Below are 57,356 nucleotides of genomic sequence, written 5' to 3'. Positions count from 1 at the left end.
GACAAGGTGGTGGTGGTAGCCCAGGCGGCTGGGCCGGTGAAGTTTGCCGAAGCCAAGTGGGCTCAGGAATTTGCCCGGGCGTCGAGCGCGGCGCTGGGCAAGCCGGTTGTGCATGTAGATGTCACAACACTCAGCATCAGTTTTTAAGGCCCCCACGCTTCCCCACTTTGTGTGAGTCGCTGCCCCCCGAGGGGGCCGCCCGCCCTACGGCCCGGCAAAGCCGGTTCCGGGGCTCATGCTGGGTTTAAGAAGTCACCGGCCTGCCTATTAAACCGGGCCAGCGGGGCCGCCGTCAGGCTTTCAGCGCCTGCAGCAGTTTTGCGTGAATCCCGCCAAACCCGCCGTTGCTCATGCACAGCAAGTGGTCGCCCGGCTGCGCTGCGGCCAGCACCTGTTCGATCAGCTGGTCAATGGTGCCGGCCACCTGCGCGCGATTCCCCATGGGCGCGAGCGCGGCGCGCGCATCCCAGTCCAGTCCGCCGGCGTGGCAAAACGCCAGATCGGCCTGCTCCAGGCTCCAGGGCAGCTGGGCCGTCATGGCGCCCAGCTTCATGGTGTTGCTGCGCGGCTCAAAGATGGCAAGAATGCGTTCGCTGCCCCGGCCTGCGCTTTGCAGCTGGCGGCGCAGGCCGTCCACCGTGGTGTGGATGGCGGTGGGGTGGTGGGCGAAGTCGTCATACACCGTGATGTCGCCGTCTTTGCGCGCGATCACGCCGCGCACTTCCATGCGGCGCTTGACGTTCTGGAACTCCGCCAGCGCCCGGGCCGCGGCTTCGGGCGCCACGCCGACGTGCTCAGCCGCCGCGATGGCGGCCAGCGCATTGAGCTGGTTGTGCACGCCGCTGATGCCCCACTGCACGTGGGCCACGGCCTCGCCGGCCTTGAGCACATGAAAGTCGTGGGGCTCGCCGTGGGCCATGAAGCCGCTCTTGTTCAGCAGGCCGTTGCCGAAGAGCAGCTGCTCACTCCAGCAGCCCTGGGCCAGCACGCGCTGCAGGCTGGCCTCGGCGGCATTGACGACCACGCGGCCTTGTGAAGGGATGGTGCGCACCAAATGGTGAAACTGCCGCTCGATGGCGGCCAGATCGTCAAAAATGTCGGCGTGGTCGAACTCGAGGTTGTTCAGGATGGCCGTGCGTGGACGGTAATGCACGAACTTGCTGCGCTTGTCGAAAAAGGCGGTGTCGTATTCGTCGGCCTCGATGACAAAGGTATTGCCTTCGCCCAGCCGGGCGGATACACCGAAGTTCAGCGGCACGCCGCCGACCAGGAAACCCGGTTTCAGCCCGGCAGCTTCGAGAATCCAGGCCAGCATGGCCGTGGTGGTGGTCTTGCCGTGCGTGCCGGCCACCGCCAGCACATGGCGTGGCCCGGTCGGGTGGTGGGTCGGGTGGTGGAGCACATGGCCCGAGAGCCATTGTGGGCCGCTGGTATAAGGCTTGCCGCTGTTCAGGATGGCTTCCATGAGCGGGTATTTGGCGCTGCCATCGGCAAGCCGGGCACGCGACACCACGTTGCCGACCACGAACACGTCGGGCTCGAAGGCCATCTGGTCGGCCCCGTAGCCCTCGATCAGCTCAATCCCCAAACCGCGCAGCTGGTCGCTCATGGGCGGGTAGACGCCGGTGTCGCAGCCTGTCACTTTGTGCCCTGCTTCCCGCGCCAGTGCGGCCAGGCCTCCCATGAAGGTGCCGCAGATTCCCAGAATATGTATGTGCATGGCCTGTATTCTAGGCAGGGCTTCCCGCGGGCCCCATAGGCCCGGGTCCGATAGTTGAGTGGAAATTCATGGGTAAAGAGCTTTCTGGCCAAGGCGGACGGGCGCAAGCAGCTATTGATTTCATAGCGGTCGGGTGCGCCATGGGTCCGGGTGAACTTTAGCGTCTGGCGGGAACCCAACCCGGGGCACAATCGCTTCGCCCGCACCCGCATCATTTATCCGCATCACCCATTGACCTTCGATTTGGCCTTTTCCGGGTCGAAGCCAGCCGATCTTGACACCTCATACCCTTAAATCCGAAATCGCCGCCACGGCCGCCGCGCTGGTGGTGGAAGAAGGGCTGGAATATGGTCCGGCCAAACGCCGCGCCGTCAAACAGATGGCATTGCCCGCCCGTACCGAACTGCCGGGCAATGACGAGCTGGAAGACGCCGTCCGCGAATACATCGCGCTTTTCTGTGCCGACACCCAGCCTGCCGAGCTGGCGGCCCTGCGTGAGCTGGCGCTGGTCTGGATGGAGCGGCTGGTGCAATTTCGGCCCTACCTGGGCGGCGCCGTCTGGCATGGCACGGCCACGCGGCTGTCCGACATTTATATCCAGCTGTTCTGTGATGACCCCAAATCAGCCGAGATTGCCCTGATTGAGCACAATGTCGACTACGAGCCGCGTACCGTGACCGGTTTTACCGGTGACAGCGTGGAAGCGCTCAGCCTGCGAAGTGTGTGCAAACCTTTGAATGAGACGGTGGGCGTGCACCTGATGGTCTATGACCACGACGATCTGCGCGGCGCCCTGCGGCCGGACGCCAAGGGACGAACCCCGCGGGGCGACCTGGCTGCCGTGCAAAAATTGCTCTCCCCCCAACCCGGAACTTCAGACACGTGAACCGCAGAAACATGCTTTATGGCGGCGCCGCCGCCTTGGCCGGCCTGGCGGGTGCAGGCGTCGCCTGGTGGAAATTCCAGCCTCACGCGGTGGATGAAAAAGTGGTGGCGCCCACTCCCGGCAGTACATCTGGCAGCGCGACCGACGCATTCTGGAGCCTGAACTTCGACACGCCCGACGGCAAGAACCTGTCCATGAGCAGCTTTCGCGGCAAGCTGCTGTTGGTAAATTTCTGGGCCACCTGGTGCCCGCCCTGTGTGGAGGAGTTGCCATTATTGGATTACTTCTACCAGGAAAATCGCGATAAAAACCTGCAAGTGCTGGGTTTGGCTGTCGACCAGCCCAGCGCGGTGCGAACCTGGCTGCAAACCAGACCGCTGCATTTTCCGGTCGGCATGGCCGGTCTGGGCGGAACCGAGCTCAGCAAATCGCTGGGAAATCTCGCAGGCAGCCTGCCTTTTACCGCGGTGTTCAGCGCTTCCGGCGAACTGCTTCATCGCAAGATCGGCAAAGTCCTGCCGGAAGACCTGGCGCTCTGGGCCAAGCTCAATTAGCGGCAGAACATTGCTGATGGGCCGTGCTGCATCGAAACCTTCGGTAACAGCCGGGAACAGCTTCTAACGGCATCTTCCATGAGTTTTTTGAGGCGGAGCCGCCAGCCGCCAGACGGTGGGGAATGGCCTCCGGCTTGATGTACACTCTGCGCTTTCCCGGGGTAAGCCGCCTGGCTCGTCCCCGCAGTAATTAACTGATAAGCGCTTTAAAGCGTAAAAGCAGAAAGTAAGTGAAAAAAGAAGGAAGATCGGTGGCCGCGTCAAGTGCCTCCCGTTTCCAGCCTTTCAGTCAAAAAAGCTGCGCCGAGATCCCGCGCCAGCATCTACCGCCGTTGGAGAGAACCTATGGATTTAAGAAAACTCAAGACCCTGATCGACCTCGTCTCAGAGTCCAACGTCTCCGAGCTGGAGATCACTGAAGCTGAAGGCAAGGTGCGTATCGTCAAATCCAGCGGCGCCCCCCTGGTGATGCAGCAGCCGGTTGCCATGGTAGCAGCTCCCGCAGCGGCGCCCGCGGCCGGCGCGCCTGCCGCGCCGGTCGCCGAGGCGGCGCCCGCAGCCCCCGCCGGCCATGCCGTCAAGTCGCCCATGGTGGGCACTTTTTATCGCTCTGCCAGCCCCGGCGCCAAGCCTTTTGTCGAACTCGGCAGCGTCATCAAGGAAGGCGAAACCATCTGCATCATCGAGGCCATGAAGATCCTCAACGAGATCGAAGCCGACAAATCGGGCACCGTCACCAAGATCCTTTCGGAAAACGGCCAGGCTGTCGAATACGGCCAACCCCTCTTCATCATTGAGTAAGCGGGCGCCTTGCCTCCTTTCCAAACCAGGCTGACCGACGCATGTTCAAGAAAATACTGATCGCCAACAGGGGTGAGATTGCCCTGCGCATCCAGCGCGCCTGCCGCGAACTCGGCGTGAAGGCCGTGATGGTCTATTCCGAAGCCGACCGCGAGGCCAAATACATCAAGCTGGCCGACGAGTCGGTCTGCATCGGCCCGGCGCCTTCCAAAGACAGCTACCTCAACATGCCGGCCATCATCTCGGCGGCCGAGGTGACGGATGCTGAAGCCATCCACCCCGGATACGGTTTCCTGAGCGAAAACGCCGACTTCGCCGAGCGCGTGGAAAAAAGCGGCTTCAAGTTCATCGGCCCCACGCCGGAGTCGATCCGCATCATGGGCGACAAGGTCTCGGCCAAGCAGACCATGATCAAGGCCGGTGTGCCCTGTGTGCCTGGCTCTGAAGGCGCCTTGCCCGACGACCCGGTCGTCATCAAGCGCACCGCCAAGCAGGTCGGCTACCCCGTCATCATCAAGGCGGCGGGCGGCGGCGGTGGGCGCGGCATGCGCGTGGTGCACACCGAGGCAGCCCTGCTGCACGCGGTGCAGACCACCAAGGCCGAAGCCGGCGCGGCTTTCGGCAACCCCGAGGTCTACATGGAGAAATTTCTCCAGAACCCGCGGCACATCGAAATCCAGATCCTGGCCGACCAGCACAAGAATGCGGTCTGGCTGGGTGAACGCGACTGTTCCATGCAGCGCCGCCACCAGAAAGTCATCGAAGAAGCGCCGGCGCCCGGGATTCCGCGCAAGCTGATCGAGCGCATTGGTGAGCGCTGCGTCGCCGCCGTCAAAAAGATCGGCTACCGTGGCGCGGGCACCTTTGAGTTTCTCTACGAAAACGGCGAGTTCTACTTCATCGAGATGAACACGCGTGTCCAGGTCGAGCATCCGGTCACCGAATGGATCACCGGCGTGGACATCGTGCGCACCCAGATCATGGTGGCGGCCGGTGAAAAGCTGCCTTTTGCCCAGCGCGACATCCAGCTCAAGGGCCACTCGATTGAATGCCGCATCAACGCGGAAGACCCCTACAAGTTCGTGCCTTCGCCGGGCCGTATCACGACCTGGCACACGCCGGGCGGGCCGGGCGTGCGGGTGGACTCGCACATTTATGCCAATTACTTTGTGCCGCCCAACTACGACTCCATGATCGGCAAGATCATTGTTCACGGCGACACGCGCGAGCAGGCGCTGGCCCGTATGAGTACCGCGCTGGCTGAAACCGTGGTTGAAGGTATCAACACCAATATCCCGCTGCACCGCGAGCTGATGGTGGACGCCAAGTTCATGGACGGCGGCACCAACATCCACTATCTTGAAGAGTGGCTCTCGAAACGAGAGAGATAAAGCCCCCACGGTCGCTCACTTCGTGTAGCTTCCTGCCCCCCGAGGGGGCCGCCCGCCTGCGGTCTGGCAAAGCCAGTCCCGCGGCTCATGCTTGAATGGGTTGCCTCGAGTCCTGTTGTATCCAACTTCCTCTGGATAAACCATGTTTGAACTGATCCTGCTGGCCCCCGTCGACGAAGTCGAAACCTTGAGCGAGGCGCTGGATGCGCTGGATGCGCTCAGTGTGTCGGTGGAGGATGCCGATGCGCAGACGCCGGCTGAGCAGGCGCTGTTTGGCGAGCCGGACATGCCGCCGCCCAAGGCGGGCTGGGAGCGGTCGCGCATCGTGTCGCTGTTTGCCACCGAAGCCCTGGCGCGTGACGCGGCCAGCGTGCTGTCTGCGCAAGACTTTTTTGCGGGCTGCCGGGTGGTGGCTGTCCAGCCGGTGCCTGACCAGGACTGGGTGCGGCTGACGCAATCGCAATTCTCGCCGGTCGACATCACCCCCGAGTTCTGGATCGTGCCGACCTGGCACGAGCCGCCCGCGGAGGCCAAACAATTGATCCGGCTGGATCCGGGCCTGGCATTCGGAACGGGCACTCACCCCACCACCCGCATGTGCCTTCGCTGGATTGCCGGCCAGGGTGCTGCCGGCAAAAACTTTGGCCGTGTGCTGGACTACGGTTGCGGCTCGGGCATCCTGGCCATTGGTGCGGCCAAGTTCGGCGCGCGGGACATCGACGCCGTCGACATTGACCCGGCCGCCGTGGAGTCGACGCGCGCCAATGCCGAAGCCAACCATGTGGCGCTCAACGCCGGCTTGCCCGACAAGGCATCCGGCCAGTACCAGACGGTGCTGGCCAACATCCTCGCGACGCCGCTCAAGGTGCTGGCGCCGCTGTTGTGCACGCACGTTGAAAAGGGCGGCCATCTCGTGCTGGCCGGCATTCTGGATCGCCAGGCGGAGGAACTGAAGGAGGCCTACGCGCCCTATTGCCAGCTCACCGTGCACGATGCGCAAGAAGGCTGGATTTTGATGACCGCTGGCTTCTGAGCCGGCTCAATCCCGCGCATGGCGGTTTTCAGGCCGTCAGCGGGGGTGAGCCCCCTACAATACAGCGCTAAATGAGCCTGATTACGCGCTGCCCCGCATGCGGCACGATGTTCAAAGTCGTGACCGACCAACTCAAAGTCTCACAGGGCTGGGTGCGATGCGGGCATTGCGCTGAAGTCTTTGATGCGTCCGCGCATCTGCTGCCGCGTGACATGGCATCGCCCGTGCCCGCCGTACCGTTTGCGGTCGCGGACACCGAACCCATGCCGCTGCCGGAATTTGTCCCTTCTGCGCCGGCGCCGCCAGTCGTGGCTGTTGCCGCTGCTGCGGACTCACAGGAATGGGCGCCGGCCAGGTCATTTGCCGACCGGGTGCCGCTAAGGCCTTCCGGCACTGGTCCTGCCGATGCGCAGGACAGCGCGGCTGATTTTGACCCTGTACGCTGGAAGCGGGCCCAACAGGAACGCCAGCAGGATCCGATGGAACTGCCCGATAGCGTGTTGCCGGATGAGCCCCCAGCCCGCCGGCCGGTGATGGTGCGTCCGGCGGTCGATGATGATTCCAGTTTTGCCTTTTCGGATGTGGACTCCGGCATGCCGGATTCGCGCGTGGAGCACGATGTGTCTTTTGTGCGGGAGGCCAGGCGCAAGGCGTTCTGGAAACGGCCGCTGACCCGGTGGACCATGGCCTTGCTATCCCTGCTGCTGCTGGCCGTGCTGGTCTTGCAGTGGGCTGTCCAGCAAAGGGACACGCTGGCCGCCCTGGAGCCCCGGCTTGTGCCGGCGCTTCAGGGCATTTGCGGCCAGTTGCACTGTGACATTCGTGCGCCGCGGCATATCGAGTCGCTGGTCATAGACAGCTCCACCTTCAACCGCATCGGCCCTGATGCCTATCGCCTCAGTTTTACGCTCAAAAACACGGGTGTGACGCTGCTGGAAATGCCGTCCCTGGAAGTGACCCTGACCGATTCGCAGGACCAGGCCGTGGTGCGCCGCATCCTGACGCCGGCACAGTTTGGCGCCAAATCGCCGGGTCGCCGCCGTCTTCTGCGCCGGCGGCTCCCTTGCGAGTGGCTGGCTACCGTGTCCTGGTTTTTTACCCCTGATTGAAACGAGAGAACTGAATGTCTGCTGTTATTTGTGGCTCCCTGGCGTTTGACACCATCATGACCTTTGAGGGGCGCTTTTCGGAGCAGATACTGCCCGACCAGTTGCATATCCTGAATGTGTCGTTTCTGGTGCCGGCGCTGCGCCGCGAGTTCGGTGGTTGCGCCGGCAATATCGCCTACAGCCTGCAGCAGCTTGGCGGCAAGCCGTTGCCCATGGCCACGGTCGGCAGCGACGGCGCCGAGTATGTGGAGCGCATGAAGACGCTGGGCATCAGCACGGAATTTGTGCGGCAGGTGGGCGACACCTATACGGCTCAGGCGATGATCATGACCGACCGGGACAACAACCAGATCACGGCTTTTCATCCGGGTGCCATGATGCAGGCCCATATCACCCGCATTGACGCACGCGATGACATCAAGCTGGGCATTATCTCGCCTGACGGGCGCGATGCCATGCTGCAGCATGCCGAGCAGTTCAAGCTGGCCGGTATCCCCTTCGTTTTTGATCCAGGCCAGGGCCTTCCCATGTTTGACGGCAAGGAGCTTTCCCACTTTGTGGAGCTTTCCACTTGGGTGACCGTCAACGATTACGAGGCCAAAATGCTGTGCGACCGCACGGGCCTGTCATGCGCCGAATTGTCCCGCCGGGTGCAGGGCCTGGTGGTGACGCTGGGCGCGGAAGGTTGCGAGGTCTGGATTGGCGGCGAGAAAACTCTGGTGCCGCCGGTGAAAGCCGAAGCAGTAGTTGACCCGACGGGATGCGGCGATGCCTTTCGCGGCGCTTTGCTGTTTGGCCTGGAAAAAGGCTGGACGCTGGACCGCTGCGCCGCCTTGGGGAACCGGGTGGGTGCGCTCAAGATCGCCACGCGCGGCGGCCAGAACTACACGCTGAATTCCGAACAAATCAGCGCTTGAGCAAGACAGAATGGGCGCCGCCAGCTATTAAATTAATAGCATTCGACCATTCCCTTGTCGTAGGCGGGGCGGCTATGGCTCGCGGTGGTCCAGTGCTTTCAGCCATTCATTCCACGCAGCCTGGCTTGCCGCTTCAGCACTGACGCGCAACTGCTTGCGCCTTGAAGCCTCTCCGCGGGCCAGCGTGACCGCCTGCTGCGGAACGCCGAGGCAACCGGCCAGCCATTTCACCAGGGCCTGATTGGCTTTGCCCTCCACGGGCGGTGCCTGCAATCGCAGGCGCAGCGCCTGCTGGCCGGTCTCTCCATGCAGGCCCATCATCTCGGTTTTGGCGGCGTTGGGCACCACATGGATGTCGATCAGAACGTTCCCATTCTTTTCCCGTCGCAGAAAAGGAAGTTCGGGCAGCGCGGGGAATGGTTTCATGGCTGGAGTGGTCCGGCGGCGGTAAACAGGGGTGTCAATTGTGGATGGCCTCAGGAACGGTCCAGCCATGAAAAAAGCCCGACATCTTTCGATATCGGGCTCTAAGCAGAATTACCTTACTGCTTACGGCTTGCTGGCTGTCGGAAACGGCCAGGCAGCTTGCGGGTTCAGAGTAGTCTGAGCCGCAGGGGCAGCCGCTGCAGCGGGTGCTTTCGCAGCTTTGGCAGCAGGTTTTTTCGCGGCTTTCTTCGCAGCGGGCTTTTTCGCTGCTTTCTTGGCGGCAGGCTTTTTCGCAGCGGCTTTCTTCGCCGCTGGTTTCTTCGCTACCTTTTTCGCGGCCTTCTTGGCTGCTGGCTTTTTCGCTGCAGCTTTCTTCGCTGCTGGCTTCTTGGCCGCTACCTTCTTGGCTGCTGGCTTTTTCGCTGGCGATTTTTTCGCAGCTGGCTTTTTGGCCGCTACTTTTTTCGCTGGAGCTTTTTTAGCCGGAGCTTTTTTCGCTGCTGCTTTTTTCGCAGGAGCCTTCTTAGCCGCTACTTTTTTCGCAGGGGCTTTCTTTGGAGCAGCTTTTTTAGCCGCAGTTTTTTTCGCAGTTGCCATAGTTTTCTCCTTGATCACGTTGCAAAGAGCACTTCACGGTTGGAGTACGTAAAGCGATTCACGGCGTTGGGCCCCGGATAAACCGGTCCCAGCGCCGCGAACACAGGAGCAAAGCCCAACGCGCACTCTTCGGTGCTGTCACTGGTCATTGCAATTCTTGAAATCATTGTTCGCTTGTCTCGCGTATTTTTCTGGTCAATCAATCCCAGGAAAGGGCACCACCGGACTGGTACTCGATCACACGGGTTTCAAAGAAGTTACGCTCTTTTTTCAGGTCGATCATTTCGCTCATCCATGGGAACGGATTCTCCTCGTTGGGGAAGAGAGTTTCAAGTCCGATCTGTGTGGCACGGCGATTGGCAATGTAGCGGAGGTAGCCTTTGAACATAGACGCATTGAGGCCGAGCACGCCGCGCGGCATGGTGTCTTCGGCGTAGCGGTACTCCAGTTCGACGGCTTTCATGAACAATGCCTTGATCTCGGCCTTGAACTCCGCCGTCCAGAGATGGGGGTTTTCCAGCTTGAGCTGGTTGATCAGGTCGATGCCGAAGTTGCAGTGCATGGACTCGTCGCGCAGGATGTACTGGTACTGCTCTGCGGCGCCGGTCATCTTGTTCTGGCGACCCAGGGCAAGAATCTGCGTGAAGCCCACATAGAAGAACAGGCCTTCCATCAGGCAGGCAAACACAATCAGCGACTTGAGCAGGGTCTGGTCAGCTTCGGTGGTACCGGTCTTGAAGTGGGGGTCGGAGATCACTTCAATGAAAGGAATCAGGAACTGGTCCTTGTCCTTGATCGATTGCACTTCGTTATAGGCGTTGAAGATTTCGGCTTCGTCCAGGCCCAGCGATTCAGTGATGTACTGGTAGGCATGGGTGTGGATGGCCTCTTCAAAAGCCTGGCGCAGCAGGAACTGGCGGCATTCGGGCGCCGTGATATGGCGGTAGGTGCCCAGCACGATGTTGTTGGCGGCCAGCGAGTCGGCGGTCACGAAGAAACCCAGATTGCGCTTGACCAGACGGCGTTCGTCTTCGGTCAGGCCATTCGGGTCTTTCCAGAGCGCGATGTCGCGCGTCATGTTCACTTCCTGCGGCATCCAGTGGTTGGCGCAGGTGGCGAGGTATTTTTCCCAGGCCCACTTGTATTTGAACGGCACCAGCTGGTTGACGTCGGTCTGGCCATTGATGATGCGTTTGTCGGAGGCCTTGACGCGTTGTGCCTTGGCGGGTGCGGCGGCAGACGTAGAAGGTGCTGCAGCTTGCACAGGTGCGAACGCGCCGTCGTTGAGCATGCGCACTTGCGCCTGGGGCTGCTCGGCAGTATTCAAAGAAAGAGGCGGAAGTTCCATCGAGCGGCCTTCAGGCAAGCCGCTGTTGTGAGATGTTTGCAAAGATGGTTTGACTTCTTCGTCCCAGGTCAACATAGAGGTTTCCAATACTTTGGGATTATGAAAGCAGCGATACAAAATGAAAAGTGTTCATTCACATCGCTACAAAATTGTGTTGCTCAATTACATCGAATCGTGCGATGAAGCTCAGCACACGATTCGTTTTTTTATTGGCAGGCCTCGCAACCGGGGTCATCGATTGCGCAGAACTTGATGTCGGTCGCGGGCGATGCACTCATCTGTGCCTGAGCTGCAGCGGCTGCTGCTTCAAGCGCGCTCATGCCGCCGCCCGAGGTGGCCGTGCCGGAAGAAACCGAGTTCATTTTTCCGGCCGTCACAGTCGACTTCTCGGCATGCGTAGCGCTTTGCGTGCGCAGGTAGTAAGTCGTCTTGAGGCCGCGCAACCAAGCCAGTTTGTAGGTGTCGTCGAGCTTTTTGCCCGACGCGCCCGCCATATAGATATTGAGCGACTGTGCCTGGTCAATCCACTTCTGGCGGCGCGCTGCCGCTTCGACAATCCAGGAAGTTTCAATCTCAAACGCCGTGGCGTAGAGCGCCTTGACGTCCTGCGGCACGCGATCGATCGGACGCAGGGAGCCGTCAAAGTGCTTCAGATCCACCACCATCACGTCATCCCACAGGCCCAAGCGCTTCAGGTCTCGGACCAGGTAATGGTTGATGACGGTGAATTCACCCGACAGGTTGGACTTGACCGACAGGTTGCCAAAGCAGGGTTCGATACAGGCATCCACCCCAATGATGTTGGAGATGGTGGCTGTGGGCGCAATGGCCACGCAGTTGGAATTGCGCATGCCGTCTTTGGCAATCTTCTTGCGCAAAGCGTCCCAGTCAAGGCTGGCGAAGCGGTCGACTTCCACATAGCCGCCGCGCTGCTCGGCCAGCATGTCCAGCGTATCCAGCGGCAGGATGCCCTTGTCCCAGAGCGAACCTTTGTACGTGGCATATTTACCGCGCTCTTTGGCCAGTTCGGTTGACGCCCAGTAAGCGTGGTAGCAGACGGCTTCCATGGACTTGTCGGCGAACTCGACGGCTTCCTGGGAAGCATAGGGAACACGCAGTTCATACAGGCAGTCCTGGAAACCCATGATGCCCAGGCCCACGGGGCGATGGCGCATGTTGGAATCACGGGCCTTTTTGACGGCGTAGTAGTTGATGTCGATCACGTTGTCCAGCATGCGCATGGCCGTGGTGATGGTCTTTTTGAGTTTTTCGTGGTCGACCGCGCCGTCCTTCAGGTGCTGGACGAGGTTGACTGAGCCGAGGTTGCAGACGGCGGTTTCGGTGTCGCTGGTGTTGAGCGTGATCTCGGTGCACAGGTTGGACGAGTGCACGACGCCGGTGTGCTGCTGCGGCGAGCGCACGTTGCAGGCATCCTTGAACGTGATCCAGGGGTGGCCGGTTTCAAACAGCATCGACAGCATCTTGCGCCACATGTCGGTGGCCTGCAGCTTGCGGGATGGCTTGATTTCGCCGCGCTCGGCCTTGGCTTCGTAGGCGGTGTAGATTTTTTCGAAATCCTTGCCGAACTTGTCGTGCAGGTCGGGCGTGTCGGACGGTGAGAACAGCGTCCAGCTGCCCTTTTCCATCACGCGACGCATGAAGAGATCGGGAATCCAGTTGGCGGTGTTCATGTCGTGCGTACGGCGGCGGTCGTCGCCGGTGTTCTTGCGCAGTTCCAGGAACTCTTCAATATCCAGGTGCCATGTTTCCAGGTAGGCGCAGACGGCGCCCTTGCGCTTGCCGCCCTGGTTGACCGCCACGGCGGTGTCGTTGACGACTTTGAGGAAAGGCACGACGCCTTGCGATTCGCCGTTGGTGCCCTTGATATGGGCGCCCAGGGCGCGCACAGGCGTCCAGTCATTGCCCAGGCCGCCGGCAAATTTGGACAGCAGCGCGTTTTCCTTGATGGCGTCGTAAATGCCGCCCAGGTCGTCGGCGACGGTCGTCAGGTAGCACGACGACAGCTGCGAGCGCAGCGTGCCGGCATTGAACAGGGTGGGCGTGCTCGACATGAAGTCGAAGGACGAGAGGATTTCATAGAACTCGATCGCGCGTTCTTCGCGGTTGATCTCGTTGAGCGACAGGCCCATGGCCACCCGCATGAAGAAAGCCTGTGGTAGCTCGATGCGCTGTTTGCGCACGTGCAGGAAGTAGCGGTCAAACAGGGTTTGCAGGCCGAGGTAGTCGAATTTCAGGTCGCGTTCGGGCTTGAGCGCGGCGCCCAGGCGGGCCAGGTCGAACTGCTGGAGCTTTTCGTCGAGCAGCTCGTTTTGTACGCCCTTGGCGATGAACTGCGGGAAATACTCGGCGTAGCGAATCGCCATGTCTTCCTGACTGACTTCTTCACCCAGCACTTCGCGGCGGATGGTGTGCATCAGCAGGCGTGCGGTGGCGTAGGTGTAGTCAGGGTCTTTCTCGATCAGGGTGCGCGCTGCCAGGATGGACGCCTTGTAGACTTCATCAATGGGCACACCGTCATAGAGGTTGCGCATGGTCTCGGCAACGATGGGGTCGGGCTTGATATCTGCGCCCAGGTTGGCGCAAGACGCTTCAATCAGAGCCTGCAGGTTGCGGATGTCCAGCGCGACGCGGTTGCCGCGGTCGGTCACATGGATCAGGGGCGCCGCAGGTGCATGGGTTTGCGGCTGGCGTGCGCGCTCTTGCGTGCGCTTCTCGCGGTACAGCACGTAAGCGCGGGCGATTTCATGGTGGCCGCCGCGCATCAGGCCCAGCTCGACCTGATCCTGAACGTCTTCTATATGAAAGGTTCCGCCGCCTGGGCGCGAACGCATCAGGGCGCGGATGACCGCCTGGGTCAGGCCGTCAACGGTTTCGCGGACGCTGGCCGAAGCCGCACCCTGCGTGCCATGCACGGCCAGGAAAGCCTTCATCATGGCCACGGCGATCTTGTTGGGTTCGAACGGCACCACGCCGCCATTGCGGCGGATGATCTGGTAATGGGCGAGCGGGTTGCTTTGCGCGTTGGTATCGCCGGTTGCCGGGTTGCTTGCCAGAACGCTCGACGTGACGGGCACCGCGTGTTGTGCAGTTTGCATGACTTCCTCTTTGCTTTGTTTTATGGGTGGTTTGATGTGCTGTTCGGGGTCTCTGGATATATTGAGGTATTGCACAGGCCTATCAACCTGCTCCTTCATTTCCTGACCCGAATTACATCAAACTGAATTAGGGCTTAGACACTATACCTAGGGTATGGAGGGAATACAAGCCACTACAGGTAGTGTATCGCTGACTGAATGCACCGTTACGTTTTGTGGCTTTTTAGGCCCCATTCCAGACGCCTCGATCAGTGCTTGATGGCGGCCCGCTCAACCTCGCGGAAAGCCTGATGCCATCAGGCTTGCGAAGCTGATGCAACGTTGTGGCACGGTCATTCGCGGGCTTTGGGTTGGGAGCGCCGGTCACTGCGGGCGCGGTAAAAATAACCAGAAATTTCAACCGCAAGGCGCACCGCAATGGTGAGTGCGTGCAGGTGCACCAGTCACATGATTTCGGGAAAACACCTAGCCGGTGACGACAGCGAGTTTTGCAGCAGAGGCCAGTTGAAGCCAGTGCCTGGGTCCTGCTTGCGGCCGGGTGCAATGTGCTCGTGCCCGGCGATGTGCTCAATGGGATAGCGCTGCAGAAGCGAGGCGCACAGCCCGGTCAGGGTTTCATACTGGGATGCTTCAAAGGTATCTCCCTCAAGGCCTTCCAGCTCGATGCCGATGGAATCGTCGTTGCAGTTGGTGCGCCCGCGGTAGCTGGATTCCCCGGCATGCCAGGCGCGGTCGTCACAGCTCACAAACTGCCACAATGCGCCGGTTCGGGCGATAAAAAAATGCGATGAAACCTGCAGGCCGCGAATGCCCTGAAAGTAAGCGTGTGCCTCCCAGTCGAGCTGGTTGGTGAAAAGGCGCTGCACGTTGTCATTGCCGAACTCACCTGGCGGCAGGCTGATGGAGTGGATGACGATCAGGTCAATCTGCGCATCGGGGGGGCGTGGACCAAAGTTGGGCGAAGCCAGTGGGCGTGCATAGCGGTACCAGCCGTTTTGCCACAAAGGCCGGGGAAGGGCATTGGGGCTTTCAGGCGGGGTCATCGGCAGGGTCAAGTCCGTCGGCCAGGTCGTCATTGCCCGGCGTGGTGATATTCAGGCGTGCAATGCGGTAGCGGATCTGCCGCAGGCTCAAACCCAGCCTCGCGGCGGCAGCGGTACGATTGAAGCCGGTCTCCAGCAAAACCTTGGTCAGGATGTTTCGCTCCTGCCCGTCCAGATAATCCTGCAGGTTTTCCGGGACGGTGACATGTTCTTCGGCCGGCGCATCAAAATGCAGCGCGCTTCCTTCGCCGAGCGCCACGGCCCGGTGCAGGATGTTTTCCAGCTCCCTGACATTGCCGTTAAATGGCCTGGACTGCAACTGCTCCATCACGGCGTCGGTCAACTCGGGCATCTTGAACCCGGACTCCTGGCAGATTCTTGACAGCAGGGCAGTGCAGAGTGCTGGCAAATCTTCCCTGCGTTCGCGCAGGGCCGGCACGGCAATTTCAATCACGTTGAGCCGGTAATAAAGATCCTGGCGGAATGTCCCTTCCTGGGCTTCCGCTGCCAGGTTTTTGTGCGTTGCGCTGACGATGCGCACGTCAACGGTGTCCTCCTGCGGCGAACCCAGCGGCCTGACGGTGCGTTCCTGGATGGCGCGCAGAAGTTTGGATTGCATGGCCAGCGGCAGGTCGCCGATTTCATCGAGAAACAGGGTTCCGCCCTTGGCCGCCTGGAAGTAGCCTTGCCGGTCCTGCGCCGATCCGGTATAGGCGCCCTTACGTGCGCCGAAAAACTCCGCTTCGAGGAGATTCTCGGGTATGGCGCTGCAATTGACGGCGACAAAAGGCCCTGCCGCGCGGTGGCTGCAACCGTGTACGGCTCGTGCCACCAGTTCCTTGCCGGTGCCCGACTCTCCCTGGATGAGGACGGGCGCCATGCTCCCCGCCACCTTGACGATGCGCGACTTGACGGCGCGCATGACGGCAGACTCACCCACCAGCTTTTGCAGAATCTGGGTGCCGTCCCCATTTTTTTTCTGGGCGGAGGGGGTGGTGCCGTGTTCCGGTGCGCTTCGATCGCTTTTGACCTGTTGCGCCGGCTGTTTGGCACCCTGCACAGCCGATGCCACGACACTGCGGAATTGCTTGAGGTCGACCGGTTTCGTGAGGTAGTCAAACGCGCCGGCCTTGAGTGCTTCCACCGCATTTTCGGCCGAGCCGTGGGCCGTAATCACCACGCATCGTTCGGGCCGTTGCTGGTCGATCATGTCTCGCAGTAATTCGAGGCCAAGGCCATCTGGCAGGCGCATATCGGTGATCACAGCATCGAAGTGATGCGCCTTGAGCTGCTCCCGGGCCTGCAGCAGGTCACCGGCTGCCTCCACCCGATACCCTTCCCTGAGCAGCGTCAGTTCATACAGGGTGCGCAAATCCGGTTCATCGTCAATGACGAGGATACGTGCCTGCTGGGGAACGGGAATGGGGGGGCTCATGGTTTTCAGGTTGGCATTGTGGCAAAAGAAGCCGCAGGCAAGGTCATAGACGGACTGGAGGGTGCGAATATGACAAAAAATTCGTTTCCCTCAATGCCGCTTCGCTGCACGCGCTGGTAGCCGATCAGGGCGCCATAGCGTTCGCACAATTCACGGCAAATGTACAGGCCCAGCCCGCTGGAGCGGCTTTCAGAGGAGAAAAATGGTTCGAACAAGTGTGTCTGCACGGTTTGCTCCATGGGTTGGCCATCGCTCCATACGGACAAACGGGCCTGCCCGGGCGTAACGAGCTGGGTGGAGACTTCAATGGCCTGCGAAGATGTGCTGGCATAACGCAGGGCGTTGTCCAGCAGATTGACCATGAGGCGGCGCAAATGCTCGGGCTCAAAGCACACAACGGCGTTACCCGAATCTGCCGTGATCTTCATGCGTCGGGACGCTTCAGTCTGCCCTGCCCAGTCCGTGGCAATCTTGTGGGCGGTTTCGTCCAGTGCCAGGGTGGTGGTTTGCGGCGAGGGCAGATGTGCCTGGGCACGTGAGATGTTCAGTACCTCATCGACGATTTTGGCGAGACGTTGTGCATTTTGCCGGATCATGCCGGTGAGCTGGCGGTGCGGCTCGTCCTGCAGGTCTTCTTCCAGCAAGGCATTGGCTTGGGAGATTGCCGCCAGTGGATTTCTGATTTCGTGTGCCACCGCGGCCGACATGCGTCCCATGGCGGCCATCTTCTCGGTCCTCACGCGGGCTTCCATTTCACGCAGGTCTTCCAGGAACATCACACAAAGGCTTTCGTGGGTGCCGTTTTTTGATGCGGCAAGGCGTGTGCGTACATGAAGGCGCCGGGTATTACTGCCTGGGTATCCAAGGCTGATGTCCGCTTCCTGGGGGGTTTGCGTGCTGAACGTGCTATGCATCAATTCGGCCAGGGGCAGCCAGGCCGCTTCCATGACGAGGATGAAAGGCGCGCTGCGAACCGAGCCCCGGGCTCCCAGCAGGCGCCTGGACGCCGGATTGGCCGATCGGACGATGCCGTTGATATCGACCACCAGCACGCCGTCGGCCAATGTTTCAATGACCAGCTCGTTCACCTGCGTCTGCATGCGCGCGGCGGACTGGCTGCGTTTTGCCAATTGTTCTTCACGGGCAAGCCGCAACGCCAGGTGGTTCGCAAGCAGTGCGACCAGGAAAAAACCGGAACCGCTCAAGCCCGACTGAAGGAATCGCGCATTGAAATCGCCCAGCACCTGGAGTGAGCTCCACCACGCGTCGGCAAGCAGCAGCAGCGTCACGGTGGCAGCGGTTCCGAAGGCCAGCAAAATCGGCCCGAGGATGGAAGCGAGGAGCACCGGCAAGGCAAACAGGGGCGTGTAATTGATGCCGCTCGATTGCAGGACATTGAGTGTTGAGAACGTGATGACGTCCACGCCGATGGTCAATACCCACTGTGCGTCAAAGGTGCTGCCCGGCGGCCGCGGCTTGGCCCAAACTCGCACGGCCAGCGTGGCGCACAGGTAGGCTATGCAGACCGCAATGGACCAGTGGTTGGTGATGTTGCCCAATGCGTAGATAACCGCCTGCAGGATGACGAGTACCGCGGCGATGGCAACGCGTGCCGTCATGAAGACACGCCACAGACGGCCGAAGGAACCCAGTTCGGGCACGGCCTCCCACACGCCTGATGCCTTGCCCCCCGTTTCAAACCAGTGGGATGGCGTGCTCATTGGGGCCTGCTAACACTATGTTTGCAAGATGCGTTGCGCTCAAAAAGGCCTTGAGCAAGGCGCAAAACGCAGGCGGGGTAGACCCCGTCAAGGCTTTGCAACGCCGCGCAAGGCCTTTTTGAGCGCAACCCGGAGGGAATGGGGTGAAAACGGCGCCACTCGGCGTTGCGCTCCTCACCCAGACTCCCGGTCTGGGATTCGTCGCGCGCCTTGATTGGCGCCGTTTTCACCCCATTCGCATTTGTAAACATAGTGTTAGCAGGCCCTAGTCTCCTGCCTGGCGGCGATGCGCGTCACTGCAATAAATGCCCTTGTCGCCTATCAGTGCGTCGGATTTCGGCAAATGCACGCGACAGATATCGCATGCGACCATCTCCGCGACGGCAGTTTCGCGGCCCGGCGCCTGTGGGGGACGGGTGGCCGCGGCGTCTTTTCTTTCCGCATCACGGTTGTGGCGCCAGAGCCAGAAAACCACCAGCACGAGTGCCATGACCAGAAAGTATTTCATGCCCGCCTCAGAATGACTTCAAGTACAAAGCGCGAACCGGCGTAGCCCAGCAACAGCAGGCCGGAGCCCAGGTACAACACACGGACGGCCTTGCGGCCACGCCATCCGAGGCGCGCCCGGCCGATCAGCAGGCCGGCAAACGTCAGCCAGGCCAGTACTGAAAACACGGTTTTATGGTTCCATTTCCAGGCCAGGCCGGGCCCGTAGAGTGTTTCGGCGAACAGCCAGCCTACAAACAGCGTGGCCGACAGCAATACAAAGCCGGCCTCCACGAAGCGGAAGGTGAGCCGCTCCAGCGTCAACAGCGGCACACCCGCATCGGTTTGTGCGGCCAGCCGGATGGAGCGCTCGGAGCGCGTCATCAGCCAGCCGTGCACCACTGCGGCGGCAAACAGCCCATAAGACGCAATGCCCAGGGCCCAGTGCAACGGCAGCCAGGGGGATGCGATGGCGTGGTAGGTGGTACCGGGGAAAATGACCGTCAGGATGACAGCTGCGCTGCCCAGCCCTGCCAACGCCCAGTGGGCCTGGAGTTGTGGAAACAGGCGGCTTTCGATGGCGTAAACGGTCAGCACCAGCCAGACTGTCATGGACAGCGCCGGTGCAAAGCCGAAACGCGGGGGCTCTCCCAGCAGGCCATCGGCCAGCGCCAGCACGTGCAACAGCCAGGCCGCCAGCAGCAGGCCGCGGATGGCGGCGGGGCCGAGGCGCGGGGAGCCTAGTGCCAATGCAGCGTAGGCGACGGCAGCACCGGCTGCCGCTGCAAGACCCCACCAGTCGCTCAAAGCTAAAATCATGGCTAGAGTTTAGCCTTTACTGCCTCTTTTCCCCCTTTCTGGCAGCCTTCCGCTACAGCCTTTCTTTTCCACCTAACTGCGCCGCGTTCGTGGCGCCTTCCCATGGCCTCAGCTCTTACCGACAAGTTATCCCGCCTCGTCAAGGAAATGCGAGGCCAGGCCCGCATCACCGAATCCAATGTGCAGGACATGCTGCGCGAGGTACGCATGGCCTTGCTCGAGGCCGACGTTGCGCTGCCGGTGGTGCGCGACTTCATTGCCCGGGTCAAGGAAAAAGCGCTGGGCCAGGAAGTGATGGGTTCGCTGTCGCCGGGCCAGGCGCTGGTGGGCATTGTCAACAAGGAACTCGCCGCCACCATGGGCGAGGGCGTAAGCGACATCAACCTGGCGGCCCAGCCGCCGGCGGTCATCCTGATGGCCGGCCTGCAGGGCGCGGGTAAAACCACCACCACTGCCAAGCTGGCCAAGCACCTGATTGAAAAGCGCAAGAAAAAGGTGCTGACTGTCTCGGGCGACGTCTACCGCCCTGCTGCCATTGAACAGCTCAAGACGGTTACCAAACAGGCCGGCGCCGAATGGTTCCCCAGCACACCGGACCAGAAACCGGCCGACATCGCGCGAGCCGCCATTGACTACGCCCGCAAGCACTTTTTTGATGTGCTGCTGGTCGACACGGCCGGTCGCCTGGCCATTGACGAGGCCCTGATGGCCGAAATCAAGGAGCTGCATGCGATCCTGAACCCGGTTGAAACGCTGTTCGTGGTCGACGCAATGCAGGGTCAGGATGCGGTCAACACCGCCAAGGCCTTCAAGGAAGCCCTGCCGCTCACCGGCATCATCCTGACCAAGACCGACGGCGATTCACGGGGCGGTGCGGCGCTCAGCGTGCGCCAGATCACCGGCGCCCCCATCAAATTCTCCGGTACCAGCGAGAAAATCGACGGCCTGGAGGTGTTCGACGCCGAGCGCCACGCCGGCCGCATCCTCGGCATGGGCGATATTCTGGCGCTGGTCGAGCAGGTGGCCGCCGGGGTGGACATGGCCTCTGCCCAGAAGCTCGCCGCCAAGATCAAGTCCGGCGACGGCTTTGACCTCAACGACTTCCTGAGCCAGTTGCAGCAAATGAAGAACATGGGCGGGCTCTCCAGCCTTCTGGAAAAGCTGCCCGCGCAAATGGCGGCCAAGGCCGGCCAGGTCGACATGGACAAGGCTGAAAAAGACATCAAGCGCAAGGAAGGCATCATCCAGAGCATGACGCCGCTGGAGCGCCGAAAGCCCGAACTCATCAAGGCGACCCGCAAGCGCCGTATTGCCGCCGGCTCCGGCGTGCATGTTCAGGAAGTCAACCGCCTGCTCAATGAATTCGAGCAGATGCAGGGCATGATGAAGAAGATGAAGGGCAGCGGGATGATGAAAATGATGAAACGCATGGGCGGCATGAAAGGCATGCCCAAGTTTTGATCAATTCGCTGTTTAAGGGAAAATGGCTGCAGCCCAATAAGGACGGGCGCAACCAGCTCCTGAATTAATAGCGTCCACCTGTCATGAAAAAAGCCGCTCCAAGCGGCTTTTTTCATGGGTTGCCCGGAAGTCGGGCCATTTTCAGGCCGCCTTCAGCCGTGGCTTGGCCAGCCGGCTTGCATGCAGCCAGGCGCGTCGCAGCACTGCCGGCGAACGGGTCTCTTCCGGGATCAGCAGGTAGTTCTGCGCACGCAGGGCCGTGCCCACGCCGACCTTGCTGGTGAGCACCGTCATCGGGATCGCCAGCAGCAGCGGCAGGCCGACCGGGATCAGCCAGATCAAAGCCCGTGCATCGATCACGGCAATGCCGACAGCCAGCAGCGCAATCACGCCGGACATGGGCGCCAGCTGCGCCAGCGCATGGCGCCAGGGCACAGCGGCCGCTTCGCGCGGGGGCGATTTCCATTCAAGCTTCAGGCCGGTGAGGGCCACCACCACAAACAGCGAATGCGCGAGCATGCGGATGGGGGCCTGCAGCAGTGCGATCAGGGTTTCCAGCAAAGCACTGCGCAGCAGGGCGACGGTGCCGCCATAGGATTGCTGCTGGCGGTTGACCAGCACGGCCACGATGCCCAGGACGCGCGGCAAAAACAGCATGCACAGCGTCCAGCCCCAAAGCGCCATCAGCTCGCCGGGCAGCAGCATCCAGTCGGCAATCATCGGCGAGCCCGACAGCCAGAGCGCCGTTCCCAGCGTGAGGAAGCACAGCCACAGTGGCGCCGACAGGTACGCCATCGCGCCCGTGCCAAACATCGAGCGGTGCACCGGGTGGATACCCGGCTCGGCGATCAGGCGGGAGTTTTGCAGGTTGCCCTGGCACCAGCGGCGGTCGCGCTGCAGCTCGGCCAGCAAATCCGGCGGCTGCTGCTCGTAGCTGCCCACCAGGTCGCCCACCAGCCACACGTGGTAGCCGGCGCGGCGCATCAGCGCGGCCTCGACAAAATCGTGCGACATGATGCTGCCGGCCATGCCGCCCGTGCCCTTGATATGCGCCAGCGCGCAATGCTTCATGAAGGGCTCAATGCGGATGATGGCGTTGTGACCCCAGTAGTGGGACTCGCCCATCTGCCAGAACTGCATGCCCAGCGTGAAGAGGCGCCCGGTCACGCGTGAGGCGAACTGCTGTGCCCGTGCGTGCAGCGTGACGTGGCCGATGGCCTGGGTCGCGGTCTGGATGATGCCGGCCTTGGGGTTGGCTTCCATCAACTTGACCATGGAAACCAGGCAGTCGCCGCTCATCACACTGTCGGCGTCCAGCACCACCATGTAGCGGTAATCCTTGCCCCAGCGGCGGCAGAAGTCGGCCACATTGCCGGCCTTGCGGTCGGTGCGGCGTTTGCGCAGGCGGTAGTAGACCTCGATTTGCGGCTGGTCGGGGTGGCCTGCCAGCTGGGTGCGCAGGTCTTCCCAGGCGGCGCGCTCGGCCTTGATGATGGCCGGGTTGCTGCTGTCCGACAGCACGAAGACGTCAAAGCTCTGCACATGCCCTGTCATCGCGACCGACTCGCAGGTGGCACGCAGGCCGGCGAACACGGTGCGCACATCTTCATTGCAGATCGGCATGATGATCGCGGTGCGTGTGGACGCATCCAGCGGATAGTGCTGGACTTTTTTCGCCGACAGCGCGTGTTTGTCACCGAAGATCGTGACGTAAAAGCCCATCATCGCCGTCATGAAACCGGTCACTACCCAGGCTGACAGAAGGGCAAACAGGCTGATCTGGCCGTACTGCAACCAGGCGTTGTCATAGTCGGGCTGCATGTCCGCAAAGATGCTGGTTGCCAGCACGGTACTGATGACCGTCAGCAGCAGGAATACTGTGCGCCGGCGCCGGGCTGCGTGCTGCCAGCGTTCAAGCCGGGCGGCAGGCAGGCGATGGGATGGTGCCGGCCCGGCGGCCCGGAATATCGACAGCATCGGCAGCAGCAGCGCGGTGGCCATGCTGTTCCAGAAGCCACGCCAGGGCCGGGGCACCATGGAGCCGCGATTCAGCGGTGGCGCGGTCACCGAATTGGGGTGGCGTTCCTCGCGCAGGGCGCTGCGTGCAGCGGATGGAGTCAGAGTGTGATCAGGTTGGTCCATGTTTCGCTCACAGTGTGGTTGTCATGTTTGAGGAAGGCGCGCAGCTCAACAGGCTGGGCCGGGTTCAGCCGCAGCACGCGCAGCGTCATGCGCCATGCGCCGGTGGCGGGATTCTTGTAGGCCATGCTTTCGAGCACACGGCCATTGGCGTTGGCGCTGGAGATGGCTTCGACCTTGGCGTCCTCGGGCAGCGCGTCCAGCGCCGGGCCGGCAAAGTCGATGACGTACTGGACCTGGCCCGTGAGATCGGTTCCGGCCTTCGAGTACCCGGTGCCGCGGCGTGATTGCGTGACCCAGCTGTTGGGTGGCAGTTGCTGGTTCTTGCCCTGCCAGCTGATTTGCCAGGCGATGTCCAGCGACTGGCCAGGTGCTGGCATTTTTTCGGGTACCCAATAGGCCACCACGTTGTCATGGGTCTCATCCGGCGTGGCAAATTGAAACAGCTCGACCCGGCCGGCGCCCCAGTCGCCCACGGGCGTGACCCAGGCGCTGGGCCGCGTCTCATACCGGGCTTCGGTGTCTTCGTAGTTGGAAAAGGCGCGGTCGCGTTGCATCAGGCCAAAGCCCTTGAGCGACTTCATGGCGAAAGACGTCACCAGCGGGGAGGACGGATTTTGCAGGGGCCGCCAGAGCCATTCACCGTCACCCGTAGCCATCATCAGGCCGTCGGAGTCGTGCACTTCGGGCCGGAAATCGCCGGGGCGGGGCTGGTTTTCGCCAGAGAAAAACATGCTGGTCAGGGGCGCGATGCCCAGCGAGGTCACGGGCGCGCTGTTGCCGGAGGTTGTGGCCGGGCGCATGAAAATGCGCGCCTGGACATTCGTGGTGGTTTGCTCGCCGGCCTGGATGTCAAAACGGTAGGCGCCCGTCATGCGCTGCGAATCCATCACGGCGAACACTGTCAGTTGCTTGCCGTCACCCGTGGGCCTTTGCAGCCAGAAATCCGTGAAACGGGGAAACTCTTCCTTGGCGCCGCCCGCACCACCGGCGGTGTCGACGGCCAGGCCGCGTGCCGAGAGGCCGTAGCGCTGGCCCGAACCCAACGCGCGGAAGTAGGTTGCGCCGGTGAATACGGCCAGCTCGTCCTTGTAGGTGGGCGAGTTGAGGTTGCTGAAAAAGCGCACCCCGCCGTGGCCCAGGTCGCCCCAAGTCTCAGGTGACAACTTGTTTTTTCCGAAATCGAATGTGGCCGGGTCGTAGGACACACGCTTCACGCCGCTTGTCGTGATTTCGTGAATGCGCACCGAGTCACCATGCCGGCCGACGTGGAAAAAATTCGCCTCAAAGGGCAGTTTGTCTGCGCGCCACAGCGTGCTGGCGGCGTTGAAACGGATGTCGCGGTAGTCGTCGTACGCCATCCTGGCGAGCTCGGTGGGCACGGCATGAGACGCCTCGCGCCAGGGCGCTTGTGAGCGCTGGCGGGCGATTGCGGCCACATCGTCCAGGTTGAAGGCGTATGCCTGGCCCGCTGCGAGCGTCAGTACCGCAAGGCTTGCGTAGGCTGCGATACGGGCCCGCAGGAGAAAGCTGCCGCGGCGGTTGCGGCCGCCGGAGGTGTCGAAAAAAGGCAGGAAAAAAGCTGGCATGCCATGACTAGGGCAAACCCTGTGCCAACTTTAAAAAACTGTTTTAAATCAATGACTTAAACGTGATACCTGACATAACCAAATGTAATCAGTCACAGGAGCACCCAAAACCCCTGTTTTTGTCGCCAATCAGCGACAAGTTTCGCGGGTGTTTGGATTAAATTGTTTTAAATCAAAGGCTTAAACCTGTCGCCAGTCAGCGACGGCACGCGGCGGCATGGCGACAAACTCAGGACAAGCCTAGGCCTTGAAGTGGCCCGGCGTTAGCCCGTGCTTTTGCATCAGGCGGTAAAACTCGGTCCGGTTGCGGTCCGCCAGCCGGGCCGCATCGGCCACATTGCCGTCTGTCAATTTGAGCAGCCCGACCAGGTAATCCCGCTCGAAGTGTTGCCTGGCTTCCGCATAGGTGAGCACTTGCACGCTGGGTGAGCGCAAGGCCCGCTGCACCAGCGCCAGCGGCACCAGCGGGGTGGTGGACAGAGCACAAACCTGCTCCACCACGTTATAGAGCTGGCGCACGTTGCCTGGCCAGGCGGCCGTGGTCAGGGCCTTGAGGGCCTCAGGTGCGAAACCGCTCAGGCGCTTGTCGTACTTGGCCGCCAGTTTGAGGAGAAAGTGGTTGGCCAGCAACGGGATATCTTCGCGGCGCTCCGACAGCGGGGGCAAGGTCAGCGTGACAACGTTGAGCCGGTAATAAAGGTCGGCACGGAACTGGCCCTCAGCCATGGCAGCGTCAAGGTCGCGATGCGTGGCCGAGATGATGCGCACATCCACCGGAATCGACTGGCTGGAGCCCAGCGGCCGCACGACGCGTTCCTGCAACACGCGCAGCAGCTTGACCTGGAGCGCGGGCGGCATGTCACCGATTTCATCGAGCAGCAGAGTGCCGCCGTCTGCGGCCTGGAAAAGGCCTTTGTGATTGGCCACCGCGTCGGTGAAGGCGCCCTTGACATGGCCAAACAGCTCGGATTCCAGCAAGGCCTCGGGAATGGCGCCACAGTTCACGGCAATAAAGGGCTTGCTGGCCCGTGCGCCTGCCTGGTGGATGGCTTGTGCGAGCAGCTCCTTGCCGGTGCCGCTTTCACCGCGCAGCAGCACGCTGGCGTCCGACTGCGCCACCATGCGGGCTTCAGCCAGGGCTTCTGCCATGCGGCTGGAGCGGCTGATGATCTGGTTTTGCCAGGCTTCGGGGCTGCCCCGTTTGGCCGGGTTCACGGGGGCGCTCAGCGCCAGCGCCTGGGCAATCTTGTCAAGCAGGCTTTTGCCGTCAAAGGGCTTGGTGAGATAGGTGAACACGCCGCGTTCGGTGGCTTCCACGGCATCAGGAATGGTGCCATGCGCGGTCAGCAAAATCACCGGCAGTGAAGGATGCTGCTGGCGGATGTCGTCGAACAGCGCCAGGCCGTCCCGGCCGGGAAGCCGCACATCGCTGAGTACCAGCTGCGGCCGTTCAATATGAAGCTGCGTCAGCGCCGCTTCGGCCGACGTGACCGCCGTGACGCGATAACCCGCTGCAGTGAGCCGCATGGTGAGCAGGCGCAGCATGTCGGCGTCATCATCAACGACGAGCAGGTGGGGTGCTGTCAGGGCTGAATCGTTCATGGTGCGGCGGGGCGGGCCCGGCTGGCAGGGGGTGTGGGCGCCGAGGCCGTTGCCGCCGGCGGCCGGCTGGTCAGGCTGCGTTCAATCGCCTTCAGCGCCTCCAGCCGCTCGTTGGTCTGGTCCAGCCTGCGCTGTGCATCGCGCAGTTGCTGGCCTTGTTTGTCAAGCTGCTCTTCCAGACGGCGCTGTTCGGCATAACGTGACGCCAGCAGCCTTGCCAGCGGATGCAGCGGCTGGGCATCGGCATTGCCTAATACACGGGCAAGCAGCTCCTGGGCACGTATCAGTTCGGGCAGCTGCCGCAGTTGGGCCAGCACCAGTGAGAGCTGAAGCTGCGCTTCGGGGCTGGCGGCGTCTCCGAGCCGTCCGGTTTCCTGGGTGAGTTCCGGCGGCTGCATGAGGCGTACGCGCTCGGCGTAAGCCAGCATGCGCAAGGTCATACCGCTGGCAAAAACGACCGATTCCGGGAGCGGCGCGGGCTGGCTGGCGCTGGCCCGCGCTGCTTCGGCGGCAGAGGCTGCGGCTCGGGCTGCAAGGACGGCTGCGGTGTCAGGGGCGCGCTCGTTGGCGGGGCCGCCGCTGCTGCACGCGGCCAGCAATGCCGACGTCACCAGGGCCGGCAGCAGGCCGCGCCCGGAGAGGCGGGTCGCAAGCGAAAGGGGGGAGAGGTCAGTACTTGGAAACATGGGGAAGCTCGATTCTGAAGTGTGCACCAGGTTGGTCCGGCATCAAGATAATGCTTCCGCCATGTGCAGCGATGTACTCGTGCACGATGGACAGGCCGATTCCGCTGCCCCGGACCACGTCGACCGGCTGGCGTTCACCGCGGTAAAAGGGCTCGAAAATCCGTTCGCGGTCGGCCTGCGCCACACCGACACCCTGGTCGTGGATGTCGATGCGGACGAAGCCCCGCAGCGGACTCAGTTCCAGCCGGATCTGCCCTTTGGGTGGTGAATAGCGGATGGCGTTGGACAGGAGGTTGGCCAGCGCAGTGCCGATTTTTTCGGAGTCAATTTCCATCACAACGGGCTCGCCGACGACGCTGACTGTCAGGTCCCGTGCGCGCCACTGCAGGCGCTGCGCGTACACCTGCTCCTCAAGGAGTTGCAACAGGTCGACATTCTGGCGATTCAACTGGCGCGCCTCAAACGCGGCCGTATTAAAGCGCAGCAGGTCTTCAATCTGGCTTTGCAGTACGCCGGTGTTGTGCCTGAGGATTTGCGCTATTTCGCGCTGGTCATTGCTCAGCGTGCCGGCTACACCGTCTTCCAGCAGCGACACTCCTTCGCGCAGCGATGCCAGCGGTGTTTTGAGTTCGTGCGAAATATGGCGCAGGAAACGCGATTTGTCGGCGTCCAGCTCCACCAGCCGCAGGCGCAGCCAATTCAGCCGCTGTCCCACCAGGGCCAGGTCGGCCGGCCCCTGGATGGTGATGACCTGGTCGAGCCGGTTTTCCCCCAGGCCCACGATGGCGTTCTCCAGGCGCCTGAGCGGCAGTGTGAACCACACGCCGAACGCCAGCGCCATGGCGATAGCCAGCACGATGGCCCAGGTTACCTGCTGGGTCAGCCGCTGGCGGCTTGCCTCAAGCTTGCCCTCCAGCGACTTGTTGCGTTGCTGAATCGCCTGTTGCACCTGCACGGCAATGGCGGCGTTGACACTTTCCAGTTCGCGGAATTCCTGCGCCAGCTGGCGCTCCCGGTCCAGCGCGGTACCCGTCGGGCCGGTCAGCAGATCGCCGATGCTCTGCATGTGCGCGCGCCATTGCCGGGCTTTGGCCACCGGTACGTCTTCTCGCGCCAGATTGGTCAGGATGTTCGCAGCTTCACGGGCCTCGTCACCGAAGCGCTCACGCAATACCCGGTCGTCGAGGACGACCGACTGGCGGGATGTACGCTCCATCGATACGCTACGCTCGGCCAGGGACTGCGCCGCGCTGCTGAGTTCGAGTGCACGTGCGGCATTGCTGCGGCTTTGCAGCGAAAGGTCTTCCAGGGTAAACAGCGCCCGCAGCGAGGCGGCGCCCAGCAGGGCAGCAATCAGCAGGAAGGCGATCACCAGAAGTTGCCGGAACGAAAATCGTTGCAGCATGCGTGTCGAGTGCTTGAGCAACGTGGGCGGTCTCAGGCCGCCACGGCGACGTCCCGCGTCAGGACTTCGCCGCGCAGCGAACGCTGCGTGGCCTGGGTGATGGTGATGTCCAGCATCTGGCCGATCAGCCGCGGCTGGCCCTTGAAATTGACCACGCGGTTGCACTCCGTGCGGCCCATGAGTTCAGTCGGGTCCTTGCGCGAGGCGCCTTCCACCAGAATGCGCTGCACCGTGCCCTGACGGCTGGCGCTGATGGCGCGCACGCTGTCGTCAATCGTGGCCTGCAAATGTTGCAGGCGCTTGAGCTTGACCTCGTGCGGCGTGTCGTCATGCAGCGCTGCGGCGGGGGTGCCGGGGCGCGGGCTGTAAATGAAGCTGAACGAGGTGTCGTAGCCGATCTCGTCGATCAGCTTCATCATCTTGCCAAAGTCGTCTTCGGTCTCGCCGGGGAAACCCACGATGAAATCGCTGCTCATGGCCAGATCCGGGCGGATGGCGCGCAGCTTGCGGATGGTGCTCTTGTATTCCATGGCGGTGTAGCCGCGCTTCATGGCCATCAAAATGCGGTCGGAGCCATGTTGCACCGGCAGGTGCAGGTGGTTGACCAGCTTGGGCAGTTTGGCGTAGGCGTCGATCAGGCGCTGCGTGAACTCATTGGGATGGCTGGTGACATAGCGGATGCGTTCGATGCCGGGGATGTCGGACACATATTCGAGCAGGGTTGCGAAGTCGGCGATTTCGGCCGTGCCACCCATGGGGCCGCGGTAAGCGTTGACATTTTGCCCGAGCAGGGTGACTTCTTTCACGCCCTGGTCGGCCAGGCCCGCGACTTCGACCAGCACGTCTTCGAAGGGCCGCGAGACCTCTTCGCCGCGGGTGTAGGGCACCACACAGTAGCTGCAATATTTGGAGCAGCCTTCCATGATGCTCACGAAGGCGCTGGCGCCCTCGACGCGCGCCGGCGGCAGGTGGTCGAATTTTTCGATCTCGGGAAAGCTGATGTCGACCTGCGGCTTGCCCAGCCGGGTCCGATTGGCCAGCAGTTGCGGCAGGCGGTGCAGCGTCTGCGGGCCGAAGACCACATCGACATAAGGTGCGCGCTGGATGATGGCCGCGCCTTCCTGGCTGGCTACACAGCCGCCGACGCCGATCAGCACGCCTTTTTCTTTCAGGTGCTTGACGCGGCCCAGGTCGCTGAAGACTTTCTCCTGGGCTTTTTCCCGGACAGAACAGGTATTGAACAGGATCAGGTCGGCCTGTTCCATGTCCTGGGTGGGCTCGTAGCCTTCGGCGGCATGGAGCACGTCGGACATCTTGTCCGAGTCGTACTCGTTCATCTGGCAACCGAAGGTTTTAATGAAGACTTTTTTGCTCATGATGCTGACCGATTGGCGGTTTTCGTGGGCTGCCGCGGCTGCTATTGAATTAATAGCTGCCTGCGCCCATGTTTAAAGGGCGCGGGGCTGATTTTTCTTAAAGCTGCGAGCGTTACTGCTTGTAGGCAGGTAACTGGTCGTACGGCGTCTTGCCGTTGTCCACTGCCTTGGCAGGGGTGCCGCTGCTGAAATTGAAAATCGTGCCGGTGCCGCCCGCCCGCTTTTCCTTGGCCTCTTCCGCGTTGAGGATCCAGACCTCATGCACCTCGCCGGTGTTGCTGCGCACGTAGTTCACCACCAGCTTCTGGTTCAGGAGTGGGCCAGACAACACGAAATTGTTGTTGATGTCGTGAATGCGCGAGCCTACGGAGAGCCGGTCCTGCTTGCCGTCCATGGAGATCACCGGCGGTGCCACCACCACCATTTCGCCGCGGACGGCTTTGGGAGGGAATTTCCGGATGTTGGGCTTGACGGCTTCGGTCGAATCGGTCTGGGCCAGGGCCGGCAGGCTCAGCAGGCCGGCAGAAGCTGCCAGCATCATCAGAAGTGCGGCCAGGCGGGGAGTGCAGCGGTTCATGGTATGTGTCCAGAGGCTGTGAATAAACGGAAGAATAACAAAGAACAAAGCCTCAGGGGGAAAGACCCTCTGAGGCTTTGACGCATTCCTGGTGGTCGTAGGTGGACTTGAACCACCGACATCAGCATTATGAATGCTGCGCTCTAACCAACTGAGCTATACGACCGAACCCAAGATTATAACTATAAAACCACCCCCGTCCAGGCTCACTGCGTGTAGCCTGTTCCCCCCTCGAGGGGGCGGCGCCTGCGGTCTGGCAGAGCCAGTCCCGCAGCCCCTGCTGGTTGGGTTTCAGCGGTGTTTGAAGACGGGTTTGCGTTTGTTGACGAACGCATCCATGCCTTCTTTCTGGTCTTCGGTGGAAAACAGCGAATGAAACAGGCGACGCTCGAACATCACGCCGTCGCTGAGGCCGCTTTCAAATGCCCGGTTGAGGGCTTCCTTGGCGGCCATGACGCTGGTCTGGCCGTAGCTGCAGATCATCAGCGCGGCGCCCAGGGCTTCGTCCATGAGCTTTTCCAGCGGCACCACACGGCTGACCAGGCCTGAACGCTCTGCCTCCTGGGCATCCATCATGCGGCCCGTCAGGGTCATGTCCATGGCTTTGGCCTTGCCCACGGCACGGGGCAGGCGCTGCGTGCCGCCAGCGCCGGGAATGATGCCCAGCTTGATTTCAGGCTGGCCAAACTTTGCGTTGTCGGCAGCGATGATGAAGTCGCACATCATGGCGAGCTCGCAGCCGCCGCCCAGCGCAAAGCCGCTGACGGCAGCAATCACCGGCTTGCGGATGCTGCGGATTTGCTCCCAGTTGCGGGTGATGTAGTCGTTGTTGTAAACGTCGGAAAAACTGTAGGTGGCCATGGCGCCGATGTCGGCGCCGGCGGCAAAGGCCTTTTCGCTGCCGGTCAGGATGATGCAGCCGACGGTGTTATCGGCATCGAACGCCTTGAGGGCCCGGCCCAGCTCATCCATGAGCTGGTCGTTCAATGCATTGAGTTGCTTGGGCCGGTTCAGCGTGACAATGCCAACCTTGCGGGAGTCCGGGCCTTCGGTGCGGGTTTCAATGGTTTCGTAGGTCGTGGAAGACATGAAATAGGTCCTTTGGCTGGAAATGCGTCCGGCAATGATGCCACGAGCCGTGGCCGCCCATGGCTTGCCGCAATGCTAGATTCGGGAACAGGAGACTGCTGCCATGACTGCTTCCCATACCGGCTCCGCTGCCGATCCCACCGTTCTGTATGCCATCGATGGTGCCGTGGGCATCCTCACGTTGAACCGTCCGCAGGCCCTGAACAGCTTTACCCGGCAGATGCACCGCGACCTGTGGGCCGCCCTGGACAAGGCGCAGGCTGATCCGCAGATTCGCGCTCTGGTCATCACTGGCGCCGGCCGCGGGTTTTGTGCCGGTGCCGATCTGTCCGAATTCGATTTCGCGCCCGGCCCCAACCTGGTTGAGCGCGCCAATCCAGGCCCCGTCATTGACCAGGCCTTCAACCCCACGGCCCGCAAACTGCTGGGGCTGCGCATGCCGACGGTGGCAGCCGTCAACGGCGTGGCCGCGGGTGCCGGCGCATCGTTGGCCATGACGTGCGACATGGCCGTGGCCGCACCGGGCGCCAGTTTCATCCAGGCATTCAGCAAGATCGGATTGGTGCCCGATGCGGGCAGCAGCTGGCTGCTGGTGCAAAAGCTGGGGATGGCCCGCGCCATGGGGCTGGCGTTGACAGGGGACAAATTGCCGGCGGCGCAGGCGCTGGAATGGGGCTTGATCTGGCAGGTGGCGGATGACCCCGTGACGGCGGCTGTCACCCTGGCGCAGCGGTTGGCCAGCCTGCCGACCCTGGCGCTGGTGGCCACACGCCAGTTGATGCGTGAAGGCGCCACACGCACGCTGCACCAGCAACTCGACGCGGAACGCGACATGCAGGCCGCCTTGGGGCGCAGCCACGATTACATGGAAGGCGTGACGGCCTTTCTTGAAAAGCGTCCTGCCGTATTCAAGGGCGAATAACTTGTTGGGGAGGTGCGCCGCGCCAGGCCGGGTCAGGTTTTCTGGCCGAGCCAGTGGTCCATCAGCGCGGCATCCCGCACCGCAAGGCGCCAGGTGGTCAGCGCGGGCGGCATGGACAGCTCCAGCCGCAGCAGGCGTTTGTCGCGTGAAACCAGGGCAATGACTTTTTTGGCTGTGCCGGCGTAGTGCAGCAGGTCATCGAGCCGGTTCATGCGCCAACCGCCCTGCGGTTGCCGTGTGCCTGCGGCAATGGGTTCCACTCCCAGCCATTCATCTCCCGCCGCAAACCCGGCATGCTCGGCAGCGCCGCCACGCAGCACGGTCTTGACCTGCACCACGCCCTGGTTTTCACTGGCGCGCAAGCCCAGCCGGTGGGCCAGTTGCGCAGGTTCTTCGGCGACCGTCACGCCATGCTGTTCCAGCAAGGCCTTGAGCGGGAGTTCTTCGCGCCCATGCACCCATTGCGCCAGCTCGGTGGCAAATGGGCGGTGTCCTGCGGCTGCAAGCTCCTCTGCAAAATCTGTCTCGTGCAGGGGGCCGGCTTTGCAGCGCAGCCAAAGTGCGCGCATCACGTTGTCCAGTGTCGCGCCCCTGGCTGCCCCGCCTTCTGCCCGAAGCGTGAGGTCAAAGCACAGCGCCACCAGTGCACCCTTGGTGTAGTAGCTCACGGTGGCATTGGGCGTATTTTCATCCTGCCGGTAATACTTCACCCAGGCATCGAAGCTCGCCTGGGCGACGGACTGAACCAGCCGGCCCGGGGTCTGCATGACCTGGTTGATGGTCTTGTTGAGCAGCTTGAGGTAGCCGGCGTTGTCCAGCAGGCCGGCGCGGCGCAGCAGCAGGTCGTCGTAGTAACTGGTGAAGCCCTCAAAAAACCACAGCAGTCCGGTGTAATTCTCGACGCCGTAGTCGTAGCGTTCAAACTCCGCGGGACGCAGCCGCTTGACGTTCCATGTGTGGAAATATTCGTGGCTGATGAGGCCGCGCAGCGTGGTGTAGCCTTCTGCCGTGCGGGATTCACCCAGTCGCGGCAGGTCCTTCCGGTTGCAGATCAGTGCAGTCGAGTTGCGGTGCTCGAGCCCGCCATAGCCGTCGTCCACCGCGTTCAGCATGAAGAGGTAACTCTTGAAGGGTGGCTTTTTCGCGCCATGCCAGAAGCGGATCTCCGTTTCGCAAATCTTCTGGGTGTCCGCCAGCAGCCTGGCGCCGTCGAAGCTCGGGGCCGCTCCCGCTACCACCACGCGGTGCGGCACGCCGCGCGCAGTGAAAGTACCGCTCCAGAAAGCGCCCATTTCCACGGGGCAGTCCACCAGCTCGTCGTAGTCGGCCGCCCGGTAGGTACCAAACCCATGCTTGTTGACTGCCTGCGGCGTGAGCCCTGTGGCCAGCGACCAGCCCTTGGCGGCTTTCGGCGCGGGGATCTCCAGCAGGTGCACGGCTTTTTCCTGGCCCTGCACTTTCAGGCACAGGCTGGTGCCGTTGAAAAAGCCGCGATGGGCGTCCACCCAGGCACTGCGCACGGAGTTGTCATAGGCGTACACCTCATAGCGCAGCACCAGCGGTTTGGTGGGCGAGCAATGAATCTGCCAGGTGCATTTGTCGAGCTGTTCGGCGCGAAGCGGTGTGCGGCCCGTCTGGCGGGCCTCCAGGTTCTGCAGGTTTTTGGAGAATTCCCGCACCAGGTAGCTGCCGGGGATCCACACAGGCAGCGAGACCCTTTGTAAGGCGTCAGGCTGTGCGATCGTGAGGGTCACGCGAAAGAGGTGGGCGTGCAGGTCGCCTGTTTCGACGCGGTAGTGAAGGGGAACGGGGGTATTTCGTTGGGTGCCTGGCATGTTGTGCAAAGAATACCCCAGGTCCATGGTCAGGCGCTTGACGTGCATCCGGGGCGCTGAACCGGGAAAGGGGCTATTGCTATTAAATGTATAGCTGCTTGCGCTCGCCCTGTATGGCTTGGTGGCGTATTTTTTAAATAAGTACGCTTGAGCCGTCAGGGGGCTTTTGCGCTTGACAGCATTTTCTCGACTTCCTGCGCACTGACCGCGCCGGGTGCGCGGGATCCGTCGGCAAAAATCAGGGTGGGTGTGCCGGTGATGTTGTACTTCTGGCCAAAGTCCCTGTTTCGCTTGATGGCTGCGATGTCGCATTCGGCCGTTGCAGGCGTGGTATTGCGAAGCATCCAGTCGTTCCAGGATTTTGCTTTGTCCCTGGCGCACCAGATATTGCGCGACTTGAGGATGGAATCCGCCCCAAGCACGGGGTACAGAAAGAGGTAGACCGTGACGTTGTCCACATTGGTCAGGTCGCGTTCAAAATGCTTGCAGTAGCCGCAATTGGGATCTTCGAACACTGCCAGCTTGCGTTTGCCATCGCCGCGGACAATCTTGAAAGCGTCAGCCAAAGGAAGTTTTTCGAAAGCAACCGCGCTGAGCTTGTCGATGCGCTCCTCGGTCAGGTTTTTGCGGGTTTTCACATCCAGCAGGTGGCCTTCCAGCAGGTAGTTGCCCTGCTCGTCGGTGTAGAAAATGTTGAAACCGACGCGTACCTCATAGAGGCCGTTCATCGGTGTCTTGCTGATCTCATCGATTTTTGCAAAAGCCGGAAATTTCTCGGACAGGTTTTTTCGGATGACGGCTTCCTGCGCAAAAACAGGAACCAGGCCCAACGCCGCCAGGCTGAGCACGCCGATCAATTTCGCGATTTTCATTTCAGTACCAGTCTGTTTCTCAGTCGTTCATAAACCTGCGGCTTGCCGCGTCAGCCAGGCCTTGAGCAAACCGCTGCGCTCAAACCCCCTCATGCCCCAATTGCGCAGGGCCTGCCAGCGCCCATCGGTTTGCGCAAAAATGCCGTGCAAACCGTCGGTGACCGCGCCCATTGCCGCTACGTCGGCCTTGCGGGCCCTTTCGTAGCGCCGCAACAGTTTTTCATCACCCAATCCGCGCCAATACTCACGTTGTGAAATCACCCCGGCCAGGCAAGCCGCATCGGCCAGGCCCAGGTTCAAGCCTTGACCGGCCAGCGGGTGCACCGTATGCGCTGCATCGCCTGCCAAAGCCCAGCCGGGGCCGACCCAGTGCCCGGCGCTGGACAGGGCAAGCTGCCAGCTTGCCCGCTCGCTTGTCAGGCGCAGGTTGCCGGTCTCTTCGCCGCACACGGCCTTGAGGGTGTTACAAAACTCTTCCGCGGGCATTTTTTCGAGCATGGCGGCCCGCTGTACAGGGACAGACCACACCAGCGCCGCCAAGTTCCCGTTGGCACCAGATAAAGGCAAAAGAGCCAGTATGTCGCCGTGGGTAAACCACTGGCGGGCAATGCCGCCATGGGGCTTGTCCAGCTCAAGCCGTGCCGCGACGGCCTTTTGCGGATAGGGCTTGATGGTCCAGTTGACCGGCCGGATCTGGGCGAACTCTTCACGGCTGGCGCTTTTCTGGCCTTCGCAGATTACGTTGAGCGCGGCCTTGGCAGGCGCGTCCATCGTCTCGATTTGCGGCTGGTAGCGAACCGCCTGGCTCAATTGATGCTCCAGCGCCGGGACATCCACAATCCAGGCCAGCGCTTCCTGGCCGACACTGCGCGCCGTGAAATCCAGCTTGCCGCCGTTGTCTCCCCAAACCTGCATTTCGACCACAGGCGTGGCGAAGGCCGCGTCGGGCCAGGCGCGCAGGGTTTCCAGCACGCTGCGAGACGCGCTGTTGAGGGCGTAGGCACGCACGTCGGGCATGGTGTGCATCCCCGGCGGCCTTTCAGGCCTGGTGACCAAAGCCACGCGCAGGCGCTCGCGCGCCAGCAGCAGGGCCAGCGTGCGGCCTACCACGCCATCGCCGCGAATACACACATCAAAGGTCTTGGACATGGCCCATTTTAGGAGGCAGGGCAAAATTGACGTTTTGGGCAAACAATTACTGCGCGGTTTCTGGCCGTGCATCTGAACCTAAAGGCTTGAAAAGTGAGCGATCCATTGAACGAAACATTACCGGCCGATGCACCTTCTGACCTCAGGGCCGTGATTTCACGCCTTTATGTGTATCCGGTGAAATCCTGTGCCGGCGTGCAGGTGCAGGATGCCCTCCTGACTGAAACCGGGCTGGAATTTGACCGTGCCTGGATGGTGGTGGACAGCAAGGGCGAGTTCCTCACCCAACGTGAGTTGCCGCGCATGGCATTGATCAGGCCCCAGCTGAGGTACCACGACATGGTGCTGCGCGCGCCCGGCATGCTGGCCCTTCACATTGCGCTGGACCAGGTGGAAGAACCGGTCCGCGTGCGGGTCTGGAAGGACGAAGTCCAGGCATATGACATGGGCGCCATCGCGGCCCAATGGTTCACCGACTTCCTGGGCCAGACTGCGCGCCTGGTGCGGTTTGACCCCGAACACAAGCGGGTTTGCAGTCCGCAATGGACCGGCGATGTGGAAGCGCTCAACCAGTTCAGCGACGGTTACCCGTTGCTGGTACTCAGCGAAGCCTCATTGGCGCATTTCAACGAAAAGCTGGTGGCTGCCGGCACCCCTGCGGTGGGCATGGAGCGCTTTCGGCCCAACATCGTGCTGGGCGATGCCGCCGGTGCTGACGCCCTGGCGCCGCACGATGAGGACCGCATTGAAGTCCTGCAGGTTGCCACGGCGCAAGGCGTGGTCCAGCTCAAGCCGGTCAAGCCCTGTCCGCGTTGCCCGATTCCGAATGTCGATCCCGCGACGGCTGTCAGCAGCCCGGAAGTGGGCGACATGCTGCAAACCTATCGCCAGGATGCGCGGGTGAACGGCGCGCTGACGTTCGGCATGAATGCCATTGTGCTGGCGGGCATTGACCACCAGCTCAAGGTGGGTCAGCCGGTGGGTGCGAGTTATCTGTTTGAATGACTCTTGACCGCCCGCAGGGGCGGCGGGGCGTGGGTGGCCGTGGACGCAGGGAGCGCCTCTGGCGCCTGCGGACCGCTTGAGAGGCTGTCCAGCGTTGATTCGGCGTCCAGCGGCATGGGGTGTGTCAACTCCGGCTCGAGAAAGCGAATGGGCCGGCGGGTGCGAGCCGCCATGCTGTGCAACAGGTCGGCCAGGGCCGTGGAAATTTCCTCATGGCTGCCAAGGCGCTCGCTCAGCAGCACGCCCGCGACATGAAATTGCAGAACGACCTCCGGTTTCAGGCCCTTGAGCGGCATGAGGCCGGCCGCGATCAAGCGTGCCGCCAGGTCGGTGACCGGTGGGCGCGATGCGACGCCTTCAAGGATGAGGCCGAAGCGCGCCTCGTCGATGCGCCCCACGGTGTTGACATCGCGCAGGATCCGGCGCAACTTGATCACGCTTCGCAGCAGGCTTTGCTCGGCCACCGCGGTGCCCCAGGTTTTCTTGATATACCGGTAGTTGACCAGTTCGATATACACCACGGCCGCCGGCTCCTTGTGGCGCTGTGCCCGGCCCACCACCTGCTTGAAGCGGTCGTGAAAAAGGTGTGCGGCAAGCAGGCCGGTGAGCGCGTCCTGGCTGGACATGGCCTGCTCGCGCGCTTCCACCGCGTGGCGCTCATGTGAACGCGTGTTCAGTGCCACCAGCAGCAGGGGCACTTCAATGGTCAGTGCTGCCATCAGGCCGTAATGAGACAGCCACGACAGGGAAAACAGGCCCAGGATGCTGATGACGGTGAGGAGCGTTACCAGCCCCAGCGGGGAGAAAGCCGCCAGTACCCAGAAACCCACGACATCGTGGCGTCGCCACGTCATGTAGGCCCGGCTTGTTCCCAGTGCGACAACGGCAACCAGGTAAGTCCCGAGGAGGCCTATGCCCAGGCCGCGCTCCAGCACGAGATAGGCCAGCGCCAGCGGCGCTCCGGCCATGCCTGTCCAGTAGGCCAGCCGCTCAAACCACTTGTGGCGTGAACCGGTGCCGCACAGGTGATGCACGACCAGCAGCGCCGAGCCGCCGCCCAGGATGGCGAGGAAGCCCTGCGCCATGTTGTTCCAGGTGCTGAAGTTGCCCCAGAGGAAATGGCCTGCCACTCCCGTCCACGCCGCTACGACGAGGGCCATGATGACGGCGTACACGGAATACCACCCATAGGCACGGTCGCTGTAAACCCAGCTCTGGGCAACGCAGGCAATGATCAACAGCACCAGTGCGCCAAATACCACGCCAATCGCGAGGTATTCCAGCTGAAGCCGCTGCGTCAGGTTGCCTCGCGTGCTGACCCGAACCGGAATGCTGACCTCGGTCTGGTGCTGTATGCGCACATACACGTCATGCACGCCGTTGTCCGGCAGGTTCAGGCGGAAATGCCCATAACGGCCAGGTTCTGGCCAGCTGGAGACCGGCACGGTGTCCCCGGCAGTTTCGGCAATCCACCCTCCCGACGGCGCACGCTGGTACACCGTCGCCAGGTCCAGCAGGGGCAGGGGAAACTCAAGCAACCAGTCCTGGCGCGAGCCGGATGACCTGGCAAAACGGTAATGCAGCCAGAGCGCTGCGTGCGGGCCGAGCGAATGCACCGTATCGGCAACCGAGGGGACGAACAAAGCCCCTGGATGGCCGCCGGCCAATTGGTCGATGCCGGCCTGGCCGTCGCTGTCAACCCATGTCAAACTCGCCGCTGCCACGTCCAGGGTCGGCTTGGCGTCGTTTAAAGCCACGATGGGCTGGGCCTGCGCAGGATGCGCCAGAACGCCCAGAAAACCGGCCAGCACAAAGGTGGCGAATGCCTGCCACAAAGCGCTCCAACCCCGGCCGGGCGCGCATCGAATACACTTCTCAGCCTGTTTTTGAAGGTTTCTCATGAGTTTGAAGTGCGGCATTGTAGGCTTGCCTAACGTCGGTAAATCCACCCTTTTCAATGCGTTGACCAAAGCGGGGATCGCGGCTGAAAACTACCCCTTTTGCACCATTGAGCCCAATGTTGGCATCGTGGAAGTGCCCGACCCGAGGTTGGCGCAATTGGCTGAAATCGTCAAGCCTGAACGCATTGTTCCGGCGATCGTCGAGTTTGTGGACATTGCAGGCCTGGTGGCGGGCGCCAGTACGGGCGAGGGACTGGGCAACAAGTTCCTGGCCCATATCCGCGAAACCGACGCCACCGTCAATGTGGTGCGTTGCTTTGAAGATGACAACGTGATCCACGTTGCCGGCAAGGTGGACCCGATTTCCGACATCGAAGTCATCCAGACGGAGCTTTGTCTGGCCGACCTGGCCGCCGTTGAAAAAGCCCTGCATCGCGTAACCAAGACGGCCCGCTCGGGCGACAAGGAGTCTGTCAAGCTGGTTGCCATCCTGGAGAAATGCCAGGCCGCGCTCAATGAAGGCAAACCGGTGCGCACTGTGGACTTCAGCAAGGAAGAACTGCCGCTGCTAGGCCAGTTTTTCCTGATCACCGCCAAGCCGGCCATGTTTGTGGCTAACGTGGCCGAGGACGGTTTTGAGAACAACCCCTTCCTGGACCGCCTCAAGGCTTACGCGGCAGAGCAAAAGGCGCCGGTCGTGGCGATCTGCGCCAAGATGGAAGCCGAGATGGCCGACATGGACGAGGAAGACAAAAAGATGTTCCTCGCGGAGATCGGCCAGGATGAGCCGGGGCTCAACCGCCTCATCCTGGCGGCGTACAAGCTGCTGGGCCTGCAGACCTATTTCACCGCGGGCGTGAAAGAAGTGCGCGCCTGGACCATCCACGTGGGTGACACCGGCCCGCAAGCCGCGGGCGTCATTCACACCGACTTTGAAAAGGGCTACATCCGCGCCCAGACGATTGCGTTTGCCGACTTCATTGCCTACAAAGGCGAGCAGGGCGCCAAGGATGCCGGCAAGATGCGCAGCGAAGGCAAGGAATACGTCGTCAAGGATGGCGACGTGATGAATTTCCTGTTCAGCAGCTGAGTTGCAGGGCCCCGGCTCGCCTGAGGGGCCGGATTTGCTGCGCGGCTTGAACATCACGGTGGCGGCATCATGGAAGAAGTCGCGCCACAATACCTCACGACGGCCCGCACCATCGGGTGGCGGTCCCGTTGCCTGCTTGCCAGAGCAGGCCATCCCCCTGAAACCCTCGCTTTGAGAAAGAAAGAGAACACCATGTCCATCCAGCGCATCGAAACCGGCCCACGCATGTCCCAGGCCGTTATCCATAACAAGACCGTTTACCTGGCAGGCCAGGTGGCCGGCAACGACGCCGGCTCCGGTGTATACGAACAGACCCACAGCATCCTGGCCAATATCGACCGCCTGTTGGCAGCAGCCGGTAGCGACAAATCGCGCCTGCTGAGCGCCACCATCTGGCTGACCGATATGGACAGCTTCGGTGAAATGAACCGTGCCTGGGAAACCTGGGTGGTGCCCGGCGCCACACCCGCGCGTGCCACGGTCATGAGCCCGCGCCTGGCTGCGCCGCAGTACCGCGTGGAAATCGGTGTGGTGGCGGCCCAAGGCTGATCTCTCATCCACGCTTGACCCGCCATGAAGGCCACGCCGCGATGACAGAACCCGTTCGCCTTGCCAAGCGTCTGGCAGAAATGCTGTCCTGTTCACGCCGTGAGGCCGAGCAGTACATCGAAGGCGGCTGGGTCACTGTTGACGGGGTGACTGTCGAAGAGCCCCAGTTCCGGGTGTCGGACCAGGCCATCGTGCTGGACAAGGATGCGAGCCTGCTGGCGATGACGCCGGTGACTTTGCTGCTGCACAAGCCGGCCGGCCAGGACGCGAGTTCCGATGGCGGCGCGGCGCAGGTGGCCCGGTTGCTGTCGGCCGCTACACAATCGCCCGACGACCGCTCCGGCATCCGGCCGCTCAAGAAGCATTTCTCCACGGTGGAACTGGTGACGCCGCTGGCAACACCTGCCAGCGGATTGGTCGTGCTGACGCAGGACTGGCGCGTGGTGCGCAAGCTGCGCGAAGATGCGCGCGTGATGGAGCATGAAGTGATCGTCGATGTCAGCGGTGACATCAAACCCGGCGGGCTGGACCGGCTGAACCGGGTGGACCACGGGTTTACCTTCAGGGGTGTTTTGTTGCCGCCGGCCAAAGTGAGCTGGCAAAGTGAAAAGCGCTTGCGCTTTGCCCTCAAGGGTGAAGTCCCGGGGCAGATTGCCTACATGTGCGAGAGCGTCGGCCTTCAGGTGCAAGACATGAAACGGCTGCGTATCGGCCGTGTGGCGATGAGCCAGCTGCAACCCGGTCAGTGGCGCTACCTGCTGCCACACGAACGCTTCTGATCCTTCTTCTGATTCTTCTTCTGATGCCTATCCGGTCACCACGCCCGGAAAGGCCCAGATCAGGCTGCCGGTCATCAAAAAGTAGCGCAAAAATTTGCCGACCGCCATGTAAGCCAGGCAGGGCCAGAACGGAAACTTGAGCCAACCCGCGACCGCGCACAGCGGGTCTCCGACCACCGGCAACCAGGCCAGCAGGCAGGCTTTCGGGCCGAGTGTCTCCAGCCATCGGACCGCACGGCCGTGGTGCGATGAATGCTGGTATTTGTCCACCACCTTGTGGGCGCCGTAACCCATCCACCAGTCGAGCGCGCCGCCCAGCGTATTGCCTGCAGTTGCTACCAGCACTGCGGGCCAGAACATGGCGGGGTTGAGCTTGACAAGGCCGAAGACCACCGGCTCCGAGCCCAGCGGCAACAGCGTGGCCGAGATGAAGGAAACCACAAATACCGTGCTCAAACCGTATTCGGGCAGGGCCAAAAGTTCTATCAGGCGGTGAATCCAGGCTTCCATATATCTATTTGAGTATAGGCAAGGCGGGCCAGCCACCGTGTCAGGAAGACGCTTACAACTCCGTGTGCAAATTTCAATTGCTGAAATTTTGGGCAGGTACAATCGTGCCTCCTTTTTCAGCAACCTCGCAGCGCTCACTTCCCATGAACATCGGCCCCTACGCTTTGGCAAACAACCTGTTTGTCGCGCCCATGGCCGGTGTCACGGACAGGCCGTTCCGCCAGCTCAGCAAGAAGCTCGGCGCCGGGTATGCCGTCAGCGAGATGGTGACGTCTCGCCGCGACCTGTGGAACACACTGAAGACCTCACGTCGCGCCAACCACGAGGGTGAGGCCGCGCCGATCGCTGTGCAGATCGCCGGCACCGACGCGCAGATGATGGCCGAAGCCGCCGCCTACAACATTGACCGCGGCGCGCAGATCATCGACATCAACATGGGCTGCCCGGCCAAGAAGGTCTGCAACAAGTGGGCGGGCTCGGCGCTGATGCAGGACGAACCCCTGGCGCTGCAGATCGTGGATGCCGTGGTGGCCGCCTGCGCACCGCGCAATGTGCCGGTCACGCTCAAGATGCGCACCGGTTGGTGCCAGGCCGAAAAGAACGCCCTGGCGATTGCCTATGCCGCCGAAAGCGCCGGCGTGCAGATGATCACGGTGCACGGCCGCACGCGCGAGCAGGGCTACAAGGGCCATGCCGAGTACGACACGATTGCTGCCGTGAAAGCCGCTCTGCGCATTCCGGTGGTGGCCAACGGCGACATCACCAGCCCTGAAAAGGCCCGCGATGTGCTGGCTTACACCGGCGCTGACGCCGTGATGATCGGCCGTGCAGCGCAGGGGCGTCCGTGGATTTTTCGCGAGATTTCACATTTCCTTTCAAGCGGCACGCATCTTGCGCCGCCGCTGGTGGCGGAAGTCGAACGCCTGTTGCTTGATCATTTGCATGACCATTACGACTTGTACGGTGAATACACCGGTGTGCGCACGGCGCGCAAACACATCGGCTGGTATGTGAAGACCTTGCCAGGGGGTGAGGCGTTTCGCGCGCAGATGAACCTGCTGGAAGACTGCGAAGCGCAACTGAAGGCGGTGAGTGCTTTTTTTGAGGGGCTGGGGGCGCAGATGGACCGGATTCCGGCCGCTGCCGTCGAGGTTGATGACGAGGGCGTGCGTGCGCAGGCATGGGCGGACAAAGATAAAAATCAGGAAAATCAGGAAGAAGCTGCTGCATGAGCAAAAAACATATCGAAGAGTGCGTACGCACCAGCCTGGAAGGCTATTTCAAGGACCTGCGTGGCACCGAGCCCGACGGCATGTACGAGATGATGGTCAAGGTGGTGGAAAAACCGCTGCTGGAAGTTGTCATGCAGCATGCCGAGCAAAACCAGTCGCGCGCCGCCGAATGGCTGGGCCTGAACCGCAACACCCTGCGCAAGAAGCTGGTTGAGCACAAGCTCATCAAATAAAAACACGCTCCCATGGTCCGGCCCTTTCGCCGGCCATCCTCCTTTAGAGAAGACAAAAATGAACGCACTGATATCCGTTTCGGACAAAACCGGCATCCTCGAATTCGCGCAGGCGCTGCATGCCCTGGGCATCAAGCTGCTGTCCACTGGCGGCACGGCCAAGCTGCTGGCTGACGCCGGTCTGCCGGTAACCGAAGTCGCCGACCACACTGGTTTTCCGGAAATGCTCGACGGCCGTGTCAAGACGCTGCACCCGAAGATTCACGGCGGCCTGCTGGCCCGGCGCGATGTGCCGGAGCACATGGCCGCGCTGAAAACCCACGGCATTGACACCATCGACTTGCTGGTGGTCAATCTTTACCCGTTTGAGTCCACCGTCGCCAAGCCCGGCTGCACGCTGGAAGACGCGATTGAAAACATCGACATCGGCGGCCCCGCCATGGTGCGGTCGGCGGCCAAGAACTGGAAAGACGTTGGCGTGCTGACCGATGCCTCGCAGTACGAAGGTGTGCTGGCCGAATTGAAAACCGGCGGAAAGCTGACCGACAAGACCAAGTTCGCCTTGTCGATAGCGGCATTCAACCGCATCAGCCAGTACGACGGCGCGATCAGCGACTATCTCTCCGGCATCCAGGCCGACGGCAGCCACGGCATGTTTCCCGGCCAGGCCAACGGGCGTTTCGTGAAGGTGCAGGACCTGCGTTACGGCGAAAACTCGCACCAGCAGGCTGCTCTGTACCGCAACCTGTACCCGGCACCCGGCTCGCTGGTCATGTCCAAACAGCTGCAGGGCAAGGAACTCAGCTACAACAACATCGCCGACGCTGACGCCGCCTGGGAATGCGTCAAGAGTTTCGACCTGATCAAGGACGGCGCTGCCTGCGTGATCGTCAAACACGCCAACCCTTGCGGCGTGGCGGTCGGCAAGGACGCTCTCGAGGCTTACAGCAAGGCATTCAAGACCGATCCGACCTCGGCTTTTGGCGGCATCATCGCGCTGAACTGTCCGCTCGACGAGCGCGCCGCGCGCGAGATCTCCAAACAGTTCGTCGAGGTGCTCATCGCGCCGGCCTTCAGCCCTGAAGCGCTGGAAGTCTTCAAGACCAAAGTCAATGTGCGCATTCTGCAGATCGACCTGCCGCCCGGTGGCGACACCGCGTGGAAGCAGGGCCGCAACCTGGTGGACGTGAAAATTGTCGGCTCGGGTTTGTTGATGCAGACGGCCGACAACCACGAACTCGCCATCGGCGACCTGAAAGTCGTCAGCAAAGCGCAGCCGACGCAGGAGCAACTACACGACCTGCTGTTTGCGTGGAAGGTCGCCAAGTACGTCAAGTCCAACGCGATCGTCTTCTGCAAGGACGGCATGACGATGGGCGTGGGCGCCGGCCAGATGAGCCGCATCGATTCAGCGCGTATCGCGTCGATCAAGGCGGCCAATGCCAACCTCACGCTGCAGGGCTCAGCAGTGGCGAGCGACGCTTTTTTCCCTTTCCGCGACGGTCTCGACGTGGTGGTGGACGCCGGCGCGGCCTGCGTGATCCAGCCCGGTGGCAGCATGCGGGATGACGAGGTCATCGCGGCAGCCGACGAGCGCGAAGTGGTGATGGTGCTGACCGGGGTCCGGCATTTCCGGCATTAAGTCACGTTTTAAGGGTTTTTGATCGATAGCCCAATAGGGACGGGCGCGAGCAGCTATCAAATTGATAGCGTAGTACGTCTCTTTTCCCTCTCGGGGTAATAGGTCAGGGGCGGCGCAAGAACACTTCCGCGCCTTGAACCCCTGCATCAACGTGCGGCCGCTATTGATTTAATAGCTGCTCGCGCACGCCCTGATTGGGCTAAAGCCCGAATACTGCAATGTATGGTCAGGGACGCTGCCTAGCCGGCGGCAAAGAACTTCGCCGCCGCCGCCACCGTCGCTTCGATGTCCGCGTCCGTATGCGCTGAACTCACAAAGCCCGCTTCATACAGCGCCGGCGCGTAATACACCCCGCTGTCCAGCATCGCATGAAAGAAGCGATTGAACGCAGGGCTGTCGGTCGTCATGACCGTGGCGTAGTTCTGCGGCAGTTGGCCGAGCAGGAAAAAGCCGAACATGCCGCCTTCGCTGTCACCGCAAAACGGCACACCGGCCTTGCCGGCAGCCTGTGTGAGGCCAGCGACCAGGCTGCGGGTTCGGGCCCCCAGCGCTTCGTAAAAGCCGGGTTTGGCGATCTCGCGCAAGGTTGCCAGGCCGCAGGCGGTGGCCACGGGGTTGCCTGACAACGTGCCTGCCTGGTAGACCGGGCCCAGCGGTGCCAGTTGCTCCATCACGGCGCGCGTGCCGCCAAAGGCGGCCAGCGGCATGCCGCCGCCTATCACCTTGCCCATGACCGTCATGTCGGGCTTGAAGCCGGGAATGCTGCGGGCGTAAACGCTCTGGGCGCCACCCAGCGCCACGCGAAAGCCGGTCATGACCTCGTCGAACACGAGCAGTGCACCGTACTGAGTGCACAGCTCGCGGCAGCGCTTCATGAAGGGGACGCTGGCGCGCACAAAGTTCATGTTGCCGGCGATCGGCTCGATCATCAGGCAGGCAATGTCCTTGCCGTGCAGGGCGAAGGCTTCTTCAAGCTGGGTGAGGTGGTTGTACTCGAGCACCAGGGTGTGCTGCACCACTTCGGGCGGTACGCCGGCGCTGGTCGGGTTGCCGAAAGTGGCCAGGCCTGAGCCGGCCTTGACCAGCAATGCATCGGCATGGCCGTGGTAGCAGCCTTCAAATTTGATGATCTTGCTGCGGCCCGTGGCGCCGCGCGCCAGGCGGATCGCGCTCATGGCGGCTTCGGTGCCGGAACTCACCAGTCGCACCATTTCGAGCGAAGGCACAAGGCGCACGATTTCTTCGGCGAGCTCCACTTCACGCTCGGTCGGTGCGCCGTAGGAAAAGCCCTCCAGCACGGCTTTTTGCACGGCTTCTACGACCGCCGGATGTCCGTGGCCCAGGATCATGGGACCCCAGGAACCGATGTAGTCGATGTAACGCTGGCCGTCCGCATCCCAGAAGTAAGCCCCCTGGGCGCGCTGGATAAAACGAGGCGTGCCGCCTACCGCCTTGAAGGCCCGAACCGGGGAGTTGACGCCGCCGGGGATCAGTTTTTTGGCGCGCTCAAACAGCGCGTTGTTGCGGGAAAGTTCGGCGGAAAGGGGTTTGGCAGGGGGCTTAGTGTTTGGTTGTTCCATTGGGGGGCAGGTCAATTTCAGTCTTCAAAACCAGGGCGGCGTCATCGCCAGTCTCGGCATCGGCCGCTTCGTCTTCGGATTCATCGACATCAGCCTGTGCCCAGAACAGGCGGTCCGGCACGATATTGCCCATGCCGGGATGAAAGCCGGCATCCAGGCTGTGGTCCAGGTAAGTCAGTGCCTCGGAGGTGGCCGCCTGCAGGTCATGGCCGTTGGCCAGCAGTGCGCAAAGGGCCGCAGACAGCGTATCGCCTGCACCGGCAAAGACCGCCTCGAAACGTTCGAATTTCTCGCTGTAAAGCACGGCTTGCGGCGTGGCCAGCACGTTGTCGATGAACTGGTCGGGCATGGGGATTCCGGTGACCAGCGTGTAGGGAACACCCAGGTCGGCGGCGGCCTTGGCAATGTCCCGAGCCGAGGGATTGCGCTCCCCGGACCAGTCCGGCAGCAGCCAGCGCCACAGGCTGCTGTGGTTGCCGACCAACACTGTGGTTTGCGGCAGCATCAGCTCGCGAAAGGCGTCCAGATAGCTGTCGATTTCGCTTTCTTCCCACCACGACAGGTTGGGCATATAGGCGATCAGCGGCACATCGGCATAGTCCGAGGCGATCTCGGCAATGGTGCTGATGTTCTCGGGGCTGCCGACAAATCCGACCTTGATGGCGGATACCGCCATGTCTTCCAGCGCCGAGCGGGCCTGGTCGGTTACAGCCTCTTCGTCGAATGAAAAATGGTCGAAAATTTCGGCCGTGTCGCGCACATAAGCACCTGTTACAACTGCCAACGCGTGGGCTCCGGCAGAGGTGATCGATGCAATATCCGCAGTCAGTCCGCCCGCTCCGCTGGGGTCGTTGGCGTTGAATGTCATGACGCAAGCCGGCGATGCGTCGGTATCCTCGATTTGGAGTTGTCGGCTGTCCAGTTGAGGATTTTTGGGGTTTGCCATAGGCTGCGATTTTGCCTTGTACGCGAATAAGCAACGCCGCCTCGATACAATTGTTGCATTCTATTCGAAGGCAACTTAAGCTGTGACTCAATCAATGACGTGGATGTGTTTAATTTGTGGGTGGATTTACGACGAAGCTGCCGGTGCGCCCGAACACGGGATTGCCGCCGGGACGCCATGGGCGCAAGTGCCCATGAACTGGACCTGTCCCGAATGCGGAGCCCGCAAGGAAGACTTTGAAATGGTTCAGATTTAAGCGTCTTAGGCACTTGCCTGGACAATCGCAGGCCGGCAGTTGCCGAGGGCCTGCAACATGAGGAGCATAGGCAGTGAGTATTCCCAGTTCCGGACTGAAGGTTTTGGTCATCGATGACAGCAATACCATTCGGCGCAGCGCCGAGATATTCCTGAAGCAGGGGGGGCATGAAGTATTGCTGGCCGAAGACGGGTTTGATGCCCTGTCCAAGGTCAACGACTACGAACCCAACCTGATTTTCTGCGACATTTTGATGCCCCGCCTGGATGGCTATCAAACCTGTGCGATTATCAAGCGCAACGCAAAGTTTGCGGGTGTCCCGATCGTCATGCTGTCCTCAAAAGACGGCGTTTTCGACAAGGCGCGGGGTCGTATGGTGGGTTCGCAAGACTACCTGACCAAGCCTTTTACAAAAGATCAGCTGCTGCAGACCGTACAGGATCTCGGCAGCGCTAAACAAGGAGTAGTGTGATGGCAATCAAGAAAATACTGGTAGTTGACGACTCCAAAACCGAATTGATGTTCTTGACCGATCTGCTGGTCAAAAATGGTTTCACCGTCAAAACTGCTGAAAATGCAGAAGACGCATTTCGCCGCCTGGCGGAAGACAAGCCCGAACTGATCCTGATGGATGTGGTGATGCCGGGGCAAAACGGGTTCCAGCTGACGCGCGCCATCACACGTGACCCGTTGTACTCGGATATCCCCATCATGATGTGCACCAGCAAGAACCAGGAAACTGACCGTGTCTGGGGTATGCGGCAGGGCGCCCGCGACTACATCACCAAGCCGGTGGATGCTGATGAGCTGATGGCCAAAATCAAGGCCCTTGGCTGATTTACGGCGTAAAACCAAAGCATGGCGAACAGACAAGCACTTAGAGAGCTACAAACCCGGCTGGCCGACAGGTTGCAGATTGCGCGGACGCAAGGCGTTGCCGCGTCCTGGCTGGCCGTGGAGGCCGGCGGGAAGAAATACCTGTTTCCCCTGAGCCAATCCGGTGAAATTTTCCCGTGGGTCAGTACGCAGCCTGTTCCGTATACGCAAGCCTGGTTCGCCGGTGTTGCCAATTTGCGCGGTGGCCTGTTTGGCGTCGTGGATCTGGCGAGTTACGTCAGCGGCAAAGCACCCCCTCCCAAAAACGAACTTGCACGCACGGATTCCAGGCTTGTTGCGCTCAACAGCGCCCTGGAAGTTAACTGCGCATTGCTGATCGACAAGCTGTCCGGGCTGCGCAATCAGGAGGCGTTCAGTGATTTTTCCGAAAAAGCGCCCGACGCGCCCGATTTCTTTGGCAACCAGTACGTTGACCTCAATGGTGCAACCTGGCAGGAAATCAACCTTCAGTTGCTTGCCCAGCAAGCGCATTTTTTGACGATAGGCGCATAGCGCACACTGTTTCTCTCCCGGAAGGCTCACCATGTCTGTTATTGAAAATATCCAGAAGCTATTTAAAACCAAGCCCGATCAGCCCGAGGACAGCATGGACATGGCTTCCGTCGGTACGCCAGATCCTCTTGCGACCGGAGCCATGGATCAGGCTTCGCTTCAGACCGCAGCAATTCGGCAGCCGGGTGGTAATGACGATGCTTTCGCGCCCAGCCGTATGGCGACCGCCGAGGACGGCGCACCTGCGGTAAATCAAGAGCTGCTGCGTCTGCCTTTGTTGGGCCGCAGGACCATCGGTCAGCATCAGCGGGTGCTGGTGTTTTTCCTTGCCGTCGCGGTGGCTGTCCTGGGTACGGTGACTTTCCTGGCGCTGAGCCAGGCGGACAAAGTGGCCCAACAGGTGGCGGCTACCGGACAGTCATTGATGCAGTCGCAGCGTCTGGCGAAATCGGTGTCTCAGGCGCTGGTGGGCAGTGCCCAGGCCTTCCCTGACGTGCGTGAGAGTTCTGACGTACTGGCTAAAACCGTGCGCGGCCTGAAATCTGGTGAAGAAACTCTGCGTCTGGCGCCTGTGAGCGATGACCTGCAATCTGATGTGGAAAAGGTCACGCCTTTCATGGAGCGCGCTGAAAAGAACGCGAAAACCGTGATGGGCCAGCAAAATATTCTGACCCAGGTGGGCAACGCCCTGCGTACCATTAACCGCCAGTCTTCGGATTTGCTGGAAATTGCAGAAACTGTGTCATCACTCAAACTCCAGCAGAATGCGGCGCCGGCTGAAATTTCGGCATCCGGTCAACTGGTGATGTTGACCCAGCGGATTGGTAAGTCTGCCAATGAGTTCCTGACCATGGAGGGCGTGAGCCCTGAAGCCGTGTTCCTGCTGGGCAAGGATTTGAACTCGTTCAAGGAAATTGCGCAGGGTTTGCAAGAAGGCAGCCCCGAGTTGCGCCTGGCCGGCTCCAAAGATCCGCAAACGCGCGAGCGGCTGGAAGCCCTTATGGCGCTCTATGAGCAAACCCGTGTGCAAGCCGGTGCCATTTTGGGTAACTTGCAGGGTCTGGTGTCTGCTCGTGAAGCGCAATCTTCGATTATTGCGGACAGCGAGCCCCTTCGCCGTGGCCTTGAGGATTTGCAGGGCAAGTTGTCGCTGCAGACCGGCCTGAGCGTTTTGTCGCTGGCCATCCTCGCGGGTGCTGCTACCTTTGCGCTATTGTGCGCAGCCGGGCTGGCCAAGCTGCAGGTGGAGGACAGCAAGCAACGCCAGGCGGTTGCTGAAACCCAGCGACAGGAAGCCAAAGGGCAAGAGCAGGACGCCAAGCGCGTCAACGACGCCAACCAGGCCGCCATTTTGCGATTGATGAATGAGTTGCAGACAGTGGCTGAAGGCGACTTGACGCAGGAAGCGACCGTGACCGAGGACATTACCGGTGCTATCGCTGACTCGGTGAACTACACGGTTGAAGAGTTGCGGCAGCTGGTGGGTAACGTACAAAACACGGCTACCCGCGTTGCGCAAACGACGGCCCAGGTGGAAAGTACCTCGACCGAACTGCTGGCAGCGTCCACCGAGCAGCTGCGCGAGATTCGTGAAACCGGCCAGTCGGTGCTTGATATGGCATCCCGAATTAACGAGGTGTCCACACAGGCGCAGGAATCTTCCCAGGTGGCGCGCCAATCGCTGACAGCCGCCGAATCCGGCCTGCAGGCTGTGCAGAACGCCATCGGCGGTATGAACTCCATCCGCGACCAGATTCAGGAAACCTCCAAGCGGATCAAGCGACTGGGTGAGTCCTCGCAGGAGATTGGTGAAATTACCGAACTGATTTCAGACATTACCGAACAGACCAACGTGCTGGCACTGAACGCCGCCATTCAAGCCGCGTCGGCCGGTGAAGCCGGGCGAGGCTTCTCCGTGGTTGCGGAAGAGGTGCAGCGACTGGCTGAACGTTCAGCAGATGCTACGCGCCAGATTTCGGCCCTGGTGAAAGCCATTCAGACCGACACGCAGGATGCTGTGGCCGCTATGGAGCGCTCCACGCAGGGTGTGGTTGAAGGGGCCAAGCTCTCCGATAACGCGGGTACCGCGCTGACCGAGATTGACCAGGTGTCCCGCCGGCTTGCTGACCTGATTGAGCAGATTTCAAACTCCGCCTCCCGCGAAGCCGCATCGGCGAACGTGGTGGCCGGCAACATTCAGCACATTTTCGCGGTGACGGAGCAAACGGGAGAAGGTACCCGTTCCACGGCACAGCAGGTGCGAGACCTTTCCCGCATGGCTGAAGAGCTGCGCCAGTCGGTGTCCCGATTCAAGATCGCCTGATGCCAGCTTGTCGTGCGCTGAACGCAGCTTTCGCCCCTGACACCGATTCCTGAACCGGCCCGTTATCTATGCAATCCAACGTCCCGAACTCAACAGCTGCCGAGCTCGATCTCGCTGTCAATGACCTGGGCCCCTTGGCCTGGGTACTTGACGAACTTCGCAAATCGCTGGACGGTGCTGCCAAAGCGCTGAAGCGTTTTGTGCGGGACGCGGAAGCTGCGCGTGGGTCCGATCTTGCGGCGCTTGATGCCAGCCAGTTGCGCATCGCACGGCAGCAACTGCACCAGGCCGTGGGCGCGCTCGAAATGGTGGGCCTTGCCGGGCCAGCCTTGGTGTTGCGAGCGATGGAAGCTGCGGTGCAGAAATTTGTGCAGCAACCTGAGCAATGCAGCCAGGACGCCGCCGGCAAAATCGAACGCGCCAGTTTTGCGCTGACCGAGTATCTGGAGGGTGTGCTGGCCGACAAGCCCGTGTCGCCCGTTTCGCTTTTCCCCCAATACCGTGATGTGCAGGAATTGGTGCGGGCCGACCGCATTCATCCGGCCGACTTGTGGCCGCTTGAGTGGCGCTGGCTGGAGCCGGAACTGGCGACGACAGCGGAGCCCCGCAATTACGATGATGGTGCTCGCGCCGTCATGGATCAATCGGTGCTTCAAATCATGAAGGGTAAGGCGCCGCAGGCGGCCAAAAAACTGAAGGAGCTCAGCCTCGGATTTGCGGCCAGACAGGCGGACCGCCAACCCAGGATATTCTGGAAGATTGCAGCCGCCTATTTCGAAGCGGTCGCGCATGAGTTGCTCGGGTCGGACATCTATGTACGGCGAGCTGCATCACGAATCCTGATGCAGTATGCCTCGCTTGCCAAAGGTGATACGGGGGTATCGGATCGGCTGGCGCAGGATTTGCTCTTCTTCTGTTCGCAGGCTGTTTCTCCCCGTGCCAGCGACACGCCTGCACTTTCTGCAGTCCGGTCAGCCTATGGTCTCAATCGATTCAAACCGGTGGACTATGAGCTCGTTCAGTTCGGGCGTTTTGATCCAGCTCTGCTCGCCCAGGCCCGCAAGCGCATCACGTCTGCGAAAGAAACCTGGTCGTCACTTTCCGCCGGGGACGCCAATAAATTCAAGTCCGTGACGGACCAGTTCAGTCTCGTCACGGATTCTCTGCTCAAGCTTCATCCGCCCAGCGAACCTCTTGCGCAGGCATTGACTCGCGCCGTGGATACGACGGTCCGGTCTGGTCAGGCCCCTGGAATAGAACTGGCCATGGAAGTGGCCACCTCGGTGCTTTACCTTGAAGCTGCTTTTGATGACCTGGATCCGAACGATCCCCAGCTGGCTGTGAGAACCGCCAATCTTGCTGAGCGGCTGGAAGGCGTCCGTGCAGGCGGCGAGCCACAGCCCCTGGAAGGCTGGATGGAAGAGCTGTATCGCCGGGTCAGTGACAAGCAGACCATGGGCAGCGTAGTCGGTGAGTTGCGTGTGTCGCTGGGTGAGCTTGAAAAATCACTTGATGTGTTTTTTCGCAACCCGCAGGACAAAGTCGCGCTTCAATCCGTGCCGGGCCAGCTTTCACAAATGCGTGGCGTGCTGTCGGTACTGGGGCTTGACCAGGCCTCCCACGCCGTGCTGCGCATGCGAGACAGCGTCGAGCAGATGCTGGTCACTGAAATTGATGAACAGCTCGCGCGTGCGGCTGGAACATTCGAGCACCTCGGAAACAACCTTGGCGCCTTGAGTTTCCTCATCGACATGTTGAATTACCAGCCGGCGCTGGCGAAAAAACTGTTTGTTTATGACGCGGAAAAAGGCGAGCTCAAACCTTTGATGGGCCGTACCCAGAACGCCGCCAGTGCGGCGACCTCTGTCACGGTCAACAATGATGTGCTGTCACAGGAAGTGATTTCTGTTGTGCAGGATGCGGGTCTTGGCGAAACTGACCACAACCTCACGCTCAAACTTGACACGCTGGCCACGCATGCGGCGCTGGCCGAACAGCCTGCGCTTGCTCAAAGTGCGCGCGAAGCCGCCGTCGCTGTTTCCGGAAGCAACGCGAGTGTTGCCGCGGAGGCGCTGACGACCTTGGCATTTGCCGTAACGCCGGTGCAGGCGGCGCCTGAGAGCCCGGCCGCGTCGGATGATTTTGAAGAAGACGACCTCCGTGACATCTTTCTTGAAGAGGCACGCGAAGTTGTCGGCAACGGCCAGCAAGCTTTGGCTGCACTGGTCAATGATCCGGCCGATGTATCTCAACTCACGGTTTTGCGGCGTGCTTTTCATACGCTCAAGGGCAGTTCCCGCATGGTGGGGCTCAACGAGTTCGGCGAGGCGGCGTGGTCGCTTGAGCAGATGCTCAATAGCTGGCTGGCCGACCAGAAGGTCGCCACGGATGAATTCCGGGCTTTGTCGCTGGAAGCCATGGGCGGTTTTGCAAAGTGGATTGAAGACATTGCAGGAAATCGCGATGGCTCGTGGTCGGCGTCTACTTTCCGTGCCAGCGCCGATGCAATGCGCACCGAGGGCCGTTACAGCCCCCTGGTGACTGCCGTAGTCGATGCTGCCGAGGTTCCTGTGGTCGCCGTGGCAGCAATGCCAACAGCGTTGGCACCTGAGCTGGAGCTGGATTCAGGTGTTCCCGAGACCGTGGATGCTGAACCTGTTGCCGACCCGGCCGTTGTGACGGATCTGGATTTTGACCTCATGTTTGAGGCGGAAGGTACAGCTGCGATCGCGAGCCCTGTGGAGCCTGCAGGTCCGTCTGTGACAGAAATTGAAGGCATTGATTTCGGCAGTCTGTCCGCGGTTTCTGCGACTGCTGATACAACACCAGCGTCAACGCAGCCCGCTGCGGCGGAGCCGTTCGCATCCCTGGAGATAGATGCAACAGAACCGATCGAACTGTCGGACGCGGATTTCGACAAGCACTTTCAGGCTGAAGCCGTGGCGGCTGAACAGCCGGCGCCTGTGGTCTTTGATTTCACCCCTGAGGGGCACAAACATTTGCCGGCAGCGGCCGAAGGCGCCGATCTCGCCGGGCAACCGCAACACCTGCAGGCTGCCGAAGTTCTGAAGACGGATGATGCGGTCGATGCAACTGACAGTGTGCTGCCATTGGATGGCAATGGTGACGAACAGGTCAAGGTCATAGGTGCCTTGCGCATTGGAATTCCGCTTTACAACGTCTACCTGAATGAAGCTGATGAATGGTCACGCCGGCTTGTGACTGAAGTGGCCGAATGGGCGCTCGAGCTGAACCAGCCGGTCAGCGACTCTACCGTCGCCCTGGCCCATTCCCTCGCGGGAAGTTCCGCGACTGTCGGGTTCCATGCCCTGTCCGGAATGGCTCGGGCGCTTGAACAGGCTTTGCAGCAATCCAGCGTTCATCACAGCAATGGCGCTGCCAGGTATGGCCAGGTATTTGTTGATGCAGCGGAAGACATCCGTCGGCTTCTGCACCAGTTTGCCGCCGGGTTTCTCAAGGAGGCGGATGCAACCATCCTTGACAGGCTGAAGCAACTCGATTTCTCTGATTCGGTTTTGCCCCCGGGTAACGATTTTTCCGACTTCGACTTCTCCCCCGAATCGGTGGAGGTTGAAACGGTCTCCGTAGAGCCGGTGCGCTCACTGGAGCCAGAACCAGAAGTGACCCTGGCCCAGGTAATTGAAATGCCTGTCCCCGCTCAGGTCACGCCGGTGCCTCCACCTGCTGCTGTCGTCTCTCCGCCTGCCCGGCTGGTAGCGACCGTGGCTGCACCAGTGAACTCGAACTTCGAGGAAGACGAAGACGACGAAATCGATGCGGTCGATGCAATCGATCCCGACCTGTTCCCGATTTTTGAAGAAGAAGCTGCAGAACTCATGCCCCAGCTGGGGGGCGCACTGCGGCAGTGGTCTTCACGTCCTGATAACCAGGGCGCACGCATGGAAGTCCTGCGTGCACTTCACACGCTCAAAGGCAGCGCCCGGCTGGCAGGTGCATTGCGGCTAGGCGAAATGGCTCACCGGATTGAGTCCGAAATCGAACATCTCGGCTCTGATGCGGCTTCAACCCAGGAGTTCGAGCCCCTGATGACGCGTTTTGACGCCATGGAAGCGACATTTGAGGCCTTGCGCCGAGCTGATGCGGCTGCTGCGGCTGCCCCCGTCACGCTTGCGCCTATTACGCCTGTTGCACCTATTGCGGCCGTTGAGCCCGTACTGAAGTCGACCACGCAGGACAAGCCCGCCCCAATTGTGGATGCACAGGAAACTCCAGCCGAGAGCGCCGCTCCGGTTGCCGTGGGTGCGGGCCGCAAGCTCACGGTGCCTGCGCCGCAGACCATGGCCATGCAGCCGCTGCGACAGGCGGCCAACGCCTCGATCCGCGTGCGCTCCCAGTTGCTTGACCGCATGGTGAATCAGGCTGGTGAGGTCATGATCACGCGCTCCCGGCTGGAAGCCGAACTCAGCCAGCTCCGGGGCTCGCTGAACGACATGAGCGGTAACTTGAACCGCTTGCGCCAGCAGCTGCGGGACATTGAGTTGCAGGCTGAAACCCAGATGCAGTCGCGATTGGCTCAGGCCAAGGAAGCCCAGGCAGGGTTCGACCCGCTGGAGTTCGACCGCTTTACCCGCGTGCAGGAACTGACGCGAATGATGGCCGAGTCGGTGAATGACGTGGCAACCGTGCAGCGCACCTTGCAGCGCACGGTGGAAGCCACCGAAGACGACTTGATCGCCCAGGCTCGCCAGACCCGAGAGCTGCAGCGCGACTTGCTCCGTACCCGCATGGTGGAGTTCGAAGGCATCTCCGAGCGCCTGTACCGCGTGGTGCGCCAGGCCTCCAAGGAAACCGGCAAGCAGGTCCGCCTGGACTTGCTGGGCGGCACCATGGAAATGGACCGCGGCATGCTGGACCGTATGACGCCTGCCTTTGAGCACTTGCTGCGTAACTGCGTGGCCCACGGTATTGAAAGTACGCAGGTTCGCACCGATGCGGGCAAGGACCCGGTCGGCCTGATCACCGTTCACTTGCGCCAGGAAGGTAACGACGTTTCGGTTGACTTCAGCGATGACGGCGCCGGCTTGAACCTGGCACGTATCCGCGAAAAGGCCGTCAGCCTCGGGATGATCACGGCTGATCAACCGCTGGAAGACGGCGACGCCGCGAACCTGATTTTCATGCCCGGCTTCTCTACGGCCGCGCAGGTGACCGAGCTGGCAGGACGCGGCATCGGTATGGATGTGGTCCGCTCTGAAGTCAACGCGCTCGGTGGCCGGATCGAAACCTCCACCGTCGCCGGTCAGGGAACGCACTTCAAGCTGGTACTCCCGCTGACTACTGCTGTGACGCAGGTGGTGATGATCCGCTCGGGCAATCTCTCAATCGGCGTACCTGCCAACGTTGTGGAAACCGTCAGGCGCGCTTCGGCCAAAGAACTGCAGCAAGCCTATAACACCGGCACACTGGAGATTGCCGGCGAGTCGATGCCCTTCTTCTGGTCCGGCGCATTGCTGCAGGCCTCGCACCACAGCGCCGAAGCCCAGGGCAAAACCACACCGGTCGTGATCTTCCGAAGCGCCGCACAGCGCATTGCCCTGCACGTCGACGAAGTGTTGGGCAACCAGGAGGTTGTGGTCAAGAACCTGGGCCCCCAGTTGTCCCGTTTGCCTGGCCTGGCCGGTATGTCAGTGCTGGCTTCCGGTGCGGTCGTGCTGATTTACAACCCGGTTGCGCTGGCTTCCGTGTATGGCCAGCAGGCGCGCGCATGGAGTTCAGACCGGGCCGAGCCGCACATGCTTGAAGGCTCCGGCGCTACCGCGGCAACCACCGACGGCG

At 61.4% G+C, this 57,356-nt stretch carries 49 protein-coding genes and 1 tRNA gene (2 of these 50 running past the window's edge); 23 read left to right on the top strand and 27 right to left on the bottom strand.

Annotated features, from left to right (window positions below; translation table 11 throughout):
- Positions 1-147: the 3' end of a hypothetical protein gene (locus tag AC1D1J_RS08555; RefSeq protein ID WP_477687275.1), read on the top strand. 165 nt of this gene lie to the left of the window's left edge; the window shows 147 of its 312 coding nt (coding positions 166-312); its start codon lies beyond the left edge, outside the window; its stop codon occupies positions 145-147.
- 145 nt (positions 148-292) lie between these two features.
- Here the strand turns inward: AC1D1J_RS08555 and mpl are convergent, their stop codons facing one another.
- Positions 293-1,720: a UDP-N-acetylmuramate:L-alanyl-gamma-D-glutamyl-meso-diaminopimelate ligase gene (gene mpl, locus AC1D1J_RS08550; protein WP_477687276.1), complete on the bottom strand. Its 1,428-nt coding sequence runs from the start codon at positions 1,718-1,720 to the stop codon at positions 293-295.
- Positions 1,721-1,994: 274 nt separating this feature from the next.
- Between mpl and AC1D1J_RS08545 the strand changes: the two genes are divergently transcribed.
- The 7 genes from AC1D1J_RS08545 (at position 1,995) to AC1D1J_RS08515 (ending at position 8,411) form a co-directional block, all read left to right on the top strand.
- The gene (locus AC1D1J_RS08545) at positions 1,995-2,606 is read left to right on the top strand and encodes a hypothetical protein (RefSeq protein ID WP_457281075.1); all 612 of its coding nucleotides are present in this window, start codon (positions 1,995-1,997) and stop codon (positions 2,604-2,606) included.
- The gene (locus AC1D1J_RS08540) at positions 2,603-3,160 is read left to right on the top strand and encodes a TlpA disulfide reductase family protein (RefSeq protein ID WP_477694406.1); all 558 of its coding nucleotides are present in this window, start codon (positions 2,603-2,605) and stop codon (positions 3,158-3,160) included. The genes AC1D1J_RS08545 and AC1D1J_RS08540 overlap by 4 nt, the downstream gene beginning before the upstream one ends.
- Positions 3,161-3,505: 345 nt before the next feature.
- Complete coding sequence (accB, locus tag AC1D1J_RS08535; protein WP_457281073.1) at positions 3,506-3,961, top strand: acetyl-CoA carboxylase biotin carboxyl carrier protein; 456 nt, start codon at positions 3,506-3,508, stop codon at positions 3,959-3,961.
- 41 nt (positions 3,962-4,002) lie between these two features.
- On the top strand, positions 4,003-5,352 hold the full coding sequence (accC, locus tag AC1D1J_RS08530) for an acetyl-CoA carboxylase biotin carboxylase subunit (protein ID WP_457281072.1): 1,350 nt from the start codon (positions 4,003-4,005) through the stop codon (positions 5,350-5,352).
- Positions 5,353-5,494: 142 nt separating this feature from the next.
- Positions 5,495-6,385 (top strand): 50S ribosomal protein L11 methyltransferase, encoded by an 891-nt coding sequence (gene prmA / locus AC1D1J_RS08525; RefSeq protein WP_477687279.1) that lies wholly within the window; start codon positions 5,495-5,497, stop codon positions 6,383-6,385.
- 71 nt (positions 6,386-6,456) lie between these two features.
- Complete coding sequence (locus AC1D1J_RS08520) at positions 6,457-7,494, top strand: DUF3426 domain-containing protein (RefSeq protein ID WP_477694405.1); 1,038 nt, start codon at positions 6,457-6,459, stop codon at positions 7,492-7,494.
- A gap of 14 nt (positions 7,495-7,508) precedes the next feature.
- Positions 7,509-8,411, top strand: a complete 903-nt coding sequence (locus tag AC1D1J_RS08515) for a carbohydrate kinase family protein (protein ID WP_477687281.1) — start codon at positions 7,509-7,511, stop codon at positions 8,409-8,411.
- Positions 8,412-8,483: 72 nt separating this feature from the next.
- Here AC1D1J_RS08515 and AC1D1J_RS08510 read toward each other — a convergent pair whose 3' ends face one another.
- The 10 genes from AC1D1J_RS08510 to AC1D1J_RS08465 all read right to left on the bottom strand — a co-directional run bounded on the left by AC1D1J_RS08510 (position 8,484) and on the right by AC1D1J_RS08465 (position 19,402).
- Positions 8,484-8,837 carry a DUF167 domain-containing protein gene (locus AC1D1J_RS08510; protein ID WP_477694404.1) on the bottom strand — a complete coding sequence of 118 codons (354 nt, stop codon included), beginning with the start codon at positions 8,835-8,837 and terminating at the stop codon, positions 8,484-8,486.
- Positions 8,838-8,960: 123 nt separating this feature from the next.
- Positions 8,961-9,434, bottom strand: a complete 474-nt coding sequence (locus AC1D1J_RS08505; RefSeq protein WP_431098248.1) for a histone H1-like DNA-binding protein — start codon at positions 9,432-9,434, stop codon at positions 8,961-8,963.
- A 14-nt stretch (positions 9,435-9,448) separates the two neighbouring features.
- On the bottom strand, positions 9,449-9,583 hold the full coding sequence (locus AC1D1J_RS08500; protein ID WP_457281068.1) for a hypothetical protein: 135 nt from the start codon (positions 9,581-9,583) through the stop codon (positions 9,449-9,451).
- Positions 9,584-9,633: 50 nt separating this feature from the next.
- A complete protein-coding gene (locus AC1D1J_RS08495) occupies positions 9,634-10,857 on the bottom strand; it encodes a ribonucleotide-diphosphate reductase subunit beta (protein WP_477668370.1) in 1,224 nt (407 codons plus the stop codon).
- Between the two features lie 131 nt (positions 10,858-10,988).
- Positions 10,989-13,898, bottom strand: coding sequence for a ribonucleoside-diphosphate reductase subunit alpha (locus AC1D1J_RS08490; protein WP_477694403.1), 2,910 nt, complete (start codon positions 13,896-13,898; stop codon positions 10,989-10,991).
- 443 nt (positions 13,899-14,341) lie between these two features.
- Positions 14,342-14,941 carry a 1,6-anhydro-N-acetylmuramyl-L-alanine amidase AmpD gene (ampD, locus tag AC1D1J_RS08485; RefSeq protein WP_477694402.1) on the bottom strand — a complete coding sequence of 200 codons (600 nt, stop codon included), beginning with the start codon at positions 14,939-14,941 and terminating at the stop codon, positions 14,342-14,344.
- Positions 14,928-16,376: a sigma-54-dependent transcriptional regulator gene (locus AC1D1J_RS08480; protein ID WP_477694401.1), complete on the bottom strand. Its 1,449-nt coding sequence runs from the start codon at positions 16,374-16,376 to the stop codon at positions 14,928-14,930. The genes ampD and AC1D1J_RS08480 overlap by 14 nt, the downstream gene beginning before the upstream one ends.
- Before the next feature lie 5 nt (positions 16,377-16,381).
- Entirely contained in the window at positions 16,382-18,097 is a 1,716-nt protein-coding gene (locus tag AC1D1J_RS08475) for a two-component system sensor histidine kinase NtrB (protein ID WP_477694400.1), read from the bottom strand.
- Between the two features lie 265 nt (positions 18,098-18,362).
- Positions 18,363-18,605, bottom strand: coding sequence for a PP0621 family protein (locus AC1D1J_RS08470; protein WP_477694399.1), 243 nt, complete (start codon positions 18,603-18,605; stop codon positions 18,363-18,365).
- Positions 18,602-19,402: a cytochrome C assembly family protein gene (locus AC1D1J_RS08465; protein ID WP_477687288.1), complete on the bottom strand. Its 801-nt coding sequence runs from the start codon at positions 19,400-19,402 to the stop codon at positions 18,602-18,604. The genes AC1D1J_RS08470 and AC1D1J_RS08465 overlap by 4 nt, the downstream gene beginning before the upstream one ends.
- Before the next feature lie 102 nt (positions 19,403-19,504).
- On the opposite strand from AC1D1J_RS08465, the gene ffh reads away from it, so the two are divergent.
- Positions 19,505-20,863 (top strand): signal recognition particle protein, encoded by a 1,359-nt coding sequence (ffh, locus tag AC1D1J_RS08460; RefSeq protein WP_457281060.1) that lies wholly within the window; start codon positions 19,505-19,507, stop codon positions 20,861-20,863.
- A gap of 141 nt (positions 20,864-21,004) precedes the next feature.
- Here ffh and mdoH read toward each other — a convergent pair whose 3' ends face one another.
- The 9 genes from mdoH to AC1D1J_RS08415 form a co-directional block, all read right to left on the bottom strand.
- On the bottom strand, positions 21,005-23,005 hold the full coding sequence (gene mdoH / locus AC1D1J_RS08455) for a glucans biosynthesis glucosyltransferase MdoH (RefSeq protein WP_477694398.1): 2,001 nt from the start codon (positions 23,003-23,005) through the stop codon (positions 21,005-21,007).
- The gene (locus AC1D1J_RS08450; protein WP_477694397.1) at positions 22,981-24,591 is read right to left on the bottom strand and encodes a glucan biosynthesis protein G; all 1,611 of its coding nucleotides are present in this window, start codon (positions 24,589-24,591) and stop codon (positions 22,981-22,983) included. Before AC1D1J_RS08450 ends, mdoH begins: the two co-directional genes overlap by 25 nt.
- Positions 24,592-24,831: 240 nt before the next feature.
- Positions 24,832-26,193 carry a sigma 54-interacting transcriptional regulator gene (locus AC1D1J_RS08445; protein ID WP_477687291.1) on the bottom strand — a complete coding sequence of 454 codons (1,362 nt, stop codon included), beginning with the start codon at positions 26,191-26,193 and terminating at the stop codon, positions 24,832-24,834.
- A complete protein-coding gene (locus AC1D1J_RS08440) occupies positions 26,190-26,879 on the bottom strand; it encodes a hypothetical protein (protein WP_477687292.1) in 690 nt (229 codons plus the stop codon). Before AC1D1J_RS08440 ends, AC1D1J_RS08445 begins: the two co-directional genes overlap by 4 nt.
- Positions 26,863-28,284 carry a sensor histidine kinase gene (locus tag AC1D1J_RS08435; RefSeq protein ID WP_477694396.1) on the bottom strand — a complete coding sequence of 474 codons (1,422 nt, stop codon included), beginning with the start codon at positions 28,282-28,284 and terminating at the stop codon, positions 26,863-26,865. Before AC1D1J_RS08435 ends, AC1D1J_RS08440 begins: the two co-directional genes overlap by 17 nt.
- 32 nt (positions 28,285-28,316) lie before the next feature.
- Positions 28,317-29,660: a tRNA (N6-isopentenyl adenosine(37)-C2)-methylthiotransferase MiaB gene (gene miaB, locus AC1D1J_RS08430; RefSeq protein WP_477687294.1), complete on the bottom strand. Its 1,344-nt coding sequence runs from the start codon at positions 29,658-29,660 to the stop codon at positions 28,317-28,319.
- Between the two features lie 112 nt (positions 29,661-29,772).
- On the bottom strand, positions 29,773-30,237 hold the full coding sequence (locus AC1D1J_RS08425) for a hypothetical protein (protein ID WP_477687295.1): 465 nt from the start codon (positions 30,235-30,237) through the stop codon (positions 29,773-29,775).
- An 89-nt stretch (positions 30,238-30,326) separates the two neighbouring features.
- Positions 30,327-30,403, bottom strand: a tRNA-Met gene (locus AC1D1J_RS08420).
- 125 nt (positions 30,404-30,528) lie between these two features.
- Complete coding sequence (locus AC1D1J_RS08415) at positions 30,529-31,326, bottom strand: enoyl-CoA hydratase (RefSeq protein WP_477694395.1); 798 nt, start codon at positions 31,324-31,326, stop codon at positions 30,529-30,531.
- Between the two features lie 103 nt (positions 31,327-31,429).
- On the opposite strand from AC1D1J_RS08415, the gene AC1D1J_RS08410 reads away from it, so the two are divergent.
- Positions 31,430-32,248: an enoyl-CoA hydratase-related protein gene (locus AC1D1J_RS08410; RefSeq protein WP_477694394.1), complete on the top strand. Its 819-nt coding sequence runs from the start codon at positions 31,430-31,432 to the stop codon at positions 32,246-32,248.
- A 32-nt stretch (positions 32,249-32,280) separates the two neighbouring features.
- Here the strand turns inward: AC1D1J_RS08410 and AC1D1J_RS08405 are convergent, their stop codons facing one another.
- From AC1D1J_RS08405 to AC1D1J_RS08395, 3 genes are all read right to left on the bottom strand, one after another.
- Entirely contained in the window at positions 32,281-34,083 is a 1,803-nt protein-coding gene (locus AC1D1J_RS08405; protein ID WP_477694393.1) for a M61 family metallopeptidase, read from the bottom strand.
- 155 nt (positions 34,084-34,238) lie between these two features.
- Positions 34,239-34,955 carry a DsbC family protein gene (locus AC1D1J_RS08400; RefSeq protein ID WP_477687299.1) on the bottom strand — a complete coding sequence of 239 codons (717 nt, stop codon included), beginning with the start codon at positions 34,953-34,955 and terminating at the stop codon, positions 34,239-34,241.
- A 27-nt stretch (positions 34,956-34,982) separates the two neighbouring features.
- Positions 34,983-36,104, bottom strand: a complete 1,122-nt coding sequence (locus AC1D1J_RS08395; RefSeq protein ID WP_477687300.1) for an FAD-dependent monooxygenase — start codon at positions 36,102-36,104, stop codon at positions 34,983-34,985.
- A gap of 93 nt (positions 36,105-36,197) precedes the next feature.
- Between AC1D1J_RS08395 and AC1D1J_RS08390 the strand changes: the two genes are divergently transcribed.
- Positions 36,198-37,109 (top strand): MOSC domain-containing protein, encoded by a 912-nt coding sequence (locus tag AC1D1J_RS08390; RefSeq protein ID WP_477694392.1) that lies wholly within the window; start codon positions 36,198-36,200, stop codon positions 37,107-37,109.
- Here the strand turns inward: AC1D1J_RS08390 and AC1D1J_RS08385 are convergent.
- Complete coding sequence (locus AC1D1J_RS08385) at positions 37,094-38,944, bottom strand: sensor domain-containing diguanylate cyclase (protein WP_477694391.1); 1,851 nt, start codon at positions 38,942-38,944, stop codon at positions 37,094-37,096. The genes AC1D1J_RS08390 and AC1D1J_RS08385 overlap by 16 nt on opposite strands.
- Before the next feature lie 64 nt (positions 38,945-39,008).
- Here AC1D1J_RS08385 and ychF point away from each other — a divergent pair, with 64 nt between their 5' ends.
- The 3 genes from ychF to AC1D1J_RS08370 all read left to right on the top strand — a co-directional run bounded on the left by ychF (position 39,009) and on the right by AC1D1J_RS08370 (position 41,428).
- Positions 39,009-40,100, top strand: coding sequence for a redox-regulated ATPase YchF (gene ychF / locus AC1D1J_RS08380; protein WP_477694390.1), 1,092 nt, complete (start codon positions 39,009-39,011; stop codon positions 40,098-40,100).
- 192 nt (positions 40,101-40,292) lie between these two features.
- Positions 40,293-40,649, top strand: coding sequence for a RidA family protein (locus AC1D1J_RS08375; RefSeq protein WP_477694389.1), 357 nt, complete (start codon positions 40,293-40,295; stop codon positions 40,647-40,649).
- A 41-nt stretch (positions 40,650-40,690) separates the two neighbouring features.
- Entirely contained in the window at positions 40,691-41,428 is a 738-nt protein-coding gene (locus AC1D1J_RS08370; RefSeq protein WP_477694388.1) for an rRNA pseudouridine synthase, read from the top strand.
- Positions 41,429-41,455: 27 nt separating this feature from the next.
- Here the strand turns inward: AC1D1J_RS08370 and AC1D1J_RS08365 are convergent, their stop codons facing one another.
- The gene (locus tag AC1D1J_RS08365; RefSeq protein WP_477649934.1) at positions 41,456-41,938 is read right to left on the bottom strand and encodes a YqaA family protein; all 483 of its coding nucleotides are present in this window, start codon (positions 41,936-41,938) and stop codon (positions 41,456-41,458) included.
- A gap of 143 nt (positions 41,939-42,081) precedes the next feature.
- Here AC1D1J_RS08365 and dusB point away from each other — a divergent pair, with 143 nt between their 5' ends.
- The 3 genes from dusB to purH are packed head-to-tail and all read left to right on the top strand — an operon-like array spanning position 42,082 to position 45,045.
- Positions 42,082-43,170 (top strand): tRNA dihydrouridine synthase DusB, encoded by a 1,089-nt coding sequence (gene dusB, locus AC1D1J_RS08360; RefSeq protein ID WP_477694387.1) that lies wholly within the window; start codon positions 42,082-42,084, stop codon positions 43,168-43,170.
- Entirely contained in the window at positions 43,167-43,403 is a 237-nt protein-coding gene (locus AC1D1J_RS08355; RefSeq protein WP_348047983.1) for a Fis family transcriptional regulator, read from the top strand. The genes dusB and AC1D1J_RS08355 overlap by 4 nt, the downstream gene beginning before the upstream one ends.
- Before the next feature lie 58 nt (positions 43,404-43,461).
- Positions 43,462-45,045, top strand: a complete 1,584-nt coding sequence (gene purH, locus AC1D1J_RS08350; RefSeq protein ID WP_477687307.1) for a bifunctional phosphoribosylaminoimidazolecarboxamide formyltransferase/IMP cyclohydrolase — start codon at positions 43,462-43,464, stop codon at positions 45,043-45,045.
- Positions 45,046-45,284: 239 nt separating this feature from the next.
- Here purH and hemL read toward each other — a convergent pair whose 3' ends face one another.
- Positions 45,285-46,625: a glutamate-1-semialdehyde 2,1-aminomutase gene (hemL, locus tag AC1D1J_RS08345; RefSeq protein ID WP_477694386.1), complete on the bottom strand. Its 1,341-nt coding sequence runs from the start codon at positions 46,623-46,625 to the stop codon at positions 45,285-45,287.
- Entirely contained in the window at positions 46,606-47,571 is a 966-nt protein-coding gene (gene thiD / locus AC1D1J_RS08340; RefSeq protein WP_457281040.1) for a bifunctional hydroxymethylpyrimidine kinase/phosphomethylpyrimidine kinase, read from the bottom strand. Before thiD ends, hemL begins: the two co-directional genes overlap by 20 nt.
- 82 nt (positions 47,572-47,653) lie before the next feature.
- Here thiD and AC1D1J_RS08335 point away from each other — a divergent pair, with 82 nt between their 5' ends.
- From AC1D1J_RS08335 to AC1D1J_RS08310, 6 genes are all read left to right on the top strand, one after another.
- Positions 47,654-47,827, top strand: coding sequence for a rubredoxin (locus AC1D1J_RS08335; RefSeq protein WP_092131853.1), 174 nt, complete (start codon positions 47,654-47,656; stop codon positions 47,825-47,827).
- 73 nt (positions 47,828-47,900) lie between these two features.
- Complete coding sequence (locus tag AC1D1J_RS08330; protein ID WP_457281039.1) at positions 47,901-48,299, top strand: response regulator; 399 nt, start codon at positions 47,901-47,903, stop codon at positions 48,297-48,299.
- Positions 48,299-48,664, top strand: coding sequence for a response regulator transcription factor (locus tag AC1D1J_RS08325; protein WP_007864987.1), 366 nt, complete (start codon positions 48,299-48,301; stop codon positions 48,662-48,664). The genes AC1D1J_RS08330 and AC1D1J_RS08325 overlap by 1 nt, the downstream gene beginning before the upstream one ends.
- A gap of 21 nt (positions 48,665-48,685) precedes the next feature.
- Entirely contained in the window at positions 48,686-49,216 is a 531-nt protein-coding gene (locus tag AC1D1J_RS08320; protein ID WP_092131850.1) for a chemotaxis protein CheW, read from the top strand.
- Between the two features lie 31 nt (positions 49,217-49,247).
- Positions 49,248-51,539 (top strand): methyl-accepting chemotaxis protein, encoded by a 2,292-nt coding sequence (locus tag AC1D1J_RS08315; protein ID WP_477687310.1) that lies wholly within the window; start codon positions 49,248-49,250, stop codon positions 51,537-51,539.
- Positions 51,540-51,607: 68 nt separating this feature from the next.
- Positions 51,608-57,356, top strand: partial view of a hybrid sensor histidine kinase/response regulator gene (locus AC1D1J_RS08310; RefSeq protein WP_477694385.1) — the 5' portion only. Its footprint extends 434 nt past the window's final position; the window shows 5,749 of its 6,183 coding nt (coding positions 1-5,749); the start codon lies at positions 51,608-51,610; its stop codon lies beyond the right edge, outside the window.

It is taken from the genome of Polaromonas sp. P1_F8, from assembly GCF_056405635.1.
This window is presented reverse-complemented; position numbering and strand designations above follow the sequence as displayed.

Bases quoted from the DNA above. Each gene is read 5' to 3' on its own strand.
- mpl (WP_477687276.1), bottom strand. From the start codon at position 1,720: ATGCACATACATATTCTGGGAATCTGCGGCACCTTCATGGGAGGCCTG.
- accB (WP_457281073.1), top strand. From the start codon at position 3,506: ATGGATTTAAGAAAACTCAAGACCCTGATCGACCTCGTCTCAGAGTCC.
- accC (WP_457281072.1), top strand. From the start codon at position 4,003: ATGTTCAAGAAAATACTGATCGCCAACAGGGGTGAGATTGCCCTGCGC.
- prmA (WP_477687279.1), top strand. From the start codon at position 5,495: ATGTTTGAACTGATCCTGCTGGCCCCCGTCGACGAAGTCGAAACCTTG.
- AC1D1J_RS08520 (WP_477694405.1), top strand. From the start codon at position 6,457: ATGAGCCTGATTACGCGCTGCCCCGCATGCGGCACGATGTTCAAAGTC.
- AC1D1J_RS08515 (WP_477687281.1), top strand. From the start codon at position 7,509: ATGTCTGCTGTTATTTGTGGCTCCCTGGCGTTTGACACCATCATGACC.
- AC1D1J_RS08510 (WP_477694404.1), bottom strand. From the start codon at position 8,837: ATGAAACCATTCCCCGCGCTGCCCGAACTTCCTTTTCTGCGACGGGAA.
- AC1D1J_RS08505 (WP_431098248.1), bottom strand. From the start codon at position 9,434: ATGGCAACTGCGAAAAAAACTGCGGCTAAAAAAGCTGCTCCAAAGAAA.
- AC1D1J_RS08500 (WP_457281068.1), bottom strand. From the start codon at position 9,583: ATGACCAGTGACAGCACCGAAGAGTGCGCGTTGGGCTTTGCTCCTGTG.
- AC1D1J_RS08495 (WP_477668370.1), bottom strand. From the start codon at position 10,857: ATGTTGACCTGGGACGAAGAAGTCAAACCATCTTTGCAAACATCTCAC.
- AC1D1J_RS08490 (WP_477694403.1), bottom strand. From the start codon at position 13,898: ATGCAAACTGCACAACACGCGGTGCCCGTCACGTCGAGCGTTCTGGCA.
- ampD (WP_477694402.1), bottom strand. From the start codon at position 14,941: ATGACCCCGCCTGAAAGCCCCAATGCCCTTCCCCGGCCTTTGTGGCAA.
- AC1D1J_RS08480 (WP_477694401.1), bottom strand. From the start codon at position 16,376: ATGAGCCCCCCCATTCCCGTTCCCCAGCAGGCACGTATCCTCGTCATT.
- AC1D1J_RS08475 (WP_477694400.1), bottom strand. From the start codon at position 18,097: ATGAGCACGCCATCCCACTGGTTTGAAACGGGGGGCAAGGCATCAGGC.
- AC1D1J_RS08470 (WP_477694399.1), bottom strand. From the start codon at position 18,605: ATGAAATACTTTCTGGTCATGGCACTCGTGCTGGTGGTTTTCTGGCTC.
- AC1D1J_RS08465 (WP_477687288.1), bottom strand. From the start codon at position 19,402: ATGATTTTAGCTTTGAGCGACTGGTGGGGTCTTGCAGCGGCAGCCGGT.
- ffh (WP_457281060.1), top strand. From the start codon at position 19,505: ATGGCCTCAGCTCTTACCGACAAGTTATCCCGCCTCGTCAAGGAAATG.
- mdoH (WP_477694398.1), bottom strand. From the start codon at position 23,005: ATGGACCAACCTGATCACACTCTGACTCCATCCGCTGCACGCAGCGCC.
- AC1D1J_RS08450 (WP_477694397.1), bottom strand. From the start codon at position 24,591: ATGCCAGCTTTTTTCCTGCCTTTTTTCGACACCTCCGGCGGCCGCAAC.
- AC1D1J_RS08445 (WP_477687291.1), bottom strand. From the start codon at position 26,193: ATGAACGATTCAGCCCTGACAGCACCCCACCTGCTCGTCGTTGATGAT.
- AC1D1J_RS08440 (WP_477687292.1), bottom strand. From the start codon at position 26,879: ATGTTTCCAAGTACTGACCTCTCCCCCCTTTCGCTTGCGACCCGCCTC.
- AC1D1J_RS08435 (WP_477694396.1), bottom strand. From the start codon at position 28,284: ATGCTGCAACGATTTTCGTTCCGGCAACTTCTGGTGATCGCCTTCCTG.
- miaB (WP_477687294.1), bottom strand. From the start codon at position 29,660: ATGAGCAAAAAAGTCTTCATTAAAACCTTCGGTTGCCAGATGAACGAG.
- AC1D1J_RS08425 (WP_477687295.1), bottom strand. From the start codon at position 30,237: ATGAACCGCTGCACTCCCCGCCTGGCCGCACTTCTGATGATGCTGGCA.
- AC1D1J_RS08415 (WP_477694395.1), bottom strand. From the start codon at position 31,326: ATGTCTTCCACGACCTACGAAACCATTGAAACCCGCACCGAAGGCCCG.
- AC1D1J_RS08410 (WP_477694394.1), top strand. From the start codon at position 31,430: ATGACTGCTTCCCATACCGGCTCCGCTGCCGATCCCACCGTTCTGTAT.
- AC1D1J_RS08405 (WP_477694393.1), bottom strand. From the start codon at position 34,083: ATGCCAGGCACCCAACGAAATACCCCCGTTCCCCTTCACTACCGCGTC.
- AC1D1J_RS08400 (WP_477687299.1), bottom strand. From the start codon at position 34,955: ATGAAAATCGCGAAATTGATCGGCGTGCTCAGCCTGGCGGCGTTGGGC.
- AC1D1J_RS08395 (WP_477687300.1), bottom strand. From the start codon at position 36,104: ATGTCCAAGACCTTTGATGTGTGTATTCGCGGCGATGGCGTGGTAGGC.
- ychF (WP_477694390.1), top strand. From the start codon at position 39,009: ATGAGTTTGAAGTGCGGCATTGTAGGCTTGCCTAACGTCGGTAAATCC.
- AC1D1J_RS08375 (WP_477694389.1), top strand. From the start codon at position 40,293: ATGTCCATCCAGCGCATCGAAACCGGCCCACGCATGTCCCAGGCCGTT.
- AC1D1J_RS08370 (WP_477694388.1), top strand. From the start codon at position 40,691: ATGACAGAACCCGTTCGCCTTGCCAAGCGTCTGGCAGAAATGCTGTCC.
- AC1D1J_RS08365 (WP_477649934.1), bottom strand. From the start codon at position 41,938: ATGGAAGCCTGGATTCACCGCCTGATAGAACTTTTGGCCCTGCCCGAA.
- dusB (WP_477694387.1), top strand. From the start codon at position 42,082: ATGAACATCGGCCCCTACGCTTTGGCAAACAACCTGTTTGTCGCGCCC.
- AC1D1J_RS08355 (WP_348047983.1), top strand. From the start codon at position 43,167: ATGAGCAAAAAACATATCGAAGAGTGCGTACGCACCAGCCTGGAAGGC.
- purH (WP_477687307.1), top strand. From the start codon at position 43,462: ATGAACGCACTGATATCCGTTTCGGACAAAACCGGCATCCTCGAATTC.
- hemL (WP_477694386.1), bottom strand. From the start codon at position 46,625: ATGGAACAACCAAACACTAAGCCCCCTGCCAAACCCCTTTCCGCCGAA.
- thiD (WP_457281040.1), bottom strand. From the start codon at position 47,571: ATGGCAAACCCCAAAAATCCTCAACTGGACAGCCGACAACTCCAAATC.
- AC1D1J_RS08325 (WP_007864987.1), top strand. From the start codon at position 48,299: ATGGCAATCAAGAAAATACTGGTAGTTGACGACTCCAAAACCGAATTG.
- AC1D1J_RS08320 (WP_092131850.1), top strand. From the start codon at position 48,686: ATGGCGAACAGACAAGCACTTAGAGAGCTACAAACCCGGCTGGCCGAC.
- AC1D1J_RS08315 (WP_477687310.1), top strand. From the start codon at position 49,248: ATGTCTGTTATTGAAAATATCCAGAAGCTATTTAAAACCAAGCCCGAT.